Origin of the sequence: Marinobacter sp. AL4B, assembly GCF_019916045.1 — a bacterium.
Lineage (GTDB): Bacteria > Pseudomonadota > Gammaproteobacteria > Pseudomonadales > Oleiphilaceae > Marinobacter.
Window position 1 is genome coordinate 519,044 of record NZ_JAILWZ010000011.1, and the last position, 57,671, is coordinate 576,714.

Consider the following 57,671-nt stretch of genomic DNA (forward strand, 5'->3'; position numbering starts at 1 on the left):
GAATGCGGTACAGAATCGGATCACGCAGATTGATGTTCGGAGATGCCATATCGATCTTGGCTCGCAACACCAACTCACCGTTCTGGAACTTCCCGTCCCGCATGTCGCGGAAAAGCTGCAGACTCTCTTCAGCAGGACGATCACGGTAAGGACTGTTCCTGCCCGGTTCTTTGAGAGAACCACGGTACTCGGCCATTTCATCGGCTGTCAGCGCACAGACATAAGCTTTGCCCTTTTCGATCAACTCTTCAGCAAAGGCGTAAAGCTGATCAAAATAATCCGAGGCGTAACGCAGTTCATCCGCCCACTTGAAACCAAGCCATGCCACATCACGCTTGATGGCGTTGATGTATTCCAGGCTTTCCTTCTCCGGGTTGGTGTCATCAAAGCGCAGGTTGCACTCGCCTTCAAACGTCTCAGCAATACCGAAGTTCAGGCAGATTGATTTAGCATGACCAACATGCAGATAGCCATTAGGCTCAGGCGGAAACCGGGTAACGACTTTGCCCGTGTGCTCGCCCTTGGCGACGGCATCTTCGATCAGGCTCTGAATAAAGTTATGGGCTTTCTTCGACTCGGCGCTCATACAATCTCTGTCAACAGGGAATGAATTATGGGAGCTATTCAGAGGCTCCGTTAAACCGCCTATTATACTCACAATTCCTGGCAGTACTCATGCACAGGACGAAACTCTTCAGTACAATGCGTACTTTGAACCTTTATCCAACCCTTTACAGGAAGCTCTGATGATTCTGCTGCAAACTAATCTTGGTGAGATCAAACTGGAACTTGATTACGAAAACGCCCCTGAAACCGCCAAAAACTTCGAACAATACGTTCGTGACGGCTTTTTCGATGGCCTCATTTTTCACCGGGTCATCGGCAACTTTATGGTCCAGGGCGGCGGCTTTGAACCCGGCATGAAACCGCGCCAAACCCGCGATCCGATTCAAAATGAAGCAGACAACGGCTTGAGCAACATGATCGGCACCGTCGCCATGGCGCGCACCATGGATCCACATTCAGCGACCGCCCAGTTCTTCATCAACGTTGAGAACAACGGCTTTCTGGACCACACTGGCAAGAATGCGGAAGGCTGGGGCTACTGCGTATTTGGCAAAGTAGCGGAAGGTATGGAAACCGTGAACAAGATCCGCGCTACTCGCACTACTATGCGCTCCGGTCATCAGGATGTTCCTGTCGAAGACGTCGTGATTATCAAGGCTGAGGTTCTGGAGGCCGCGTGAGCACACTGTTCATCTCGGATTTACACCTTGAGGAATCGCGCCCGGACATCACGGGCGCGTTTCTTGGCTTCCTGAAAAACGAAACCATGGGCGCTGAACGCCTCTATATTCTCGGCGACTTCTTCGAAGCCTGGATCGGAGACGATGAACGTACACCTCTTCAGGAACAGGTAGCGGCAGCCTTAAGAGATGTCAGGGACTCAGGCACGGACATCTTCCTGATGCACGGCAATCGAGATTTCCTCATTGGTGAAGATTTTTGCGAACGGGCCGGCACAACCCTGCTGGATGATCCAACTGTGATCGACCTGTACGGTTCCCCCACCCTGCTGATGCACGGCGACAGCCTGTGCATTGATGACGTGGAATATCAGAAATTCCGCGCCAACATGCGCAACCCGAAGACCGTGGAGATGCTGCTGGCACGGCCACTGGAAGATCGCCAACTGATGGCTCGCCAACTCCGGCAAATTTCCATGGCGAAGAATCAGGGCAAGGCTGAATCCATCATGGATGTGAACCTTGATGAAGTGGTGAACGAGTTCGAACGCCACGGCGTTCAGCTGATGATCCACGGCCACACGCACCGCCCAGCGACCCACGAACTCGAGGCAAACGGCTGCTCGGCTCGCCGCATCGTGCTGGGTGATTGGGATGAAAACGTTTGGTGGCTCGTTGCCCGATCTGACCAACCACTAGAGCTCAAGAAGACGCCGCTCGATAGCGTGTAACCCTTCTCCCCTTGCGAGCAGAATTATGAGAAAGACCCTGTTATCCCGGACGCATCCAATCATACGGCTAATAGGGTTGCTCATAGTCTGTTTTGCATTCGGAGCAGCAAACGCACAAACACCCCAACAGCCAGACGAACCTCCCACTGAGGAGGCATTGCCAGCCGTTCAGCCCGAACTGCAGCAAAGCTTGACTATACCACCCCAGACCGAACTGCCGGACTCCGTTAACTCGGACATCCGTGAGCAAATTCAAACGCTCCGGGAGTCGCTAAAACAACGACGCGCTGCCCTGTCGGAAAGCCAGGAACGCCTTAGCTATGCAGAATCGATTCTGTCCCGCATAGAGGGTGAATACCAAAGTTTTGAACTGCGCCTGGAAAACGCCGGTCTGAACCTGACAGCTGATTATGCGGAACTACTAAAACAACGGCTTGAAAGACTTCAGAAACAGAGCGTTGCGAGCGATTTCATAAAAGGCATCGAAGATAAACTGGCCAATGCCCGCGAAGAACAGTTACGACTGGAAGAGTTTGAAGCCATCACAGACCCGGGCGAAGATGCTCGAAGCCAGCTTCGCAGCCTTCGCTCCACCCTGTTACGCGAATTGCACAAAGCCGTCACTGATCACATCAACGTGCTCAACGAGTACTTCAATACGGTGACCGCTCTCCAAGACCAAGTAAAAAACTACCAAACACTGTTAAAGCAGCGTTTGTTCTGGCTCCCCAGTGCCGAAATCATCAGCACAGACACCACAAAACAGCTTATCGAGTCAGCTCAGTGGCTGGCGTCTCAGCTGCGACATGAAGATCTCAGGCTTGCAGTGTCTCGTTCTGCTAAAGAGCGTGGTGGACGAATTGCTTTAGTTGCCTCTTTACTGCTGGTATTGCTGATCAAACGCAAGAAAATCAAAGCCAATCTACACGCCAATCAACAATACATCGGCCATGTGGGCATGGACCGCACCGCATTCACTTTGCTGGCCTTGGTTAATAGCGTTTTACTGGCGCTACCTGGTGTTCTGGTGTTTTCATTGGCTGCTCTGCTGCTGATGGAAGGCAATGCATTTTTCGAAGCGCTTTCGAAAGGTTTTACGGCAGCCGCGTTCATTATGTTTTTGCTAGCCTTGATTCGCAACGTCGCCACGAAAGACGGGTTGGGCGAAAAACATTTTCACTGGAACCCGGGGTCTTTGCGCGCAATCCGGCGGGAACTGCTACTTCTAATGGCGTGTGTGATACCCGTCACCATCGTCATGACAGCCATCAGTGCAACCCCGGACGGTGCTAAATTCGATAACAGCCTCGGTCGTTTGCTGTTCATCATCGTTTCCGTTGCGCTTGCCATCTTTGCTCAACGGATCATGTCAGCCGTTCGAGATGAAAAGCCTCGCCATCGTCTTTTCATGATTTTGCACGTAATCGCTGTAGCGTCTCCGGTATTGCTCGCTGCCGCGTCAACGATTGGTTACCACTACACAGCTCTCCAACTCGAACGAAACCTGTTTATTTCCATTTGCTGGCTAGCCTTTGCCTCATTGCTCTATTTTACCGGTCTGCGAGCACTTTCTGTTCGCGAGAGGCGGCTTACTCTCAAACGTTTGATGGAACAGCGCGCGGCTGAACGCAAACAGGCAGAAGCCAGAGAAACATCTGACACCTCCGGTGAGGGTGCGCTTATCACCCCGGAAATGCCGGAAATGAACCTCAAAGACATCAGCGAGCAAAGCTCGTCTTTGCTGCGTATTCTGGTGTCCGCCGTGGCAATAACCGGGATGATTCTGCTCTGGACCGACGTAATCCCCGCTTTACAGCTGTTCGATGACATTACCTTGTGGACCATCGCAACCGATCTCGAAGGCGGTGACCCCCTGCCGATCACCCTCGCAGATGCACTTTTGTCCATCCTCGTTGCGGCGGGAACCGTCATGGCCGTCAAAAACCTTCCCGGCACACTGGAAGTGACACTCCTTAGCCGGCTGGACCTTCAGCCTGGTGCTGGCTATGCCATCACAACCATCACCACCTACCTACTTGTTTTCCTGGGTGTCATCGTCTGCCTGGGCGTTATCGGCGTGCAATGGTCGAAGCTGCAATGGTTAATCGCCGCACTAGGGGTTGGGCTGGGTTTTGGTCTGCAGGAAATAGTGGCTAACTTTGTATCAGGCATCATTCTGTTGTTTGAACGCCCGATACGGGTGGGGGATACCGTAACCATTAGCGGAATTACCGGGAAAGTTTCGCGCATCCGCATTCGCGCCACGACGTTGGTTGATTGGGATCGTAAAGAACAAATCGTTCCCAATAAAACCTTCGTTACGCAAGACCTGACCAACTGGACTCTGTCAGATGCCACGATTCGACTCAAAATTTTTGTGCGCGTTGCCTATGGCTCCGATGTCGATAAGGTGCAAAAACTACTCTCCGACGTTGCCCTGAACAACGATCGGGTGATGGAAGATCCCGCCCCGGCAGTCTTTTGTGTCGGGTTTGGTGAAAGCAGCATCGATTTTGAGGTGTGGGTGTTTGTCAAAGACCTCCCAGATATGATGCCGCTCTACCACGAACTGTATTCGGCCATTACACAGACACTGACCGACGCGGGTGTGACCATCCCCTTCCCTCAGAGGGATATCCGCATTCACTCGTTGTCGGAAACCCCACCGGAGACACAATCCGAGCGGCCCTCGCAAAATGCCCCCTAGTAAACGGGATCGCAACGATCAACCGGTTCGTTGTAGGTTTGCAAGCGCTTGAGCCATCCTGGCAACCAGCGCTCCCGCTCGATGGAATTAACCGCATTACGCGCACGGCGCGTTAACACCTCCGCAGCAGCCTCTCGAAACGCCACCAATGGGCGTGCGGGCGCCGCTGGCATCGCAAGCAAAACCTGCAGCAGCCCCCAACCTTGCCCTTGATATCGTTCGGCTTCCGACACCCCCTCACCTTTGAAGTTCACGTAATCCATCACAGCGTATACGCCTCCGGGGGTCTGCATGAGGGCTCTTAGCTTCTCGCGAACGGCTCGTTTTTGTTTATACGGGGCCGCGGCCACCACTTTCTCCAGAGAGGCACCCGCCCGCTGTTGTATAAACCGAACTTGCAGACCGCGAGTGTCATACAGAAAGGTTCTGAGGGATTGAACGCGATCAGATTGAGAAGCGGCATCGTAAAAATGGCTTCGATCCGGCCAGGGTGCGCCTTTGGCATCAGCCACCCAAGCCGGCATGGTTACGCCCTCTTTGCGCATAAACTCCAGTAACGCAGGAAAGCTTTCTGTAAACCGATCGCTCACGCCCTCGGGGTACCAAATAAAGTGCCCAATACCTAGCGAAGGGAAAGCTTCGCCCTGATTCCAGTGCACCAGACATTCCCGCCGACCCGCGCACTCGTTCTGAAAAATCCGTTCGCCTACCCAGGCTAGCTCTGCAGGGCTCAACCCAAACCCTTCGGGATCGGCTGAATTCTTAGCCGCCGCAGGAAATGCCACCGCAAGCACAACCAAGATAGTCACCGCACACCGAAGCAATGAGCTTGTGCCATCACCAATTACGATATGGACACCTTTTTTAAACACGGCAACCCCTGATCAAAAAATCGATTTAAAACAAATGAATGCACAACAGGGCGATTGACCACGACCGGGTATCCCACATCGCTGCACGGTTGAAGCATTCGAACGGTTGCCCATACTGTACCTTCGGCTCCCCAAAACAGACATTACATATGATCAAACCGCAACATATAGCTAGCCATGCTCTAACACGCACTTTCCTGCTGTCTTTCGGCTGGCTTCTGTTTGTCCGGGGCTTGCTGGTATTACAAAGTGGCGTCATACCCAGCATGCCGGGCATGCTGGGTGGCGATATTGCGGGCGCCGTTTTGCTGACGCTTATTCTGCAAGGAAGCCGGGGCATCTTGCGTGGATTGGTTATTACAGCGTTGGGGTGTGCGCTTTACGTGGCCGGTATGCACTTGACAGCCCACGGTACGCTGTTTCAACTAGCGTTCGCCGGCAAAAGTATGGATAGCACGTTCATCTCCGGGAGCCTGCTGAACGTCTACTTAATCACCTTGCCGGTTTACCTCGCACTGGCGTGGCTTTTACACCGTTTGCACCGGCGCTGGGTTCCACGGTCACGACCCAAAGCTCTACCGTTTACCGGCGTTGCGGCGGCGACATTGATCATTTACTCCCTGTCATTTCCTAGTTTGACCACTCCCGCTAACAATTTGGTGGTGAGCACTTTGGCCCAAATTCCGGGCGCACTCATTAACCCGGTTGGCACCGCGATTGGCAACAAAGAGGTAGAGATCAGCACCAGCCTGGAAAACCGAACCCATTTTTTCCACCAGCAAGTAAGCGGCCGTAATATTTCACCACCGCCCAACGTCCTCGTCATCATGATCGAGGGCATGTCCGGCGGTTACCTGCCATCGGTCAGCAGCTTCCATGGGCTTTCGCCAGTGGTCTCGCTGCCCAACCTGGAGCAGACCTTCAACGATTTCGGCTTTCGCATTTATAAGAATGTTCTGAGCATGGAACGGCAAACTGACCGAGGAACCTTTACTCTAACCTGCGGCCGCTACCCTGACTTGAGACGCGCTTCGGAAAAAGTGCGCCTGGTAGCCGGCCAACATGCAGCCCCGGACTGTCTCCCTGAAAAGCTAAAAGATCAGGGCTACCACACAGCCTATTGGCAGGCCGCCCCCATCGAGTATATGAACAAAGACGAGTTTATGCCGCAGGCCGGCTACATGGACGTTACGGGTGCCGAAGTATTTGCCGGTCAGAACGCAGCCGAAGGCTGGGGACCACCCGATCCGGTTTTCTTCAGCGATATCGCAACCAGACTGCGTTCGCTAAACCGCCAGCACCAGCCTTGGTTCGTAACCACACTGAACGTAGGCACTCACCACCCGTTCAACATCGGCGACAAAACCGAGCAGCGACTCGCCTCGCAAAAAGCGGAAGACGATAACGAAACCATTCTACCGATCCCTTCCCCGCAAACCGCACGCATCAATGCGATGGAAGTTATGGCCGAAACCCTCGACAGCTTTTTGCGGCAGTTGGAGCAAGAGGGCATTTTGGAAAACACCCTGGTGATCGTTACCTCCGACGAGGCTGGCGGATTTATTCGTGAAGACCACGAGACCCTCCCACTAAACAACAATGTTGGCGTGCTAGCCGTGAAGCCGGCTGCACAAGACAGCCTTTCCTACTATGCCCCGGAAAATGCGCTAATTTCACAGCTGGACATCGCCATTTCAATTCTCGATGCCAGCGGCCATGGATCAAAGGCAGGGGGAATGATTGGCACCAGTTTGCTAGCCATGAACTCCAACCCAACCCGCGACCTTCTGTTGGCGGATACCTATACCGGTATGAAGTACTTTTTACGGAATCAGGGAAAGTTGATGGCTTGCACAGAACTGATGACCCGCTGTCAGACTTGGTCATTCGACCCAAAGAGAATTTTTGGCACCTTAGCCGAAACAGACGAAGACCCCTTTCTCACGTTAGAAGAACGGTTGGCACTGGTAGAAAATGCTAACCGGTTGACCACCACCGACAACTGATATGCTTAGGCTTACCTATCGAACTCTAGCGATCTTGCGCGAATACAGCCGCGCACTTCTTGCTTTACATCTGACGATCACCGGGTTATCGATTGCCATACTGCCATCGCTGGTAACAGCCGCTTTGGCAGCCATGCGCCCGCTCACCGGCGAAGCCGCGATCACCACATCTGGGTTGATCCGGTTTTTAACCTCCCCCGGCGGGGGTACGTGGGCAGGTTTTACGATGTTCGTCACGGTTGCTATCCTCGTTTATCAGCAGGCCGGCATCACGCTCATCGTTTCCCAGAACGATCAGCACCCTATGAGAGCCATCGCCCGCGCTTTATTCGGTGTAGTGCGCCGGATCACTGCCCTTACAGCCCTCGCCTTACTGCTAACCCTCGCCCATTTGCTGACGGCACTGCCGTTTCTCGCAGCCATTATCGGTGCCTCGAAGCTTTTGCTTCATCATTACGACCCTTATTTGCTCAACCTTGAACGCCCACCGGTACTCTGGTGGTACGGCACCTTCTGCCTTGCCATGGTTGCTGCGCTTGTGGCGGCCAACGGTACCTTGGTTGTCCGCTGGAGCCTCGCTATCCCCAGGCTAATACTTGACGATGGCAAGCCTCTGGCTGCCCTGCGTTCCAGTTACCACCTCACCCGAAAACGCTCCCGACACGCTGCAACGACACTGGCTCTGGGCGCAGCCCTCACGATTGCGATGCCGCCATTAATCACCCTAATATTCAGTGGACTTGCTGGTGGCATATTCCAAGTCCTGCCAAACGACAAATCCTATCTGCTCCCCGCTGTTATCACGCTCGTAGGGAGCTACGTCTTGATTGGTTTGGCTGTGACCTTTCTGGCAACTGCAGCTTTCGGCACGTTGGTGATGGCCTACTACGAAGAGCTTTCAGGCAACCCCTTCAAAACACCGGCACCCCCGGCCCCTAAACACGCTGCGGTCCTGATGCGCCGAGCCTGGGTTTTGGAAGCAATTGTGGTGGCTGTGGTACTGGCACAAAGTTATCCAATCATTAGCTCCCTCAACCATAGTGCTGAAGTTGGGGTTACCGCGCACCGAGGCAACGCCTCACTTGCTCCAGAAAATACGGTCAGTGCCATTCGGCAAGCAATCAATGATGGCTCGGATTACATCGAGATTGACATTCAATTGACTGCCGATGGTGTCCCGGTGCTTTGGCACGACACCGATATGCAGCGTATCTTTGGGTTGCCCGAACGAATTAACGACCTGCCGTTCACTCAACTGCGCCAGCTTGATGCCGGGTCCTGGTTTAGTGAAACGTTTTCAGACGAACGAATCGCTTCTCTAGCCGACGCCATTGAAGCAACCCGAGGAAAAGCAAACCTCTTGCTTGACCTTAAACCTAACCGGAATGAAGAGGCGTTGGTCAACGCGGTCGTGAACGTATTGCAAGAGAATAATGCCGTGACAGGAACGGTGATCGCGGCCGCCGACTGGCCTATTCTTGAAATGGCTAAAAGCCAAGAGCCCAATCTCAGAACAGCACTATTAGCCCAATTCGTGGTCGGCCCTCTCTGGCAGGACCGTTACGACATTCTAGGCATACGCTCGAATCGAGCCAGCCCCGCAATGGTCGCCCGGGCCCACAAAGCGGGTAACGAACTGTTTGTCTGGACCGTTAACTCGCCAGAGGCAATGGCACGCTTTATCGACATGGGTGTGGACAACATTATCACCGACCGCCCGGATGTACTTTCTCAGCTTCTAAAAAAACGGTCAGCGATGTCAGACGGTGAGCGATTGGCCAGCAGACTGAGGAACTGGTTGCGATAACGCGTCAGAAAAGTTGTATTTGCGATTAACCATGATCCTGTAGCCATTGAGATATTTGCTTCTGATACCGCAATGACGATCGCTTCTCGGTATCTGTCGTCGTCGCCACTAAACGGTAATAATCGTTGTCATCACGCTTAGTTTCGAACCGTCTAATGGCGCCAAACGGACGCTTATCGGAGCCATAAATGCAGATCACATGATATTCCATAGCGGTAAGCTCAACTTCAGGCTCCGTCGGTCGTCCATCTTTTATGGGCGCCCCAGCTAACCTCGCTGCGCGATCCAGCGTGTCCTTGAACGAACACAGCTGCATACAACAACCAGATTCCAGCGGCCCCTGATGTGTCCGGCTTTTTAGGTCGGTTTGATCACGTTCTGCGGATACGTGCCCACAGTCAGTTGCCGGCACAAAGAATTCTGCATCAGAAGTCTCTACCCGCACCATCACAAAATAGACGTAAACAGACTCACTGCTCATGTTGCACACCAGACACGGCGAATCTAAGCCCTCTTCCCCCACCGCCCGGTTAATTAGAATGCGGGCCCGGGTTTGACGAGCATAACTGCTGTACAAAAGTTGCGCGTAAAAAATCCATATCAACATCGTTCCGATACTGGTGACCGGCGAGATCCATTGCGCGTTCTCGACAAACCACTCAGTGACACCCATTGTTTACCTCCCTTCTGAATACGATCACCGGTGAGTATAGACACCAGGCAGCCGAGACCGGCGACCATTAACACATGGTAAAGATGCAGGCTCGTTAACCCCGCCAAAACGAAAAAGCCTCCCCGACCGACGCCGAGGAGGCTTTTCACTGAATACTCTAGACTAAAATGGCAATATTACTGCTCTACGAATGCACGCTCGATTACATAGTGGCCCATATCACCGCCACGCGCTTCTTTGAAGCCTTTGTTATCCAGAATCGCACAGGTATCTTTCAGCATGCTGGGGCTGCCGCAGATCATAAACCGATCCTGTTCAATATCGAATTCGGGAAGACCCAGATCACGAGTGATTTTGCCGTTTTCCATGGCATCCGTCAGTCGGCCTTGATTGCGGAACGCCTCACGAGTCACCGTTGGGTAATACAACAGTTTTCCTTCGACCATTTCACCGAAGTACTCGTTATCGGGCAAACCTTCAATGTCACTCTGGTACGCCAACTCCGACACATAGCGAACACCGTGAGTCAGAATGACGCGGTCATACGCTTCATAGACCTCTGGGTCCTTGATGATGCTCATAAACGGAGCCAACCCAGTGCCGGTGCTGATCAGCCACAAGTTACGGCCAGGTAGCAGGTTATCCAGAATCAAGGTGCCGGTCGGCTTGCGGCTCACGAGGATTTCGTCACCCACGTTAATTTTCTGCAGACGAGAAGTCAGCGGGCCATCGGGCACTTTGATGGAGAAAAACTCAAGCTCTTCTTCGTAGTTTGCGCTGGCGATACTGTAGGCACGCATCAGAGGCTTGCCCTCAGATTCCAACCCGATCATGACGAAGTGCCCGTTCTTGAAACGGAATCCGGGATCCCGGCTTGTCTTGAAGCTGAACAAGGTGTCGTTCCAGTGATGAACACTGGTCACCGTTTCTTTCATCAACTTACTCATGGTGCCCTCGCAAGCTAGCAATGGTTAAGAATTTAAGATGTCCCTAGTGTAAGCTTTTTCTTGAAATCGACAAAACGGGATGCTTTCATAATGCTATTCGATTTTATGAATAAATAGCGTTTACCTTGGTAGCCAAACCATGAAATACAGCTTTCGCCAATTAGAAGTTTTTCTCGCTGCTGCGCATTTTCAGAACATCACTCGAGCTGCAGAATCGTTATCCATGTCCCAATCTGCGGCCAGCAGCGCACTGAAAGAACTCGAAAGCCAGTTCGACATTCGGTTATTTGATCGAGTTGGCAAGCGGCTGCAACTAAACGAATTAGGCCGACTGTACCGCCCGAAAGCCGAGGCGCTGCTCGCTCAGGCCACAGAATTGGAGCAAGCGTTCAGCAAACATTCTGAAATAGGGGCACTCAAAGTGGGTGCAACCCTGACAATTGGAAACTATCTCGCCGTTGGCGTTATGGCTCAATACATGAACACCCCTACCCGACCGAAAGTATCGCTCGAGGTTGCTAATACCAGCACCATCGCGCGTCGGGTTAAGGACTTTGAATTGGATATTGGCTTAATCGAAGGTGAATTGCAGGCCACCGAACTGGAGGTCATGCCATGGTGTGAAGACGAGCTCATAGCCTTTTGTGCCCCTAATCATCCTCTGGCTCAAAAAAAACAGCTAACAGACGATGATTTGCGGCAAGCAACCTGGATCATGCGAGAGCAAGGGTCCGGCACCCGACAAAGCTTTGAGCGAGGCATGCAAGGCCTGCTGCCAGACCTCAACGTATTGCTTGAACTGGAACACACTGAAGCCATAAAGCGTGCGGTTGAGGCCAATCTGGGCGTCGGCTGCTTGTCATGGGTGGTGCTGGCCGACGCGTTTAAGCGTGGCAGCCTGGTGCCACTTGCCATGCCGGAGCACCGCTCATTCAAGCGCCAGTTTTACTTTATCCTGCATAAGCAAAAATACCGCAGCGCCGGTATCGCGCAGTGGATAGAGCTGTGCAAACAGCTTTGACGAACACCCCACCCTCATCACTTCAGCGAGGCTCGGGCCACTGCATCAAGCCGGTAGGGGGCCGCTGTGAAAGCGGAATTCAGTATCCGGCTCATCGATCAGTGTCTTCTCGACTGCCATAAACTCTGCGACACGCTCATCCACCGGCGCACCGTTAGCCTGTACCGCCAGTTTTAAATAGTCCTGATAATGGCGAGCCTCGGACTTCAATAAGCCAGTGTAAAACTCGCTCAATTTCTCATCCAGATGGGGCGCCAAAGCAGCGAAACGCTCACAGGAACGCGCCTCGATAATCGCACCCACAATCAACACATCCACCAAACGGCCCGGATCGTCTTTACGCACCAGATCCCTCATACCACTCGCGTATCTGGCGGGTGTAAGATGAGTATAGGCCACGCCCCGCTTTTTCATAATCGCCAATACCTGTTCAAAGTGCCTCAGCTCTTCGCGGGCCAAACGAGACATCTTATTCAGCAACTCTGTGTTTTCAACGTATCGATACATTAGACTGAGCGCGGTAGAGGCCGCCTTTTTTTCACAGTGAGCATGGTCGATCAGCAGCAAATCCTGGTTCTCCAACGCATTCTCAATCCACTGCTGGGGAGTGCGACACGTCAGAAAGTCGTGTATTTCCTTCAAAGCATCAGTCATATCATTGAATCTGGTCAGGTTCTAAAACCAAGGAGTATACCGCAGCTAACAAACAGCTCCGACCTCTGTCCAACTTAACTTTATACGTGCTTTCCTATAGAATGCAGCGCCGGATCAAGGTGTCTCTGAATAGAATCTGAATACCCCGCCGGCCAATTTAGGCGTTATTCAGAGGCTCCTTCGGCCTTTTCGCAATAAAACACCCGCCAGGCGGCATGCCACCGGCGAGGAAAATTCCAACTGATGAGGGTCAATATCGTGTTAGAAGCTTATCGTGAACACGTTGCCGAACGTGCAGCTCTGGGCATCCCACCCAAGCCGCTGAACCCCGAACAGACTGCCGCTCTGGTAGATCTGCTGAAAACCCCACCTGCCGGTGAAGAAGCAACTCTGGTTGATCTTCTGGAAAACCGCGTACCACCAGGAGTGGACGAAGCTGCCTACGTGAAAGCTGCGTTCCTGACCGCTATTGTTAAAGGTGAAGCGGCCTCTCCGCTGATCGATAGCAAGAAAGCCGTTCAGTTGCTGGGTATGATGCAAGGTGGCTACAACATCGAAACCTTGGTTGACCTGCTGGACAACGAAGAGCTGGCCGAACTGGCTGGTGAAGAACTGAAGCACACCCTGCTGATGTTCGACGCATTCAACGACGTTAAAGAAAAAATGGACGCCGGCAACGCCGTTGCCAAGTCTGTGGTTGAATCCTGGGCCAACGCTGAGTGGTTCACCAACAAAAACAAAGTTCCTGAAAGCACCAAGATGGTTGTTTTCAAGGTTACTGGCGAAACCAACACAGACGACCTGTCTCCAGCCCCGGATGCATGGTCCCGCCCTGACATCCCGCTGCACGCCCGCGCTGCCTACAAAATGGAACGCGATGGCCTGAAGCCGGAAGAACAAGGCGTAACTGGCCCCATGAGCCAGATTGATGAAATCAAATCCAAAGGCTTGCCCGTTGCCTTCGTTGGTGACGTAGTAGGTACCGGATCTTCCCGTAAGTCGGCCACTAACTCTGTTCTGTGGTTCTTCGGTGACGACATCCCGGGCGTGCCGAACAAGCGTGCCGGTGGTGTATGTATCGGTAACAAAGTTGCTCCGATCTTCTTCAACACCATGGAAGACGCCGGCGCTTTGGTATTCGAAGCACCTGTAGACAACATGAACATGGGCGACGTTATCGAAATCCGCCCGTACGAAGGCAAGATTCTGAACGAAGCCGGTGACGTTATCTCCGAGTTCGATTTCAAGTCTGACGTTATTCTGGACGAAGTTCAGGCTGGCGGCCGTATCCCTCTGATCATCGGTCGTGGTTTGACCGCCAAGGCACGCACTGCATTGGGCATGGGTGCAACCGACCTGTTCCGTCTGCCGAACGATCCTGAAGCGGGCACCAAGGGCTTCACCCTGGGCCAGAAGATGGTTGGTAAAGCTTGTGGACTGGAAGAAGGCCAAGGCGTTCGTCCGGGCACCTACTGCGAGCCTCACATGACTACCGTGGGCTCTCAGGACACTACTGGTCCTATGACCCGTGACGAACTGAAAGATCTGGCCTGCCTGGGCTTCCAGGCTGACTTGGTTATGCAGTCATTCTGTCACACCGCCGCTTATCCAAAGCCGGTTGACGTTGAAATGCAGCACACCATGCCGGACTTCATCCGCAACCGTGGCGGTGTTTCCCTGCGTCCGGGCGACGGCATCATCCACTCTTGGTTGAACCGTATGCTGCTGCCTGACACCGTTGGTACGGGTGGTGATTCTCACACCCGTTTCCCGATGGGCATCTCCTTCCCGGCCGGTTCTGGCTTGGTTGCGTTTGCAGCGGCCACAGGTGTTATGCCTCTGGACATGCCAGAATCTGTTCTGGTTCGCTTCAAAGGCAAGATGCAGCCAGGTATCACCCTACGTGATCTGGTACACGCGATTCCGCTGTACGGCATCAAGCAAGGCATGCTGACCGTTGAGAAGAAAGGCAAGATCAACGAATTCTCTGGTCGTATCCTGGAAATCGAAGGTCTTGAGCACCTGACTGTTGAGCAGGCCTTCGAGCTGTCAGACGCCTCTGCCGAGCGTTCTGCTGCTGGCTGTACCATCAACCTGTCTGAAGATTCTGTTGCCGAGTACCTGCGCTCTAACATCACCATGCTGCGCTGGATGATCGCTGAAGGTTACGGCGACCCACGTACACTGGAGCGTCGTGCCCAGCAGATGGAAGCCTGGTTGGCTGATCCGAAGCTGATGCGTGCAGACAAAGACGCTGAGTACTCTCACGTTGTCGAAATCGATCTGGCCGACATCAAAGAGCCGATCGTTTGCTGCCCGAACGACCCTGACGATGCCAAGTTCCTGTCTGAAGTGGCTGGCGACAAGGTAGACGAAGTGTTCATCGGCTCCTGCATGACCAACATCGGTCACTTCCGCGCCGCTGGTAAGCTGCTTGACCAGCACAAAGGCTCCCTGAACACCCGTCTGTGGATGTCTCCACCGACCAAGATGGATCAGGCGCAGCTGATGGAAGAAGGTTACTTCAACATCTACGGCACCGCCGGTGTTCGCACCGAAATGCCGGGTTGTTCACTGTGTATGGGTAACCAGGCACGTGTGGCTGCGAAGTCCACCGTTCTGTCTACCTCTACCCGGAACTTCCCGAACCGTCTGGGCGATGGTGCCAACGTGTACCTGACCTCTGCGGAACTGGCTTCTGTTGGCGCGATCCTTGGCAAACTTCCAACTCCTCAGGAGTACATGGAGTACGCTAAAGATCTGGACAGCATGTCAGCTGAGATCTACAAGTATCTCAACTTTGACCAGATGGAGAACTACACCCAGAAGGCGTCTGAAGCGACTGTCGCTTAAGCACTCCTTTTCGGTTTAGCACCATGAAAACGCCAGCCTTCGGGCTGGCGTTTTTTTATGCCTGCAGAATTGCTATTAGAGGAATTCTGCAGGCATAAAAAAAGGGCTCCCGAAGGAGCCCTTTCGCTTACGGCGCACCGTAATCGGACAGATTACCGCTCAATATGCTGGTATTCACCGGCGTCCGCTGTAGCCGAACTGACCACGAGGATGGCGATCAACGCAGCAAAGAAGCCAGGAATAATCTCATAGACACCCGGACCACCCATAAAGCTGCCATTCCAGCCCATAGAGATCCACACCATAACGGTGACGGCACCGACAATCATGCCTGCAATGGCGCCAGCACCGTTAGTGCGGGACCACATCAGAGACAGCAGGATCAGCGGACCAAAGGCGGCACCAAAGCCTGCCCATGCGTTACTGACCAGACCCAGTACCTGAGAGTCAGGATCAGATGCAATCACTGCCGCAACCAGACCAACAGCTACAACACAGGCACGACCTACGTTCACGCACTCACGATCTGTCGCTTCTTTGCGCAGGAACAGGCGGTAGAAGTCTTCAGTCAAAGAAGACGACGACACTAACAGCTGACTGGAGATGGTACTCATAACCGCCGCGAGAAGCGCTGCATACAAGAAGCCAGTGATCAACGGGTGGAACAGCATGTCAGACAGAATGATGAAAATGGTTTCCGGGTCGGCAATGTCGAGGCCATTACGAACCGCATAAGCGCGACCAAACACACCCAGAGAAATCGCACCGATCAGAGAAATCCCCATCCAACCCATACCAATGTTACGGGCAGTCGGTACATCTTTCAGAGAACGGATCGCCATAAAGCGAACGATGATGTGCGGCTGGCCGAAATAGCCCAAGCCCCAAGTGACCGCTGACAACCAACCAACAAAGGTCAGGCCGTCAGTCCAAGACAGCAAGGTCGGATCAACTTCGTTAAGAGTCTGTGCAGCCTGGGCGTAACCACCACCACCTTCGCCGAACAGCACAACAGCCGGCATAATGACCAAAGCCAGCATCATGATGCAGCCCTGGACAAAGTCGGTCATGCTCACCGCGAGGAAGCCACCTACAACGGTATAAGCCAGCACCACACCCAAGGTGATCACAATGCCGACGGAGTAGTCGGTCAAACCACCAAAATTGAAGATGCCAGAAAAGGCACTTTCAAACAGCTTACCGCCAGCAACCAAACCGGAAGCGGTGTACACCGCAAAGAACACAACGATAACAATCGCGGACACAGTCCTTAGCGAAAGAGCTTTCGTCGGGAAACGGTTAGCCAGGAAAGACGGGATGGTAATGGCATTGCCATAATGAACGGTCTGCTCACGAAGACGAGGCGCTACCAGCACCCAGTTGAAGAACGCACCCACGAACAAGCCGATACCGATCCACGCTGACGCCAAACCAGACACATACAACGCGCCCGGAAGACCCAGCAGCAACCAACCACTCATATCAGACGCACCGGCCGACAGAGCCGCTACTTTCGGGCTGAGAGCTCGTCCACCCAGCATGTAGTCTTCGGACGAAGACGTAGACGTGCGCATTGCATAAATGCCGATGGCAATCATGAGCGCAAAGTAAGCAAAAAGACTGATCCAAACACCAATAGCCATAAGGCTCCTCCGGTTTAATGAGTCGGATTATATCCGCTCTTCAAGCGCAGCTCTGACGCTCAGGCCAGCCCACTACGCTGTTATTCTTGTCTAGCCGATGACATCCTCACTGAAGCGAAGCGTACCTCGCCCGGATACTCCTTCAATATAGTTAAACCTCAGTGTTTTGCGACTGAAATCAACAACAAATCGGCTATACGGGACTTCAGGCTACACAAGTTAGTATTACTACCGACCCACGGCTTACGAAATCCTACGATTCTTTTGCACAATCCTCCGGTACTGCGCATTAATACCGAATTTATGCGACATTTTCGCGAATTTGGAGCCTTGAGGGCGTTGTGCCTTTATATTTGCGCAACGCATTGGTAAGAGCACTTTGGGATGAGAAGCCTGTTCGGTAACTGATTTCAGACACCGACAGCTGGCTAGTGGCGAGCAAACTGGCGGCCTGCTCTAGACGGGTTTGTAACAAAAACTGGTGCGGAGTAATCCCAGCCACTTCCCGGAAAATTTCGTGGAACCGGCTAACACTCAAACAGGCTTGACCGGCCAAATCCTTAACAGTGATTTTCCGGTACAGGTTATCCAGAATAAAACGGCGGGTTGCTGCTGGGCTCACACTGTGACGACTCGGCTTAATCGACGTTCCATCGACCACCCGATCCGCCATGCTATACAAGATACTCCCAGCTAAATGACGGTGCAGCGGCACGTTGTCCGGTGCCCGATCAAATTCACCCGCGGCAAATTGAACCAGCCCCTGCAAGCGGTGATCCATCTGAACGGTACAGGGCTTATCGAACATTCGGGCGAGTAATTCGTACTCTCTATGAGCTGCAGACTCAAGTGCAGGGCTCTGGGGATCGAGATTAATCACCAATACATGATTTTTCTGATCACCACAGTAATCGTGTTCAATCTCTGTGGGTACCAAACACGCTTTCCAAGTATCGAGATACGCGCCGAGCCCATCGACACACAACTCGGCCGCGCCACGGACCCCCACAACAACCTGATGATGCTCGTGGTGATGTTGCTGAGCGTTCGCGGGAAGCTTTACGATCCTGGCATCTAGCATGACCCTACCCTGCCAGCAGAGGCGCTTTGGCCAATGCTCTAAGCAACGCTGTGACGCTCTCTGAAACCTGCTCCAGCGGCAACGCGGCATTTACAATATGGTATTGGCCGGGATTCGCCGTAGCGCGTTCCAGGTAACTATTGCGAATACGCTGGAAAAACTCGACATGTTCCTGCTCGAATCGGTCTAGCTCCCCGCGATGTTTGGCACGCGCCATTCCAGTTTCTACAGGCGCATCCAGCAAAATAACGTGATCAGGGCGCACGTCGCCCTGCACCAGTGATTCGAGCACGGCAATGCGCTCTTTCGATACACCGCGCCCTCCACCTTGGTAAGCGAAAGTAGCATCGGTAAAACGGTCGCACAGCACCCACTTACCAGCATCTAACGCTGGTAAAATTCGTGTGTGCAGGTGCTGGGCCCGAGCAGCAAACATCAGCAGTAACTCCGTCATTTCGTGAACTGCCTCATCACGGGGAGCCAACAAAAGCTCACGAATATTCTCTGCCATCGGCGTACCGCCCGGTTCTCGAGTCACCAGACAATCAATACCCAAGGATTCAAGAACCTCAGCAGCATTTTTCATCTGCGTAGACTTGCCGACACCCTCGCTGCCTTCAAAGGTAATAAAACGGCCTCGAGCTGCCATTACTGATCTCCGCCGTTGTTAGTTTTTGCATCCGGAATCGGATAAGACCGATACCCTTCTTTGCGATTCAACTGAAAAGCTCTGACAGCCCTCTGGTGCTCTGCCAAGGTTTTCGAAAACTTGTGACTACCGTCACCTTGGGCGACAAAATACAACGCGTCACCGTCATCCGGATGCAGAGCGGCGTGAATGGAGTCTCGCCCAGGAAGTGCTATCGGCGTGGGCGGCAAGCCATCAATACGATACGTGTTATAAGGTGTGTGCTTACGCAGATCGCGCCGGCGAATTCGGCCGTCGTATTTATCTCCCATGCCGTAGATAACGGTTGGATCTGTCTGCAGACGCATTCCTTTCTCCAATCGGCGGACAAAAACGCCCGCCACTTGCTCTCGCTCATAAGGTGCGCCAGTTTCACGCTCGACAATCGAGGCCATAATCAGGGCCTGGTATGGCGTATCGTAGGGGAGATCTTTACCACGCTCGCCCCACTCCTGCTCTAGCAGCCGGGTCATTCGATTGTAGGCGCGTTTCAGAATGTCCAAATCTGTTTCACTGCCACTGAACATGTATGTATCCGGAAAAAACCATCCTTCAGGATGCGCGCCCTTAGCACCCACGGCTTCCATGATTTTTTTATCGGTCCAGTCTGTCGTTACTTTCTTCAAGTTATCGGACTTCGCCAGCGCGCTACGCAGTTCAGCAAACGTCCAACCCTCGATAAACTGAACCGCCCACAGTTTAACCTTGCCTTCTACCATTGAATCAACGATTTCCAGCGGGGTCATCCCCGGTGTCAGCTCATAATCTCCGGCCTTGATGCGGGTAAGCTCGGGCTTCAAACGCCCATACAACCGTAACCAAAGTGAATCAGAAACTAGCCCTTGGCGAGCAAGCTCGTGTGTAAGGCCATTGAATGAGGTGCCGTGCTCAACACTGAACAACAATGGTTCTTCGAGTGCCACCGGCTTCTCAAGCGTGCCCAAGCCCTGCCATACCCACAGTCCCGCAGTCGCCGCTGCAATCACGCCCAGAGCGAAAACCGAAACTAATAACTTCCTGAACACGCGTATTATTCCATTGTTGGAGTTGAACCGCAGATTGTCGCAAGCCGGCCGGTAACAGGCAAATCTTGTCCGGCTAATGTCCGCACAGAAACCACACCTTGCACGCTGTTGGTCAAATAAACGCCCCGGCAAGTGGATGCGAACATGTCCTCCAGCAAAACAGGTGCTTCGTGAACCTCTTCCGCATTTGCTCGAAGGCGCTCCATAACATACCTACGCATCACTCCCAGGACGGCGACCGAGTCAGGCGACGGAGTACACCAACCATGATCCGTTTCGATGAAAAGATTGGTGCGTGTTCCCTCAACAATATGGCCTTCAGCGTTTGCCATGAGCATCTCAAACACCCCGTCTTGGAGCTCCGAGGCGGCCATTACCTGCTCAATCCGGTTCAACGACTTCATACCGGAAAATAATGGGTTCACGGTCAATGGCACACGAGAGAAATCAACGGCTACGCCAGTGTTCGGAGCCAATGCCGGCATAGCAGCGTGAGAAATCAGAAGGTTGGGTTGCATGTCTGGTGTTGGACGATAGCCTCGGCCACCTGAGCCTCGGGAGAGCGTCAACTTGAGCACCCAAGAACTCCCAGAATAATGATCGGAATACCGCTTTAGCGCTTGATGGAATAGTCGCTCAAGCTCAGCCCGGTGAATGGGAATGCGCAGACGTGCCGCGTCCCGGATCATTCTGTCCAAATGATAGTTAATCAGATGGGCATTACCACCATCAACCCGGATTGTTTCAAATAGCCCGTCACCATAGGCCAGCCCTCGATCACTAGGCGGAAAAACACCGTCTTCCGCCCAATATAGCGTGACCACGATGAGCTCAGCCCTCGAATCGGCTAAAAATCAGCGTACCGTTGGTGCCGCCGAAGCCGAACGAATTAGACAAAGCGACTTTAATGTCGGCTTTTCGGCTGTTGTGTGGCACAAAATCCAAATCACACCCATCAGCCGGGTTATCAAGATTAATGGTCGGCGGCAAAATACCATCACGAACAGCCAAAACTGAGAAAATCGCCTCTACAGCTCCCGCCGCACCCAACAAATGGCCAGTCATCGATTTAGTACTGCTTACCGCGAGGTTTTCAGCATGTTTACCAAAGACCGACTTAACCGCCGCTACCTCGGCAATATCACCAGCCTGAGTGGACGTGCCGTGGGCGTTAATATAATCCACCTGATCCACCGACAGGCCCGCATCGCGAATCGCATTGGCCATTGAACGGGCCGCACCCTCACCACCTTCAGGGGGCGACGTAATATGGTAGGCATCATCGCTCATGCCAAACCCTGTAACCTCACCATAAATGGTAGCGCCACGAGCTTGAGCGTGCTCGAGCGCTTCCAGCACTAGCACACCAGCCCCATCACTTAACACAAAGCCATCACGGTCCTTGTCCCAAGGGCGACTGGCCTTCTCAGGCTCATCGTTGCGTGTCGACAAAGCTCGTGCAGACGAGAAAGCGGCAACCGCTGAACGCGTTGTCGCCATTTCTGAACCGCCCGCCAACATAACATCTGCGTCACCGTAAGCAATGGTGCGCGCCGCATAGCCGATATTGTGGGTGCCGGTGGTGCAGGCTGTCACAATGGCAATGTTCGGGCCTTTGTAACCAAAACGAATGGCAGTGTTACCCGAAATCATGTTGATGACCGAGGCCGGCACAAAGAAAGGAGAAACCTTACGAGGCCCCGACTTCTCCATCTGGATAATGTTCTTTTCTATGTATTCCAGACCGCCAATACCGGAGCCAATCGCAATACCGACACGTTCACGGTCTAGCTTGCCATATTGCTCCAAACCACTGTCATCCACCGCCTGCTGTGCCGCAATCAAACCATAGTGAATAAAAGGGTCAAGTTTTCTCGCTTCCTTGCTGGACAACCAGGGTTCCATATCGAGATTTTTGACGGCACCACCAATGCGTGTGTTGTAGTCGGTTGCGTCAAAGCGATCTATCGCGCCAATACCGCTCCGCCCGGCGCACACTGCATCCCATGAGGACGCTACATCGTTCCCCACCGGTGAAAGCATTCCCATGCCCGTGATAACAACCCGTCGTTTGCTCATATCCTCATTCACCTGATTGTTCTTTAAAAATATCCATCAACCTTGCTGATATTTAGCCAATAAAAAAGCCGTCCTTCAATTTGCAAAAAAGGACGGCTTTCGCCTGGCAATCTGATCAGCAGAGTATCAGGTATGCGCGACGATGTAGTCGATCGCGTTCTGAACCGTGCCCAGCTTCTCGGCTTCTTCGTCAGGAATTTCAGTTTCGAATTCCTCTTCAAGGGCCATAACCAGCTCAACAGTGTCCAGTGAGTCAGCGCCAAGATCCTCTACAAAAGAAGATGTGTTCTGAACTTCGGACTCTTTAACGCCCAACTGTTCGCATACGATCTTCTTAACGCGCTCTTCAACTGTACTCATAATGTCCTCACTTTAGTGTCAACCAAGCAACTCAATGATTGCCAGTTTAGTTTAAACCCTACCTGCAGACAAGCAGGGCGATCAGTTAAACATGTTATACGACAGAGGGTTGCAATACCGCGCCTAGCGGCACTTACCCCATATACATGCCGCCATTCACATGAATCGTTTCACCTGTAACGTAAGCAGCACCATCGGATGCCAGGAAAGCCACAACGGAAGCAATCTCTTCAGGCTCACCCAAACGCCCTGCTGGTATAATTTCCAGCATAGCGTTACGCTGTTTTTCGTCCAGTTTTTTAGTCATATCGGTGTCAATAAAGCCCGGCGCAACACAGTTTGCGGTAATACCCCGGTTGGACATCTCTTTCGCCAAACTACGAGTAAAACCTTCAACTCCGGCCTTGGCAGCACAGTAGTTACCCTGTCCCGGGTTCCCCATGCTGGCAACCACCGAACTGACGTTAATCACTCGGCCCCAGCGCGCTTTCGCCATGCCTCTCAGCACAGCCTTGCTGGTGCGATAAACGCTGGACAAATTGGTTTCAAGCACCGATGCCCAATCGTCATCTTTCAAGCGCATCAATAAGTTATCACGAGTAATACCCGCGTTATTGACTAAAATCAGTGGTGCACCTGATTTTTCTGCGATCTGTTTCAATCCTGCATCAATGCTTTCCGGGTCCGCCACATTCATTACAAGGCCATAGCCGTTATACCCGGCCGCTTTCAGCCCTTCGGATATAGAGGCAGCGCCTTCAGCACTTGTTGCGGTGCCAATCACTTCAGCACCCAAATGCGCCAATGCGTGAGCAATGGCCTTACCAATGCCCCGAGTTGCCCCGGTAACCAGCGCTACCTTGCCTTCCAACGACATAACCTACTCCGCCTATCAGGATTGACGCAGTGCTTCGATAGCACCCGCCATAGAATCAGGATCTTCAATACCATGTACTGGCAAGCCACGCTCAATGCGCTTGACCAAACCGGCCAGAACCTTGCCAGAACCGCATTCAACCGCTACTCCAACACCTTCGCTGGTCAGCGTGCGGATCGAATCCGTCCACAACACCGGAGAATACAGCTGCTTCAACAAGTTCGATTTCAAGGTATCTGCGTCTGTCGCAACCCCTGCATGAACATTCTGCACAACGGGGATGACAGCGTCATTAAACCTCACATCGTCCAGTGCATCCGCCAACTCTTCTGCAGCGCCTTTCATCAGTGCACAATGAGAAGGCACACTGACGGGCAACGACATGGCTTTACGAGCACCACGAGCTTTACACGCTTCGATTGCTCGCTCTACTGCTGCTAAAGAACCGGCAATAACTACCTGCCCCGGTGCATTGAAGTTCACCGCGGCAACCACATCACCCTGCGCAGACTCTTCGCACGCGGCAATTACTTCGGCATCGTCCAACCCAAGTATCGCAGCCATTTTGCCTTCGCCAGCTGGCACAGCCTCTTGCATCAGCTCACCGCGCAGCTGGACGAGCTTAACAGCCTCAACAAAATCGAGACTCTCGGCCGCCACCAGCGCACTGTATTCACCCAAGCTGTGGCCCGCCACGAAACTGGGCTGCGGCCCACCGGACACTAACCACTGGCGCCACAGTGCCACGCTGGCCGTCAGCAGAACGGGCTGGGTAACCATTGTTTGATTAAGTTCCTCAGCCGGACCGTTCTGGCATACGTGCCAGAGGTCATAGCCAAGCACATTAGAAGCATCACTAAAGGTTTCAGCGATCATCGGCCATGCTTCAGCAGCACTTGATAACATGCCAACCGACTGAGAACCTTGTCCGGGAAAAATAAACGCTGATTTCATAGGAGCGATCTTATCGTTATTGGGGATTAGAGGAGATTAGCCAATAGTACAAGCTCGGCCAATTATCCGCGATAAAGTAAGTTAATAGGGGCCGACTTTAGTCTCAAACAACCTAAAACAACAAGTCATCAAGCCGCTCATTAATCCTGCGGGGAACTTCGTGAGTTACTTCGCACACCGCCTGCCGTATCGCAGCCAGCATTGCTCGCTCGTTGGCGTTACCGTGGCTTTTTATAACAACGCCTTGCAGCCCTAAAAGGCTGGCACCGTTATGCCGGGAGGGATCCATCAACTGCAACAAACGCCCCATAACCGGCCGAGCCAACAACCCCACGATACGACCATACATGGAGCGGGTAAAAGCCTGCTCCAGCAACTCAATAAGCAACCCGGCAACGCCCTCGCCCGTTTTGAGCGCGATGTTGCCAACGAACCCATCACAGACTACAACATCAGCGACGTCCCGAAATAGGTCGCTACCCTCGACATACCCTATATAGTTCAAAGATTCGGACTGGGCGAGCATGTGTGATGCCAGGCGCACCTGCTCATTACCCTTTATCTCTTCTTCACCCACATTAAGCAAGGCAATACGGGGCTCTGCAAGTTCGGAGACGGCAGTGGCCATCAAGGAACCCATCAACGCATATTGATAGAGATTTTCAGCACTGGAATCGACATTAGCACCGAGGTCCAGAACGAGACATCGACCACGAAGAGAGGGAATAAGTTTAGCGATAGCTGGCCGCTCGATCCCAGGGTACATACGGATCAAAGACCGCCCAAAAGCCATGAGCGCTCCGGTGTTGCCGGCACTGACACAGCCTTGAGCCTCGCCATCACGAACCAGACCGAGGGCGATAGCCATAGAGGAATTGCGCTTGTGGCGTAAAGCATGGGAAGGGCGTTCGTTCATGCGCACCACATCGGCCGCTTCAACAACGCGAATTCTGGGATGCCCATCATGCAACAAGGCCTCAAGCTCGCTCCGGATACCAACCAGAACAAGACTCAAGGCCTCATTTTCACGCACCGCTTCCAGCGCAGCATGGACGACCACCTCGGCACCACGATCACCGCTCATGGCATCGACGGCAATGGTGATTGGATTACTCACCGCTCGTCCATAAGACACAGGTCAGAAGATAGCGTCGAGTATTACTCGTCGCGCGCTTCAACAACCTGCTTGCCGCGGTAGAAACCATCCGGAGATACGTGGTGGCGACGATGAACTTCACCAGTTGTTGCATCAGTGGACAGCGCGGAAGTTGGCAGCGCGTCGTGTGAACGGCGCATGCCGCGCTTGGAACGGGTCTTGCGACTCTTCTGTACAGCCATGGTTAAACTCCTGACCTATTTATGAAAACGTTAATGCTTAGTAGTCTTGAAACCCGCCAGCACGCTGAACGGATTATCATCTCTTTTCTTCGCCTCGGGCTCAACAGGAGCGTTTGACGGCTCCAGCGCTTCAAGGTCTTCTTTCGCCGGACACTCATCCCTTTCGTGAAGCGGGAACGGGGGCAACACTAGGAGAAGCTCGTCTTCTACCATTTCCCACAAGTTCGCCGTGAAATCCTCACAAAGGAACGGTTCCAACGTTTTTGGTAACCGTTGAGCCTGCTCATCACTGCTGACCAGACCCAAATCAAAGCTCGACGTCAACGTGACCTGCATGTCGTTCATACAACGCTGACACACCAGAGTGACCGGAGCCGACAACTCTCCTGATACAACCCTCCGGCGCTCACCATCCTGATAGAAGGACAGTTCTGCGTGGCATTCGCGGCCTTTTTGCGAGCCACCTACCGCTTCTCCAAAACGAGCAAGACCCTCGAGCGGTATTACCCCCTCAAGTGTCGCTTTTTGTTCCGCCAACCGTATGGGATCAACAGATTTTGGAAGTTCGGCGTTCGGCGCTTTAGTCATAGGCGCGCAATTTTAGGGAGGAGACCGCCTGCTGTCAAAGACTTAATCGCTTTTATGGCAAGCCTTCCCGTTTAAGTAGGGGTATTCTACGATATTCCCAGCAATCCACTCAACGAACACACAGCAATCAGGCCCCTATGAAACGTACTATTTTGCTCGCTTCATCGTCACCGTACCGAAAACAACTGCTGGAGCGCCTCAATCTACCCTTCGACTGCGCCAGCCCCGACATCGACGAAAGCCCCACCCCAGCTGAAAATGCAGAAACGCTCGCCGTACGCTTGGCCACTGAAAAAGCGCGGGCTCTAGCGAAGAGCCATCCAAACACACTTCTTATCGGATCTGACCAGGTAGCCACCCTGCCCGACGGCAGCCTACTCAATAAACCTAACTCACACGAACAAGCCGTCAAACAACTGACCCGCAGCAGCGGTCAGTGCGTGCAGTTCTGCACCGGCCTGGCGGTACTAGACAGCCAAACCGGCGATTTAAAGACCCACTGCGAGCTATTCACTGTGCGCTTTCGAAATCTCTCGCGAGATGAAATCACCGGTTATCTGAACAAAGAGCAACCCTACGACTGTGCCGGCAGCTTTAAAATGGAGGGATTGGGCATCACGCTTTTCAGCAGCCTGGAAGGCCAGGATCCTAACAGCCTTATCGGCCTACCCCTTATCGCCCTTGCTGGCATGTTGCGGGAATTCGGCGTAAACCCACTCCTCGACAACTAGCCAGCCATCAAACCGTCAATTAACGCAGTTCAAGCCGCGACTGAAGCAAATGCGCAGCCACCCCTTCGCCAAACGACACCCCCAGCTGCTCAATGAACTGCTGGAATGGCGAAGGCCCACGACTGTAATCGACCAACTCTTCGGCACCCACCACTTCACGTGCCACCCAAGAGCTACTACCCAAACCATCGATCAAGCCAAATTCCAGCGCCTGCTCACCACTCCAAACCAAGCCACTGAATAACTTGTCATTATCGACCAACCGGTCGCCACGACCTTCCTTGACGGCCGAAATGAATTGGTTGTGCGTGTTCTCGAGTACGCTCTGCCAAAATTCCACATCCTCTTCTCGCTCTGGCGTGAAGGGATCCAGAAATGCTTTATTCTCGCCGGCGGTGTACAAACGGCGCTCTACCCCCAGCTTTTCCATCAACGTATTGAATCCGAATCCACCGGCCACAACACCGATCGAACCCACAAGGCTGGCACGGTTTGCGTAAATCTCATCCGCTGCAGCCGCAATATAATAAGCGCCTGAGGCACCGACATCTGCAATCACGGCGTACACTTTCTTCTCGGGGTACTCCTGGCGCAGACGCTTGATCTCGTCATACACATAACCCGACTGCACAGGACTTCCGCCCGGACTGTTTATTCGCAAAACAACCGCTTTCGAGGTTTCCGCCTCAAACGCCGCTCGCAGCGAACCAACCAAATTATCGGCACTCGCCAGCTCATCCGCTGAAATCGGGCCGCTCAACTCGACCAGAGCCGTATGCTGGTCCGGAACCACACCCATACCATCACTGATGGGCGACCGAATCATCGCAATCAGCGCAAACAAATAAATGAACGTGAGCAATTTAAAAAAGATGCCCCAACGGCGGCTTCGCTTTTGCTCTGCCTGAAGCGACATCACCAGCTTTTCAATCAACTTCCAGTCGCGGTTCGACTCCGGTGGTATTGCTGGCTTTCTCGAACCAAAAATACCACCCTTGCCCGATTCCGAATCACTCATTCTCTATCCCTTTACTCGCAAACACTTAATAAATACACATCAAAGCCCAAGAACACGACGCAAATCGCCGACCGAGCTCACCACGGCATGAGGCTGGCAATCCAACAGCGCTTCTCTTGGATGCGCTCCCCACTCCACACCAATAGAGGGCATACCAATCCTTCGCGCCATTTCCAGGTCGTAATGGGTGTCGCCGATCATTACCACTTCTTCGGCCTGAAATCCGTAAAACTCCAGAATTTCTTCAAGCATTAATGGATCTGGCTTTGAGCGGGTTTCATCGGCGCACCTGGAGGTATCAAAGTGATGACCCAGACCACTGGTTGTCAGCGCCTGAGCAAGCCCGCGACGGCTTTTTCCAGTTGCAACGGAACAGCCTCGACCAGACGTGCGAATATCAGCCACCACATCTGCCATGCCATCGAACACATTCTGCGGGGTAGTCACCTTTTTAAAGAAGTAACCCGAATACCCTTCGCGAATACGTACGATTTCTTCATCACTTACACCGGGATACAGTTTCTGTAGCGCCTCGATCATGCCTAATCCAACAATATCCCGGTAGGCTGCAAGCTCCAGATTCGGGTACCCCAACTCCATCGCCGCTTGCTGCAAGCTTTCGGCAATATGATCAACAGAATCGATCAGCGTTCCATCCCAATCAAATATCACTGCTTTAACGTTCATTTCTGCTAATCCTTACTGCGTCGAGTTAGTTGATCAATAAGCTTTCCGAAAGCCTTATCATACGGTGCTTCGAGGAACATGGGTTCTTCCGTAACCGGTAACCGGAATTCCAAAGAACGTGCATGAAGCATCAATCGCTCACCACCTATTTTTCTGAAAGCCTTCAGGCTTGCATCATCCATGTACTTATCATCACCGGCAATCGGGTGACCACCCCACGCACTGTGCACACGGATTTGATGGGTTCGGCCGGTCACCGGCGAAGCCTCTACCAAACTATAGCCATCGTAGTTTGCCAAACTCTTATAAAGGGTGAGCGATTCTTTACCCTCGGGATTCACCTTCACCCGACGCTCACCATTTGGCATCTCGTAGCGTAACAACGGCTCGGCAACACGGGTTAGTTTTTTCGGCCAGGAACCAATCACGAGAGCGTGATACCGCTTACGCATTCTTTTTTGACGCAACTCATCCTGCAAAAAACGAAGCGCCGACCGCTTTTTAGCCACCATCACCAAACCGGAAGTGTCACGGTCCAGCCGGTGCACCAACTCAAGAAATTTTGCTTGAGGGCGAGACGAGCGCAGCACTTCAATCAACCCGAAGCTGAGGCCACTTCCGCCGTGAACCGCAATACCAGCGGGCTTATTGACCACCAGCATTTCAGAGTTTTCAAACACCACTGCGGCCTCAACCACATTCTGCACGCGATCGCCGGGCTTTGGTTGCTCGGGTTTGGCTTGCTGTACGATAGGCGGAATGCGCACAACATCCCCCTCTTTAACACGAGTGTCAGGCTTCACACGCCCTTTATTCACCCGCACCTCACCCTTTCGAACGATGCGATACACAATACTCTTGGGCACACCACGAAGCCGGGCCAATAAAAAGTTATCAATACGCTGCCCGGCCATATCTGCATCAACGTCAACAAACTGAACGCCTTTTTGAACCTTAGCAGCAGGCTGCGAGACCAAGTCAGGCTTACCACCACGACTCTCATTCGCACCGTGCGTTGAGCGAGCTTTATGGGGCTGTTTCCGGGAAGCCGGTTTCTGTGACATGAAATACCTTATTCCGGCTTGCACCGGGCGCTTGGATACAGGATTGTACAGCTACGAGTTTACTGTTATATTCCGACGTGCTCTGCCGTTTGTCTACGGCCTGAAGAATTTTGTTCAGAAGCCGGAGCGGCAGCAGTATACCGACACTGATTACTAGATTGAACGCCGAATACCCAATCATTACCGGGCCCGGCGTGAGTCAAACTCCCGATGCACAGGGCAGACCATAGAGTGGCTGTTACCTCCTCGGGAGAAGAAAATAACCGACCGGGAAACCGTCGGACGGGAACATCACGAAGAATCACTGCCACGCAAAACCGGGCCGTCAGCTTACCAACACGACGTGAGACCTAGGAGTTTGTGTGAACCTGAAAACGGATATTATGCGTCAACAGACACTCACCCTATTCGATCTTACCCTGCCGTCAGGCAGGCGAAGAGTCAGCGGTGGTCTCAGACATACAGGGTCAAAACCCATAAAGGTATGACTCGTCTGGCCGCCGGCCTGCCCTGCTAATTCAGGGCCCGCGGCACGCAAATCCCGATTCGCTGATGCGAACGTCTCCGGTTTCCTGTCTTAACAAACGACAGGAACTCACTTTTCCCATGAAAAGAATGCTGATCAATGCAACTCACCCTGAAGAGTTGCGCGTAGCACTGGTAGACGGCCAACGACTGTTTGATCTGGACATTGAATCCAGCACCCGCGAACAGAAAAAAGCCAACATTTACAAAGGCAGAATCACTCGTGTAGAGCCCAGCCTCGAAGCGGCCTTCATCGACTTTGGTGCCGACCGTCACGGCTTCCTGCCCCTGAAAGAAATCTCCAAAGAATACTTCAAGAAGTCGCCCAGCCAGATCGAAGGCAAAATCAATATTAAAGATGTGCTTTCTGAAGGTCAGGAAGTCATCGTACAGGTCGATAAAGAAGAGCGCGGCAACAAGGGTGCAGCCCTGACTACCTTTATTTCTTTGGCTGGCCGCTATTTGGTGCTAATGCCCAACAACCCTCGTGCAGGCGGTATCTCTCGCCGTATCGAAGGTGAAGATCGCGCTCAACTCAAAGAAGCGATGAACGGCGTTCAAGTACCCAAATCTATGGGTATCATTGTCCGTACCGCCGGAATCGGCCGCACCACAGAAGAACTCCAGTGGGATCTCGATTATCTGGTTCAGTTCTGGGAAGCCATCACCCAGGCCGCCGACGAGCGAAAAGCCCCTTTTCTGATCCATCAGGAAAGCAATCTGATCATCCGTGCCGTGCGCGATTATCTTCGCCAAGACATCGGTGAAGTGTTAATTGACTCAGAAAGCGTTTATGAAGACGTACTGAGCTTTGTTCGCGCCGTTATGCCGACCTTTGAAAACAAGATCAAACTGTACAAAGATGAAATCCCTTTGTTCAGTCGTTACCAGATCGAAGGTCAGATCGAGACCGCTTTCCAGCGTGAAGTAAAACTGCCTTCCGGTGGCTCTATTGTTATCGATCCGACCGAAGCTCTGGTATCTATCGACATCAACTCGTCTCGCGCCACCAAAGGCCACGATATCGAGGAAACGGCGTTACAGACCAACCTTGAAGCCGCCGAAGAAATTGCTCGCCAGCTGCGCTTACGTGACATGGGCGGCCTGATTGTCATCGACTTCATCGACATGACACCAGCCAAACATCAGCGCGAAGTAGAACAAAAGATGCGTGAAGCGCTGGAAATTGACCGTGCCCGCGTTCAAGTTGGCAAGATTTCCCGCTTCGGTTTGCTTGAAATGTCGCGCCAGCGCCTACGCCCCTCACTCGGCGAAACCCGTAGTGAAGTGTGCCCGCGCTGCGAAGGCCAAGGTACTATTCGAGGCATCGAATCTCTGGCGCTGAGCATCATGCGCCTGATCTACGAAGAATCTTCTAAGGAAAAAACCGCAGAAGTCCGGGCCATCGTGCCGGTTTCCGTTGCAACCTTCCTGTTGAACGAGAAGCGCAAGCAGCTAGCAGACATCGAATCGGGTCAAGGCGTGTCTATCGTGGTCGTCCCGGTTCCGAACATGGAAACCCCGCACTTCGAAATCGTTCGTATGCGTCAGGACGAAACTGCGCCTGAGCACATTTCCAGCCATCAGGTGGCCCACGAATACAACGAGCGTGAAGAAGAGTCCGTTGTTGAAGTAACCAGCACCGAAAAACCCGCTCGAGAGCAAGCTGCGGTTAAAGCCATTCGCCCAGCACCGGCCCCTGCAGCCAAACCATCCGTCAAAGTTGAACCCGCTGATGCTGATGAAGGCTCTTTCCGCAAGCTGTGTAAAAAAATCGCCAGCTTCTTTAACGGCGAAGCAGACACCACAGCTGACAACAAGCAGGCCACGAAAAGTGCCGGCAATAACCGTCGCCCACAGGCTCGCCCCGACCGTCAGGATCGCCGGAAATCGCGGGTAGCTCGAGATGACCAGCGCGACGGCAATCGCAATGGCAACGAGCGCCGCCAAAACAACCGCAATCGCCCTAACCGGAATGACGACCAGAATCGTGGTTCACAAAGTCGCCAAACTCAGCAAGACAAGCCTGCTGACAACAAGGGCAACGACAACCGCAGAGACGGCCGAAAAGAAGGCCAGAACCGCGGTCAGGGTCGAAATCGCCCGCAGCGCGACGCGAAAGATCTAAAAGATCAAAGGGATACCCGCGACAATCAGGCCAACTCGAAGGGCCCTGCGAGCGACAAACCAAACGACGACAAGCGCCGTAAGCCGCGTCGTCAGCGTAATCGTGATGGCTCAGCAGCTGAAGCACCGGCATCAACACCTGCCGCCCGCAAAGCTGAGCGTAGCGACAAGCACCAAAAAGATACGCAGCCAGAAAAAGCCGTTGAAGAAAAAGCCTCTTCAGCACCGAAAGCTGCAGTAGAGACAGGCGTCAAAGCGAAAGACGCTAACACTCAACCCCAGACCAAACCGGCTGCAGAGCAAAGCCCGAAAGCGGAAGAGCGTAAGCCGCACGCCGTAGAAGCGAAAACTGAAACTGCCCAGCCCGTAGCCAAGGAGCAGGACTCCGCGCCCAAGGCAAAAGAAGAGGCTAAACCTGCAAACACGGATGAAGCAGCTAAAGCGGCACCTGAGAGCAAAGCCGACGAAAGCAAGCCGGAGAAGCGCAAGCCTGCCCCTCGTCAGCGCAAACCACAGGCCGAGAAAGAAGCCAAAGCCGAGCAAACCAGCGAAGCGCCGAAGGCAAGCGAGCCTGTAGCCGATAGCAAAGACAAAACAGACAGCAAGCCGGCAGAAGCTCCCAAAACAGAGGCAAAACCTGCCCCTGAGACAAAAGCCAGCGAAGCTAAAACGGAAGCACCTAAGGCCGAAGCTGAGAAGGCTGAGAAGGCTGAGAAGGCTGAGAAGGCTGAGAAGGCTGAGAAGGCAGCCGAAGCTACCGAAAAGCCAAAAGCAACCGCTAAGGCAGATACTAAGCCCGAAGCAAAAGCTGAAGCCGAGCCAAAGGCTGAGCCCGCTAAAGCCGAAGCTTCCAGCGCTATCGATGTGCCGGTAACGCCAGGTCGCGCTTACAACGATCCAAGAGAAGTCCGCAAGCGCCAGCGTGCGGCCGAACAAGCCAAAAAGGCCGAGGATAATTGATTATGCTGACCAATTCCGACATTGAAGCACTGGAAGACATTCTCTTTGCCGAGCCTTGGGGCGATGAAGCCTTGGACTTTTTTGGCTTGCACGGAGCCGTCTGCGCCAGTGTGATCGGGCCGGTCAACCTCCAGGTGGAAGACATCTTCCGCCTGGCCACAGGTTCCGACACCCTGCCCGGCGGCAAGGTGCCAGACGTTTTCGCTCAGTGCGTTAGCAGCCTTACCCGTGATATGACCCAGTCTCTGGATATGGGCCATGCGCTGGAGCTTCCTGAACCGGAAGACGGCGATCCAATGAACGCACTGGAAAACTGGTGTGCGGGCTTTGTCGAAACTTTCCTCGAAAACGAAGATAAGTGGATGGAAGAAGCCGTTGAAGAGGAAGTGGCAGATTTGATGGTGCCAATCCTGACACTGTCTGGGCTGTTTGAAGACGAAGACTTCCAGCGCGCTCGTGAAGATGAGCAGGTTGCAGGTCGAATGGCAGAAGCCATTCCAGACTCATTGACAGACCTGTACCTGTTGTTCCACGCGCCGGAGTAAATTACCCGCGAACAGGTTCACGGAAATGATGCCAGACGGGCTCCAACCCCTCTGGCATTTTTGTTATACGGCCAAGCTCACACCAACCCGCTCCCGGGAAATGAAAATCACTGCCTTGAGACGCCAACAGCCCTTCCCGCCTTGCCAGTTCGGCAACAAACCCTAAATCGCCGCTGGATTGGCCTGCAATTGAAACCTCAATCGCGCGCCCACCTGCTTTACCAAAATCGTGTATCAATTCTCGCAATCGAGTAGCAGACAACTTGTACTTACGCGGATGCGCCAAGACCGCAATGCCCCCCGCCTCATGAATCCATTGCAGCACCTCACTCAGCTCCGGCCAACACGCCTTCACATCACCCGGCTTGCCCGATCCAAGATGACGCTTAAATGCATGAGCTACCTTCGGGACGACTTCGGCATCTACCAATGCCTGCGCAAAATGCGGACGACCCGGCACATCACCTCCGGCCAGTGCCGTTGCTTTTTCCAGCAATGAATCCACCTTAAGGCGGGACAGCTTATCCGCAATAATCCGAGCGCGCTGCCACCGATTTTCCTTCTGAATCGACAGAGCTTTCAAGAAAGCCGGACTGGCTTCGTCAAAATCAAGCCCAACTACGTGGATGGTGTAAGTTTTCCATACACAGGACAGCTCTACTCCATTGATCAACGTCAGTCCGCTCTCAGCGGCTGCCGCCTTAGCTTCCGGCAGCCCGGCGATCGTATCGTGGTCAGTCAGGGCGAGATGGCTAACACCCTTTTCTGCGGCACGGGCAACCAGCTCCGTTGGAGCAAGAGCACCATCAGAAGCTGTGCTATGGCAATGCAGATCAATGCAAGGTTTTGGGTCTTGGGGTATAGTCACAAACCAATCCTGATAATAATGTGGCTGCCAGTGTATCAGCCTTGCGCTGTGCGCCCTAACACTGGCCTTAACGACATTGGAGCACCCTATGTACTACGCGATCATGAGCGAAGACGTACCCAACAGCTTGGCACTTCGTAAACAGGCACGCTCGGCTCACCTCGCCCGGCTGGAAACGTTAAAAGCAGATGGACGTTTATTCGCGGCCGGACCTCACCCCGCCATTGATACAGAAGACCCTGGCGACTCCGGATTTACCGGCAGCTTGGTGATTGCAGAATTCGACTCTCTCGAAGCCGCACAAGCCTGGGCCGATGCAGACCCCTACATTGACGCTGGCGTTTACCAATCGGTTGCCGTAAAACCGTACAAAGTGGTGCTACCTTAACCTCGCCGAAATCGCTCAACATAAGCGGCAGCGCACAGTATGAGCGGATTGTAACGCGGGACGGCTTGAATACAGGTCAAGCTGTGACAAAATTGCTGCCTTATATAATCTAACTATCGCCAGACTCAGGGAATGCAACCAGTGACACCGCTCCGCCTTGCTCTCAGCTTTTTTATTATTTTCAGTTCCATTTCCGTAGCTCAGGCGCGAACCGTGTGGGTTGACGACCAACTCTACCTGCCCGTTCGGTCTGGCGCCGGTACTCAGTTTCGAATTATCGAAAACGCCGTGCCAACCGGCACAGCTCTTGAGTTGATCGAAACTCAAGAAGGCTATTCTAAAGTTCGCACCCCTAAGGGTACCGTCGGGTGGGTTTCCTCCCAGTACATCAGTAAAACGCCGGTTGCGAGAGATCAGCTTGCACGTGCCACCCGTGAACTGGAAAAAGCACAGCAAGACGTTGCCAGCCTCCGTGAACAACTGTCATCCGTTACCGAAGAGCGTAACACTCTACAAAATACGGAAAACAATCTGGCCAGCCAGACTGAAAATCTGCAAGATGAACTAACAAAGATCAAAAGCATCGCGGCGGACTCCATCAATTTGGAACGTCGCAGCCGAGAACTGCGGGAAGAAAACCAGAAACTGCGGAACGACCTGGAAATACTCACTGCAGAAAATGAACGATTGGAAGCCGGCCGCGAATCCGATTTCATGCTCTTGGGAGCAGGACTGGTGTTCGGCGGCGTGCTACTGGCCTTGATCATACCGATGCTCAAGCCAACCAGGAAAACCGATAATTGGGCCTAACCATGAAAGACTATTCGGAAAAGCGCGATTTCTACCGAATGCAGGTTAACAGCACAATCCAGATCACCGATAACAACGGTGAAACCTTCACTGGAATCTGCCAAGACCTCAGCGCTGCAGGCATGCAGCTTCAGGTAGACCGCCCTTTTCCGGTTGGCGCAGAGCTGAAAACGGTGATGGAAGCTGCAGGAGATCAGTTTCCGCCTCTGGAAACCGTCGGTGAGGTTTTGCGTTGCGCTCCTGATGACACCGGGTATGTTTTGGGCATCAACATCCTCGAAGTTCGATAAAATTCTCCGGCAAAAAAAACGGCGACCAGATTGGTCGCCGTTTTTGTATCCGCTGAGAAAGCGCTGACCTACACCAGAGGCTTCTCCGATACGATAATGCCGTTGTTATCGGCATAGACGTACTGACCCGGATGGAAGGTCACGCCATGGAAGGTTACCGGGATGTTCAGGTCACCAATATTGCGCTTTTCTGTTTTGCGGGGCACCGTGCCGAGCGCCTGAACACCCAGCTTGGTTTGGCCAATCTCATCCACATCACGAATGCAGCCATAGATAATCAAACCGGCCCAGCCATTCTCGGCGGCTTTCTCGGCCAGCATATCACCCAGCAGTGCGTTGCGCTTTGATGCGCCGCCATCAACCACCATTACACGGCCATTGCCCGGCAAACCCACCTGCTCTTTCACGACAGAGTTGTCTTCAAAGCACTTCACCGTGACGATTTCACCGCCGAACTGACGAATGCCGCCGTAGTTATTGAAGCCAGGCTCAACCACCTGCACTTCCGGAAACTCATCACACAGATCCGGAGTAATAATGTTGCTCACGCTTTCGTTCTCCTTTCCCGTTTTCAGTTCAGTCAATTTTTTCGTCAGCCAGGAAGAACCAGGTATCCAGAACGGAATCCGGGTTCAAAGAAACCGTATCGATGCCTTCGTCCATTAGCCACTTGGCAAGATCTGGATGATCTGACGGCCCTTGGCCACAGATTCCAATGTACTTACCCGCCTTACGGCAAGCCTGAATGGCGTTGGACAGCAGCGCTTTAACCGCATCGTTACGTTCATCAAACAGGTGCGCGATGATGCCGGAATCGCGATCGAGCCCCAGAGTCAGCTGCGTCAAATCGTTCGAGCCAATAGAGAAGCCGTCAAAGTGCTCCAGGAACTGCTCAGCGAGGATTGCATTTGCGGGCAACTCGCACATCATGATCAGCCGAAGGCCGTTCTCGCCGCGCTTCAGGCCGTTTTCAGCCAACAACTGTACGACTTGCTCTGCCTCACCAACGGTCCGCACAAACGGAACCATCACTTCAACGTTGGTCAGCCCCATTTGGTCACGCACTTTCTTGAGCGCACGGCACTCAAGCTCGAAACAATCACGGAAGGTTTCAGAGATGTAGCGAGACGCACCGCGGAAGCCCAGCATTGGGTTCTCTTCGTCTGGCTCGTACAAGGTACCGCCAATCAGGTTGGCGTATTCATTCGATTTGAAGTCCGACAAGCGAACAATCACTTTCTTCGGCGCAAACGCGGCCGCCAACGTAGAAATACCTTCAACCAGCTTATCGACATAGAAATCCACCGGCGAGCTGTAACCGGAAATACGCTTGTCTACGGTTTGCTTGATGTCACCCGGCAAACCATCGTAGTTCAACAACGCCTTCGGATGCACACCGATCATACGGTTGATGATAAATTCCAGACGCGCCAATCCAACGCCTTCGCTGGGCAAAGACTGGAAATCAAACGCGCGGTCCGGGTTGCCCACGTTCATCATGATCTTGAACGGAATGTTGGGCATGGAATCCACAGTGTTTTCACGCAATTCAAAATCCAGAGCGCCGTCGTAGATGAAGCCAGTGTCGCCTTCTGCACAAGAAACCGTCACGTTCTGACCGTCTTTCAGCTCTTCGGTGGCGTCACCGCAACCCACAACCGCCGGAATACCCAGTTCGCGGGCAATGATCGCCGCGTGGCAAGTACGGCCACCACGGTCAGTCACGATGGCCGAAGCACGCTTCATGACAGGTTCCCAATCTGGGTCTGTCATATCTGTCACTAGAACGTCACCGGGTTGAACCCGATCCATTTCATTAATGCTGGTTATAATTTTTACCGGACCACTGCCGATCTTGTGGCCAATACTACGGCCCTCGATCAGAACCTTACCGGTTTCTTTCAGCAGATAACGCTCCATTACGTTGGCGGATGCGCGGCTCTTAACGGTTTCCGGACGGGCCTGAACAATGTAAATCTTGCCGTCGTCACCGTCTTTCGCCCATTCAATATCCATCGGACGCTGGTAGTGTTTTTCGATAATCATGGCCTGCTTGGCCAACTCTTCTACTTCCGCATCGGTGATGGAGAAACGCGTGCGCTCTTCCATATCCACCTTCACGGTTTCAACAAACTTACCTTCGCCCGGTTCTGTGTGATAAACCATCTTGATGGCTTTGCTACCCAGATTACGGCGCAGGACTGCAGGGCGGCTAGCGGCCAAAGTGGGCTTATGGACATAAAACTCATCAGGATTCACAGCGCCCTGAACTACAGTTTCACCCAAGCCATAGGATGACGTGATGAAAACAACGTCACGGAAACCGGACTCCGTATCCAACGTAAACATAACGCCACTGGATGCAGTTTCACTGCGTACCATTTTCTGAATACCGGCAGACAGAGCAACCAGCTTATGATCAAAGCCGTGATGCACTCGGTAAGAAATGGCGCGATCGTTAAACAAAGAGGCAAATACTTCTTTAACTGAAGTACGCACCTGCTCAAGGCCGACCACGTTCAGGAAGGTTTCCTGCTGGCCGGCAAACGAGGCATCCGGAAGATCTTCGGCAGTTGCGGAGGAACGCACGGCTACTGCCATAGCGTCGTTTCCGGCACGAAGATTTTCGTAGGCTTCTTTGAGCGCATTTTCCAATGGCTGAGGGAAGTCGGTATCAATAACCCATTGACGAATCTGTGAGCCAACCCGGGCCAACTCATTTACGTCGTTCACATCCAGCGCATCCAGAGCCTGATCGATACGATCTTTCAGCCCGTCTGTCGCCAGAAACTCTCGGTATGCATGTGCTGTAGTGGCAAAACCGCCTGGGACGGTAACACCTGCATTGGCCAGATTACTGATCATTTCACCGAGGGACGCATTTTTACCCCCAACACGGTCAACATCGGACATTCCTAGGTGGTCAAACCAGATAATGTAATCTTCCAAAGCGTGGTCTCCCTTGTATCTTGAGTGGCGCGGAGTCTCGAAACTGGCGAGTATAATACTGTAAGCTGCGGAAATTACCTAGGGAACCGCCTTAAAACCTGAGTGGATGAAACCATGAAAAGAACTGCTTTTTTTATCTCGGACGGCACTGGCCTAACCGCAGAAGCGCTGGGACACGCGCTCTTAGCCCAGTTTGAAAAGATTGAATTTGAACGCATTACCGTGCCGTATATCGACGATGAAGAAAAGGCCCGGGAAATGGCTAAACGCATCAATACCGCCGCCGACATCGATGGAGAGCGCCCTTTGGTGTTCGACACCATCGTCAACAGCGCCATTCGCGAGATCGTAAGCGGCGCCGACGGCTTCATGGTGGATATCTTTGGCACCTTTCTGAACCCGCTGGAACGCGAGCTGAATTCATCGTCTTCTTACTCCGTTGGAAAATCCCACGCCATAGACAACGTCAGTAGTTATGAACGTCGGATTCACGCTGTGAACTTCGCGCTGGACAATGACGACGGGGCCAGAACACGACACTACGATGAGGCCGACTTGATCCTGATCGGCGCGTCCCGCAGCGGCAAAACACCGACCTGCCTCTATCTGGCACTGCAATACGGTATTAAAGCGGCAAACTACCCGATCACCGAAGAAGATCTGGACGATCAGAAAATGCCGGGCGCACTGCGGACCCACAAGCAAAAACTGTTTGGCTTAACCATTCAGCCAGAACGGTTGGCCACCATCCGCAACGAGCGCCGGCCTAACTCCCGCTATTCTTCCATGCAGCAATGTATGCATGAAGTAGAGGAAATCGAGTTGATGTACAAGCGGGAGCGCATTCCCTACCTGAACACCACCGCTTATTCCGTTGAAGAAATCTCCACACGGATCATGGTTTCAACCGGGCTCAAGCGCCATCGGTAACTCGCCCCATAAAAAAGGGTGGAAGACTTTCGTCCTCCACCCTTTTCGAGCCTAGAACCTCTGACTTACAATTCCTGAACGCTTAGCCCCAGCTTTTCCGCCACGCCTCGATTATCCGGGCTGGTGATCACCGCTACACTGGCATCTTCCGGCTTCAGCCAGGTACCGGCCACCCGGCGCATTTCGTCCAGCGTCACGTTTAATACCCGCTCACGGAACCGGGCGCGCTGCTCGGGGGTACGACCAAACAGATTGTTGTGGAACGCATGTCGCGCCGCCCCCGCGGGAGAATGAGGCCGATCCAGCTGGCCAATCACGCCCAGAATAGCCTCTTCCAGCGCTTGCTCGTCGTGCTCTTCCGTGCATAACCAATTCAGCGCTGCATCAAAATCATCCAACGTTTCTGCAAAGCGCGGATCACGGTAGGAGAAGAAACGGAACACACCGTTCACACTGTCCTGCCCGGCGCCACCGCCGTAAGCACCGCCTTTCTCGCGAATCGCCCGATGCAGGTATCCGTTACGCAGGAACCCGCCCAGTACCGTCAAGGCGGCTGCATCTGGGTGGTCAACCGCTACCGTTGCGTAGGCTTTGGCGCAGAAATTGACCTGTGTAGACGTCAGCCAGGCTTCTTGAGTTTTGTAGCTCACCGGCTTCATCGACCAGTTGCCCTCAACCTGAGTCTCGCCACTTTGCCAGCAGGTTTTTACGTTATCCAGCATGGGAGCCAACTGCGCTTCTTCGCCAATCAACAGGAACTGACGCCCCTGCTTGCGAATCTTTTCGTGCAGAGCCGCAAGACTGTCACAGAACTGCGCCAACGCGGATTCGTCATTCAACGACTTATCAAGCTCCTTGGTACCTCGAATACCCGCAAGACCGCCCAACCGGAAACTCAACCAGGAACCCGAGCTCAAACCCTGAGCCGCCGCACCCATAGCCAGGCCATGGCCACTTCCAGTGACAGCCTGTTCCCGGCGCGCACGTACCTGAGCAATGATCTCCCGAAGGCGTTCTTTCTCGTCAAACCGCGCACCACTGTATACATCTTTGAGCAGCTGGGTCAGCTCGCCACTGTTGCGGGACAGAGCCTTACCACTAAAAATCAGATAGCCGGACATGGCCTGTACATCGTCAATCTGGCCCTTGGCGAGGAACGAAGCGCCAATGCCCCCTGATTCTGCTGAAATACGATCCTGCATTTGCAGATAATCCAGCTCCCCACAACCCACTTCGGAAATCAGCGTCGTGTAGTAAGGCAACAGCAACAGCTCGTCTTCACTCAACGCCGGTACAGGCAACACAATTTGCTGGTAAACCAACCCGTTGGTGCCGCGGGCATACAGAGTGGCTCCGGTTTCGGGATCGTATTTGCCTTCAGGCTCCGGCATCTGCAGGGGCACATCAGACAAGCCCACCTTGGGCAAAATTGAATCATCGTCTTTGCGAAGCTGCCGCTCTTCCAAGGCTTGCGCACGCTCTATAATCAGCTTCACTTCATCGTCGGTGAGGCTGGCCTTGCGCTTAGCCAGTGACTCTTTTAACGCTGCCTGATGTGCGCCTTCCAGCTTTTCATCCGGGCGCAGAGTCAAGGTAACACGATGCGGGTTTTCCAAAAGTTTGCGGCGAATAAGGCCTGGTACATACGCCGGATCTTTGATCTTTTCGCGCAGCGTCGCCAATACCGGCTCCAGGTCCAACAACTCAACCGGATCGCCCCCATGAACCATCGGCGAAATGGACTGCATGATCAACTGCAAACCATACGGGAAGCCGTCGCCGGCAATTTCGCGCTGGTGCAATTCCAACTGGTGAAGAATCGCTTCGAGCCGTTCCGGGCTGACACCTTCCTCAACCACTTTAACCAGTGTCTTTTCAACCAGAGATTCCAGATCCTCCCGGCGGCCGGGCTCACTGCCCTCAATGCCGCACACGAAGGTCATTTCACGGTTAGAATCTTCAAGCCCGCACATGGGTGACGGCGCATGGCCGATATCTGTGGTTTCCAGCGCCCGCATCATCGGTGAAGCACTGTTCTCAAACAGCACAGAAGCCAACAGCTGGGCTTCAAGGTTCTCTTGCAGGTCGAAGCTATGCCCCAACAACCACCCCAATACAATGTGAGTTTTAGCCTCTGTATCCTCACCCTCACTGACCGCGTAACCCTGCTCTACACGCATCGGGGAGAACATACGTTTTTCGTCGTGCACCGGCAGCTTGACTTCCTGACGCTCGAAACGCTTCAGCGCCAGCTCTTCGAACTTCTCGTGGTGTTCATGAGCAGGAATATTTCCGTAAGTGGCGAAAATGGCATTGCTCGGATGGTAATGATGACGATAAAAATTAACCAGATCGTCATAGCTCAGATCCACAATGTGGTCGGGCTCGCCGCCACTGTTGTAGTGATAGGTGGTGGTCTGGAACAAATGACTGGATAGGTTTTGCCACAACTGCGACGTCGGAGCGCTCATAGCGCCTTTCATTTCGTTATAAACCACACCCCGGTAGACCAGATCACTACTTGGGTCATCCGGCTTGTCGAATTCCAAACGATGCCCTTCTTGCGCAAAATCCAACGGATCCAGTTTGGAGAAAAACACTGAGTCCAAGTACACCGTTAACAGGTTATCGAAATCCTTCCGGTTCATGCTGGCAAAGGGGTAGGCCGTCCAGTCGCTACTGGTAAAAGCGTTCATAAACGTATTCAGAGAACGGCGAATCATCATAAAGAACGGATCGCGCACCGGAAAACGCTCACTGCCGCACAACGCCGTGTGCTCCAGAACGTGCGCCACTCCGCTGGAATCCATCGGGAAGGTACGAAGCGCTACAAAAAACACGTTTTCATCGTTATCCGCCGCCAAATGCAAATGACGCGCACCGGTCTTCTTGTGGCGATACTCCTCAACATCCAAATTGAGGGTGCTAATCCGGTGACTACGAATTTTCTCGAAAGCCGGATGGATTATGTTGTCTGTCGCTGCCGCCATTAAAACGATCCTATGCATTGAACAATTGAATAATTGGAGAATTACAGGGTAACACGTACTATCGGATATGATGTATCGAACAAACTCAACTAGGTAGCCTGCCGATCCATGACAGACGAAACCAATAAAACAAACATCATTGAGGCCCCCGAGGTAGCTGCCTGGTGGGCCGAACGTCGCCAATACCTAGAGCGCATTCGTAAAGTCCCCGAGATTCGCCACAAGTTTTGGCGTGAAGTCGGTGTATACCTACTCAGGCGCTTGCTCTGGTCTTACGGTTTTTTCCCGGTGTTTATTGCGTTCTGGTTTCCCTTCGTGATGGCCAGTTTCAATCCTGTCGTGCTGGCTACGGATATGATCCCAGTCCTGCAAAGTTTTATCGACTCCAACCCGGAGGAACAAGCCACTACCATTAGCACGCTCCTGATTGCCTGGTTCTCGATTGGTACTTTTTTCCTCGTGTTCGATTTTGTATTGACACCGTTCCGTTCGCCCTACCAATATGAAGCGGATGTGTACATGAAGTCCTGGGAACAGCTCAATCATGACCAGTTTTCGAACAAAATGTGATTTGGCCTGCATTCTGACCAACTTCAGACACTTTCTGTTACATAACGTTGCGGACAGTGGTTAATATGAACCCATAATAAAAGTATCCAGGAAGTTGGGATAAGAGGTTCTACCATGGTCGATTTCAGACCGCTGATGTTCGTCAATGTGCTTGCGCTGATGTTACTTGTAACAGCAGGCTTTGCCTCGGTGCAGCACGGCCCGATACTGGAAAGTAGCGGAAAACCATCCGTCGCCATGCAACAAGACACGCCGAGCTCACTGCCGCCGCCAACCGCCGTTCCCGAAGAATCCGCAATGCAGGCCCACGCCCCGGCTGCGCAGCCCGAAAAACTAGGCGAAGCTGTCATTGCGGAGCAGCCAGCTCCCGGCACTCAACCCTCTGAACCCATGATCACTGCCCAGGTATTCGAAGTTGAGCCACTTCCCGGCGACCTCGAAACGGTCGCATTTGCAGAGCCAGCTACAACCGGAAAGCTGATACTTCGCTCAAACGTTGTAGGTGATCAGGTCACCATCAATGGCGAAAACTACGGAGCTACGCGGCTTGATTTAGAACTGAACCCCGGCCGTTACGACATCACCATACAAAAGCCGGGGCATAAGCCTTGGGAAAACACTATTGCTCTTAAAGCTGGCCAGGAACTCACTCTGGTCGGCCAGCTCGAGCAGTACACCACAGTCAATTATTCCAATGGTCGCTGGGTGGGTGATGTCAAAACCGGAGACGGCAGCTGGATAAATGAAACGGGGCTGCGCTATGAAGGCCACTTCGTAAACGGTCTGTTTGACGGCACTGGCACCGCATGGCACCCAGACGGCAGCCGGTATGAAGGCGATTGGGTAAAAGGCCATCAACACGGTGAAGGCCAGTGGCGCGGGGCTGACAACGCTCAATACACTGGCCGCTTTGAACGCAACGAATTTCACGGCCAGGGTACGCTGACCAGAGCCAATGGTGACATACTTACGGGAAACTGGGTGCAAGGCAAAATGCAGGGATTGGGCTCTCTCACCACCGCGGACGGTCTCTTGTACGTGGGCAGCTTCCGGAATGGCGAGTTTCATGGTGAAGGCACGTTAACCTACCCGGATGGCCGATCCTACGAAGGCCAATTCTCGAACGGCACCTTTCACGGCCAAGGCTCAGAAATTTTTGCAGACGGCAAAAAGTACGATGGTCAATATATGGACGGCAAATTTCATGGTGCAGGACTGCTACGCAATCCTAACGGCAGCTCGATTGAAGCGACGTTCCGCCTCGGTGAACCCTATGGAAAGGTGCGCCTGACGACAGCGGCCGGCGAAGTCTTCACCGCCCGCACAACTGAGCCCGGCGTGTGCTATCGGGACAAAAGCTATAGGGCAACGCAATGTCCGCAACTGGAAGGCTGGTAGTAGAACCCCGGTCGCCACACCAACGAGTTTGCAGCAACAGGCTGAGGTAGTGAGATGGCAATCAAAAATGCTTTGCTGGTTGATGATTCCAAGGTTGCCAGGTTCGCCCTGAGCAAGATCCTTGAGGGGCGGAACATGGATGTAACCATGGCAAGCTCCGCCGAGGAAGCCTTGGAATTTCTGAGCAAAAATGCAGCCCCCGATGTGATATTCATGGATCATTTGATGCCGGGCATGAGTGGCGTCGAAGCTGCGAAGGCAATTAAGAGCAATCCAGACACCGCAGGTATTCCCATCATCATGTGTACTTCGAAGAAATCCTCTTCGTTCACGGATGAAGCGAAGAACTTCGGCATCTACAGCATTCTCACCAAGCCCCCCCAAAGCGAGGGGCTAACCATTATGCTGGAGCAGCTGGCAACAGACGTTGAGAGAGGAACGCTGCCCATACCTGAAAGCCTCTCGTCGCCTACAGCTGACGACGAAGATTCAATCACCCTCCCCACTTCAAGTGCAGCGGCAAGCTCCACTAGCACTGCAGATTCAAGCGCCGTACCCTTAACCGCCGACCTGATCGAACAAATTTCTCGCTCGGCCGTTAAGACACACGTGAACAATCGCTTGCACGAACTGCTTAACGACTTGTTCGACGAACAATACGTGCACGTAAAACGTATACTCGAAGACAACGAGAAAAAACAAGAAGCGCGGCTAGACGAACAGCTGAAAACGCTGACAGCGCTGGTAGAGGAACGTACTAAAAACCTTCGCGATGAAGTGGCGGCTGAGATTAACATGAACCTGAGTCGAGAATTGGCCATCTCGCGCAAAGAAATGGCAAAGAGCTCAGGCTTCACTTCAGACCACATGGCCGAACTAAAAGATCACATCACCAGCGTACAAACGATTGATACCGAGTTCTGGCAAACACTTCAGTCAGAAGCGGTTCAGCAAGCTCACGAAATTTCCCGTGAAACGGCCGAAGACATTGCCCAGCGAACCATCGACCTTTACGCTGCCCAACAAAAAGCCGCGCACTCCCGCATCTACACGTTGGGACTGGCTGTAAGTTTAGGCGTTTTCAGCGTTGGAATTGCGTGGCTCTCGGGCCTATTCGGCTAACGTCTGCTTTATTTGTTGCCAGTGTGCGGGAGTGTCGACATCCAGCTCCACTCCCGCAATCCGGACACGGCTCGCCTCGCGCTGATTCAGCACACGCCCTGCGCCCGCATCCCCCTTTAGCCCGAGCACTTCAGGCCAAAGCCGTCGGGGTATCCAAGCCGGCACGCCCACTCGCGGGCCATAATCCGCAGCCCACACTTTATCAGGCGCTTGCAAAACGCCTTGGCGAAGCCACAAAAGCCCCTGCTCGGCCAGCAAAGGTTGATCCCCAACCAGCACATAGACACCCTGCGCCCTTGGGCTCAACGAATTGATTCCTGCAGCCAAAGAAGCCGACATTCCTTCCTGCCAATCAGCACAATACACCCAGCGAGACGCAGACTGCACAGTCCGGTACCGAATCAAAGGATAGCGCGCTCCAACCACCACTGAGACACTACCAGACAACAACCTCGCTTGCTCGATAGCACGCCCTAGCAATGTACCCTGCCCGGGGATGTTAAGGACCTGCTTGGCTCGCCCCATACGGGCGCTGCGGCCTGCAGCCAACACCAATGCCGGAAACTGCTGATCGAGGTGAGCGCTGTTCGTGTCTATGATGCGGACTCCTGTTAGACATTCTCATTTGCAAACTGCTGAAGAGAACGATTTTTGCTAGAATCACGCCACCATGCAACCAATATAGTCAGGCCATTCATGAACCATCTTTTCGTCGACAACCTCACCGTAATTGACTTCGCATACCTGGACCCTACCCGAGGGTTGGTAGGCGAAAGCTGGATTGCCGACGTGGTCCTCGGTGGCGAGCTCGACGACCAAGGCATGGTCTTTGACTTCAGCAACGTTAAACGCACCATCAAGCGTGTTATTGACGAGCGAGTTGACCACCGATTAGTGATCCCCAGAGGCTATGAAGGCCTGCACTGGAATGAAGATCAGGCACACACCTTTCGCTGGGATCTGACAGACGGCAGCCACATAATCCACACGTCACCGGATGAAGCCGTTGTCTGGCTATCATCCGAGCACCTAGAGAAATCAGCTGTAGCTGCCTTGCTGGAAAAAGAGCTAAAAGCCGTACTACCCGGCAACGTCACCACCGTAGAGATCAACCTGCGAGAAGACATCATCGAAGGCCCTTACTACCACTATGTGCACGGCCTGAAAAAACACTTGGGCAACTGCCAGCGCATTGCACACGGCCATCGCTCTCCCATTCGCATTAATCGCAACGGCCAGCGCGACACTGGATTGGAGAAACGTTGGGCCAAGTTGTGGGAAGACATTTATGTAGGCACCGAAGAAGACGTTACCCGCCGGTTTGTAGGCGACGATGGTCAGCAATACATCAGCTTTGACTACGAAGCCAATCAGGGTGAATTTGCCCTTACCCTGCCAGAGCGCCGCGTTTACATGCTGGAAACCGATACCACGGTCGAGTTGATTGCAGCTCACATGGCCGACGTGTTGAAAGCAGAGTTCCCTTCAGACGAAATTCGCGTGAAGGCTTACGAAGGAGTTGGCAAGGGCGCTATAGCCGTGCGTTGATCCCCCGGGATTTTCCAACCCAAACCGATAGTTCCCAACCCGCCCACCATCTTGAGCTAAGCTGAAACAAACAGCTAATCAAAGGTGGGCACAACATGAAGCTCCGCTTCCTCGGTGGTACGGGCACCGTAACCGGTTCTCGGTATTTGCTTTCAGATGAAACACATCGGTTGCTGGTAGACTGCGGCATGTACCAAGGCGTAAAGAACCTGCGCCGGCGCAATTGGGCGCCATTTCCGGTAAAACCATCGACTATCAATGCCGTCGTACTTACCCACACTCACATTGACCACTCGGGCTACCTGCCAGCCTTAGTAAAGAATGGTTTCAAGGGCAAAATCTACTGCACTAAAGCCACCCACGAGCTTTGCAAAGTACTGCTTCCAGATGCAGGATTCCTGCAAGAAGAAGACGCTCGCTACGCTTTCAAAAAGAAATTCTCGAAACACGAAAAGCCCGAGCCACTGTTTACCGAGAAAGACGCTTACGAAGCGCTGAAGCATTTCGAATCGCTGCCTTACTACGAGACCTTCGAGCCCGTTAAAGGCTTTGAGGTATCGTTCACCCCAGCCGGTCATATATTGGGCTCAGCCTGCGTGCACGTTCACCACAAAGTAGCTGACCGTACGGTGGTGTTCAGTGGTGACGTGGGGCGGCAAGACGACATCATCATGCGCCCACCGGAGCCGCTCCAGCATGCGGATATCCTGGTGTGCGAATCTACTTACGGTGACCGCACCCACGGCGAATCTGATCCTGAAGGTGATCTTGAAGAAATCATAACCAAGACTGCCGGACGGGGCGGCATTACCCTTTTGCCCGCCTTTGCCGTTGGCCGCGCTCAAATGTTGCTCTACGTAATCCACAAACTGATGGAGGAGGGGCGCATTCCGCAAATGCCGGTGTACCTGAATAGCCCTATGGCCATCAAAGCCACGGAGAGCTTCTGCAGGTTCCACACAGAGCACAAGCTGAGCCGCGAACAGTGCACGATGATTGACCATAAAACTCTATTTGTTCGCACCGTCGACGAATCCATAGAGCTGGATGCCAAACGATATCCGTGTGTGATTGTGTCTGCCAGTGGTATGGCATCCGGCGGGCGAGTGCTACATCACCTGAAAACCCTGTTGCCCAATCCGCGCAACAGCATCGTCTTTGCCGGTTTTCAAGCGCCGGGCACGAGGGGCGATGCGCTCGTCAATGGCGCGGAATCCGTCAAAATCCACGGCGAATACTGGCCCGTAAAAGCGGATGTCCATTCGTTGGACTCCATGTCGGCCCACGGCGATTACACGGAAATACTCACCTGGCTGGAGCAAAGCAACCTAAAACCAGACAAAGTCTACGTGACCCACGGTGAATCTTTGGCCAGCGACATCATGCGCAAACGCATCACCGAAAGGTTCGGATGGCCCGCTGAGGTGCCTGAATTATTCGAAGAAGTGGAGATATGATGGGCGGCTATAATTAAGAGACTCCAGCTGCGCCCCTATCAGACACGTTCTTTCAGACACAAAAAAACCGCCCGAAGGCGGTTTTTTTGATGGCTTCCCGGTGGACTAAACCGTGAAGCCGTATTGGCGTCCCCTAGGGGGTTCGAACCCCTGTTGCCGCCGTGAAAGGGCGGAGTCCTAGGCCACTAGACGAAGGGGACTAGAAATTGGTGGAGCCAGGCGGGATCGAACCGCCGACCTCAACACTGCCAGTGTTGCGCTCTCCCAGCTGAGCTATGGCCCCTCAACGGATGCGTATATTAAGGATCCGCCCCTAGGCCGTCAACACCCAACACTGCTTTTTTTAAAGTTTTTTCGACATCCCTGTCGTCATCGCTCAATTAACAAACAAACCGCTCATCAAACGTCCAAAGCGGCGTATTCTTTCTCAACTTTCTTGGTTTCTTTCTTGGAAAAACCACCCAAAATATCCAATGCACTGCGCAAACGAGCACGAGTCATGTCTGGGCCCAACAGCGCCATTGAATCCATCACCGACCAAGAATTCGGTGTTCCGGCAATCGCGACGAAGATTGAGAACATAAAATCGCCCATCTTCAAATCCATCGCCTTCGCCAACGCTTTGATATCGGCAAAGATGGTGTCTTTACTCCAGTGGCGCTGAGCTTCCAAGCGCCACAAAGTGAACTGCAGTACACGCTTCACTTGCGCTTCTTCCAGCTTTTTATGCTCGAAGTCTTCCGCCTTCAGATCCAGCATACCGCTAAACATGAACTGCGCCATAGGGGCCACATCCGAAAATACCTCTGCCCTCCCCTTAATGTGGGGAATAAGAGCCTTCAGGGCATCCTCGTTGAACCACCAGTCGCGCAAGCGAGCCATAAACTGCTCGTCGCTCAGGTCGTCACGCACCCACTGGCCGTTCAACCAGCGCAGCTTCTCAACGTCAAATACCGGTCCGCCCAGCGATACACGTTGGATATCGAAGTTTTCAATCATCTCGTCCAACGAAAACTTCTCGCGCTCGTCCGGCATAGACCAGCCCATACGGCCCAAGTAGTTGGTCACCGCTTCCGGCATGAAGCCCATGCGCTCATAAAAGTTGATACTGGTCGGGTTCTTACGCTTGGACAGCTTGCTCTTGTCTGGGTTACGCAGCAGCGGCAAGTGGCACAACTCCGGCATATCCCAGCCAAAGTACTCGTACAGCAATTTATGCTTAGGCGCAGAGTTGATCCACTCTTCACCACGCAGCACGTGGGTGATTTCCATCAAGTGGTCATCCACGACGTTGGCCAGGTGGTACGTCGGCATACCATCCGACTTCAACAGAATCTGACAATCGACTTGCGCCCAATCAATCTCGATGGTGCCCCGAAGCATGTCCTGAATTTCGCACACACCTTCATCAGGCACCTTCATGCGAATCACATAGGATTCACCCGCGTCCAAACGACGCTTTACTTCTTCCTGAGACAGCTCAAGATCACCCTTGATGCCCGGGTTTTGGCCGTTCGCTTTACGTTCTTCACGAATAGCGTCCAACTCTTCGGGAGTACGGAAGCAATAAAAAGCATGACCTTCGGTAACCAGATCTTCAGCGTACTGAGCGTACATGTGCTTACGCTCAGACTGGCGATAGGGGCCGTGAGGGCCACCGACATCGGGACCTTCGTCCCAATTTAGCCCCAACCAGCGTAGAGCCTTGAGAATGTCCTGTTCAGATTCAGCCGTACTGCGCACCTGATCGGTATCTTCAATCCGCAAAATAAACTGGCCACCGTGCTGGCGCGCAAAGCACAGGTTAAACAAGGCCACGTATGCGGTACCAACGTGAGGGTCACCCGTGGGCGACGGAGCAATTCGAGTACGTACTGTCATGAAACCATCCTGAAAAATAAGTGGCCGATAAATAAGTTAGCCATTATAACGGGCCTGCCCCGGTTTCGCATGGTGCGGTTTTACGAACCGCCCTGCCAGGTGTTATATTATAACGTATCAAACATATTGCAGGATCCCACCATGAAATTCACCGAAACCAGCCTTGCTCTGGGCCTAACCACCCTAATTGCAGCCTCGCCCGCATTCGCCACCAACATCGTCGCTTCCATCAAACCAATTGAGCTCATTGTTAAAGCGGTTGCGGGTGACAACACGAACGTATCCACCATCGTGCCGCCGGGGTCCAGCCCGCATAATTACAGCATGAAACCCTCGCAACGCCGGGCACTGGAGCAGGCCGATGCGATTTTCTGGGTAGGGCCAGAGATGGAAACTTTCCTCAACCGTCTGCTTGGTGGCAAAGAGTTCGCAGGCAAAGTGGTGGCATTCACTGAAGCCACCTCAGAAGAACCGGAAGCTCACCACGAACACGAACACGAACACCATCATCATGATCACGGTGAAGGTGAAGACCCGCATTTATGGGTCGATCCAGGCATGGCACTTGAGATGGCCAAAACCATTCACGCCAAACTCAGCACTCTCGACAACATCAACACCGTTGACCTTGATGCTAATCTGGAACAGTTTGAGCAAAGCCTAGGCGCGACAGAACGGGGTATCAAAGCAAGTTTGAGCCAGCTCGATGGCACCAGCCTTTTCGCCTACCACAGCGCGTTGGAGCGGTTTGCCGAACACTATGAACTGGAATTGGCCGGCGTGCTCACCCTCAACCCCGAACTGTCGCCCGGTGCCCGACACATTGCAGAGGTGCAAAATAAACTGCGTGCAGCCAATCAGCCTTGCCTATTGACAGAGCCTCAGTTCAACCGCCAATGGTGGCGCTCTATCACTGAAGGCCTGAACGTGACGGTTAGCACCTGGGACCCGCTGGCAACTGACATTGCCTCAACCGCCAATGGCTATCTCGAGTTTCAGCAATCCATTGCCGATGCGGTACTCGAATGCTTACCAAAGTAAGCTAAGCATCAGCGGGATAGACACCATCGCCAACAAGGTCTGCCCGCTGATAATCCCTGCCATCAGAGGCGCGTCACCACCCAGTTGGCGGGCCAGAATATAAGCGGAAGTGGCCGTTGGCAAAGTCGCAAGCAGCACTGCTACCTGCACCAGCAACCCGTTCAACCCGAGCATCCAAGCCAAACCAACCGCCATCATCGGAAACGCAAGCAACTTCAACGCAGATGACACCAAGAAAGGAGCAGACGCACCGCGCAACGCACTCAGCTGCAAACCGGCCCCCACCGTCATCAAGCCCATAGGCAAAGCCAAATTACTTAGCGGCTCCAGCGTACCCGCCAGCAGTGGATGAAAACCAATTTCAAAGAAGCTCCACAAAACCCCCAACACCGAACCCACGATCAGTGGATTGGTGACAATTGCACGCGAGACCTGCTTCAAACTCACCTTGTCCTGGCCGGCTACCAGAGAAAACATCAAAATACATAGTAAGTTCAGCATCGGCACCATAATGGCAACCGCGATGGCTGTCAGCGATAAACCGTCATCGCCTAGCAGCATCCCGCCAGCGGCCAATCCAACATAGGAGTTGAATCGAATCGCCCCCTGATAGACCGACGAAAACACCGGCCCACTCCATCGCCAGAACAACTGAACAAGCGCCAGCGCCAACGTCATGGCCGCCAACATGAAGATAATCAACAATGCGGTATCGGCATAGGCCGATACCGGAAGCCGCGCCTGCCCCAATTTAAACACCAGCATGGCCGGGAACAAGATGTAGTAGGTGAAGCGTTCGGCCTGCGGCCAGAAATCACCACCGGGGAAATTAATCCGCCTGAGAACGTGCCCCAACATGATCAAAACAAACACCGGCACCAGCGCCTGAACGACTACCTGCATGCTATAAACCTTATAACCGTTGCCATTTTGCTCCCCTGGAGTTAGATTCAGGGTATTGCTTTCCAAAACGGCGTAATGTGAACAACGTGAACACCCCGATTTACGGCATTCATACACCCAATATCGCGCTGCGGTCTTCTTTCGAGAACACCGGCAGGGCTGTTATACGCCTCTGATTCCGCTGAATCCACTCTCCCCCTCTTTCGGATTCAGCGCTTAAACCACACTTATTATTTAGAATTTTTTCAGGAGATTCCTATGGCTGAATTACCTTCAATCGTAGTTGCAGAAGAAGATTACAACCGCTTGAGCACTTTGCTTGAACGTGTAGCAGGAAAGTCCGAAGTGGCTGACGGCCTTGAAGATGAACTCAGCCGCGCTGACCTAAAGCCGCTGAACGAAATGCCGGAAGGCGTAGTGACCATGAACTCGATCATCCAGTTTGTGGACGAAGACGCCAACAAAGAACACGAAATGATGCTGGTGTACCCGCACGAAGTGGGCGACAGCGCTCACAAAGTGTCCATTTTGGCCCCCGCTGGGGCGGCCATGCTGGGCCTAAGCATTGGCGACAGCATCGAGTGGCCCATGGCTGGCCGCAAGCCGATCCACCTGAAAGTGGTCAGCGTTACTCGAAACGCCTAATCAAAGAAGCCGCGCGAGGGGAAAACTCTGCGCGGCTTCTTTACACCCTGCTTCAGTCTTCGATGAACACCAGGCTCTCTTCGGAACCTGCCGCGTCCAAACGCCCTAACGGCTGCAGTTCCAATCCTTGCGCCCGCGCTGCAGCTTCAAACGCTTCACGACGATTTTCCGCCACGCTCACCATCAATCCGCCACTGGTTTGCGGATCACAGAACAGCAATTTATCCGCCTCGGTCATACCTGAAATGGCATTACCGAAAGCCGCCGCATTACGGTGCGTGCCACCGGGAATGCAATCTGCATCAATATAGGGCTGCAAATTAGGCAATGTCGGGATGGCCTTACGGCTAACCGTGGCCTTTACACCACTACCGCGGCAAATCTCCAGCAAGTGACCCGCCAGCCCGAAACCGGTGACATCGGTCATCGCGCTCACACCTTCGATCTGAGAGAACACCTCACCCACTTTATTCAGCGTCGACATATTCTCGACCGCAACCGCCAAATCGTCCGGCGAGACCTTCCCCTTCTTCGAAGCGCTGGTCAGAATACCTACGCCTAACGGCTTGGTCAGGTACAGAAGGTCGCCCGCTTTGGCTGTATCGTTACGAATAATACGATCGACACTCACGGTACCGGTAACCGCCAACCCAAAGATTGGCTCCGGGGAATCAATACTGTGTCCACCCGCCAACGCAATGCCCGCCTCAGCACACACTGCACGACCGCCATCAATCACCTTGGCAGCAACTTCGGGCTCCAGCTCGTTTACCGGCCAACCCAGAATCGCAATCGCCATCACTGGCTTACCGCCCATGGCATACACATCGCTGATCGCGTTTGCCGCGGCAATTCGCCCGAAATCGAACGGGTCGTCTACCACCGGCATAAAGAAATCTGTGGTACTGATAACGCCCACACCGTTGCCGATATCTGCAACCGCCGCATCGTCCCGGCTATCGTTACCTACCAACAATTTCGGGTCATGAAAGTCCGGCATATCCGTGTGAAGAATTCGATCAAGAACGTCTGGAGCAATCTTGCAGCCACAGCCAGCACCGTGGCTGAACTCGGTCAATTTGATAGACAAGGTTTCTTCCTTCTATACGTTACGGAGTGAGCTTGGTTTTTTGCTAGTATACCCAGATTCAACCAATTTACAGATCAGCACACTTTGCAGCCACCACACAGGAACGTCAATGAGTAATCCAGCCAGCAAGCCAGATCAGCAAGGCTCCGCCACTCGCATCATTCATAACCGGCGTCATCAGGACACCTTTGGTAGCCCCTACTCCCCAATTTACAACACCACCACTTACCGTTTCGAGAATACCGCCTCTCTGCTCGACATGATCGAAGGTCGACGCGAAGGCTACCTATACACTCGATGGGGCACCAACCCCAGCATTCAGGAGCTGGAACAAGGATTAGCCGATTTGGAGCTGGCTGAAGCCGCGCTCGCGTTTGCCTCTGGCATGGCAGCGATCTCCGCAACATTGCTCGCCCACGGCCGCAACGGCATTGTTTGTGTCGGTGACCTATACGGCGGCACCCAGGCTTTCCTGCTCGACCAGTGCCAAGAACTCGGCATTCCGGTTACCTTCTTGTTTCGAGAAGAACAACACCAGCTGGCCGATCACCTGAAGCAACCCGGCAAACTGGTGTACTTCGAAACGCCAGCAAACCCCAACATGGCCATTCTGGATATTCGCGCCATCGCCGAAACCGCTCACGAGCTTGGAGCGCTGGTTGCTGTAGACAACACCTTTGCCTGCCCCATTAATCAAAAGCCTTTGGAATTGGGTGCCGACCTGACACTGCACAGCGCCAGCAAGTATCTGGGCGGGCACAGCGACATTACGGCCGGGGCACTGATGACCTCTGCTGAGCTTGCCAAACCAGTAGCCGCCTGGCGCAAAAATCTGGGACAGCTCATTGCCCCAGAAACGGCCGCCCTGCTCTCACGAAGCCTTCGCACGCTGCCCGTCAGAATCCGCCAGCACAATGAAAATGCGATGGCCGTGGCCCAAGCCATGGAAGCCCACCCCAAAGTTATCAACGTGCTCTACCCTGGGCTGCCATCGTTTGAAGGCCACAACCTGGCCAGCAAACAGATGAGCGGTTTTGGCGGCATGCTCAGCATTGAAGTGGAAGGCGGCCAAGAAGCGGCAGCGCTGGTTGCAGACAGCCTCAAAGTGTTTCTACTGGCCACCAGCCTAGGCGGCGTTGAGAGCCTCGTCAGCCAGCCCAGCGCCACGAGCCATCACGGCATCAGCCGAGAGGAACGTCTGAAACGTGGGATCGGCGACGGCATGCTGCGTCTGTCGGTTGGCCTGGAAGATGCTGCAGATCTGATAGAGGATCTGACACAAGCGTTGGGCTGAAAATTTAGTGCGACTGCCTTTCAATCAACCAAAAGTCGCACTACATTATAAGTTACCTAATTGCTCACCCACGCAACCCAGTAAAGTAGACCCTTCACAGGATCCGAGGGGAACCATGATGCACGGAAGGAAATACCTCAGTGCCTGGATGCTGATAATCCTGTGCGTCACGACGCCCAGCCAAGCGACTGAATCTCAGAAAGAGCTCAAAATCGCTGCTATTATTGATGTGGCTATCACTGCTGCGACCACCGAATTTCTGCAGAAAGCCTACCAACGTTTAGGCGTTGGCATGAAAACACTCCAGACGCCGCCTCGCCGCGCCCTGATGATGGCAAACACAGGAATGTTGGATGGTGATTTGTTTCGCATTGAACAAGCCGCCTTCGACTACCCGAATCTTGTTCGCGTAGACTACCCATTACTGAAAGGTAAATTACATGCCGTAGTTCGGCCCGGTGAAGGCAATCTACTAAGCGCCCCATCCGCAAAACCCAAAACTGCCGCAATCCGGCTGGGTATCATCATTGCCGAACAAACAGCCAAAGCGATGGGCCTGCAGCCTGTGCAAGCCAACACCTACGAACAAGCCCGCGCACTACTAGAATCTGGCCGTGTAGACACAGCCTTCGTAGCCGACATTGAAGGTTTTGGCCCGCTTGCACTAGACAGCTGGCAAGAATTCGAAATACTTCCGGAGCCTGTCGCCACGTTTACACTGTTTCATTACCTGAACCGCCGTCATGAGGAATTAGCCAAAGCCTTACCCGCCATACTGGCTGATCTTGAAAAAGAAGGCATAAAAACCAAAATACTCAGCAGGTTCCGCAAGAAACAAAAAAAGTGGGACAGTAAAGAATATTCAACTGAAAGCTCCGACTCCGAACCGGACAACTCACCGTCACTGCTAAAACGCCTGCTATACTTTTTATAGCCCTGCTGATCAGCCCATCCTGTCTTATCCAAAACAGCCTATCAAGCTGACTGAGAGAAGCGTCCATGCTCCCCATCAAGAGCTATTACGCTTGGATTCTGACATCGCTTACCCAAGCTAAGTTGACCCAACAAGCTTCCCCAACCAAGCCGCCCCGCGCACCCCACTAGAATCCCCGTGCACTGCGCGCACAACGGGCGTGCCGCATTCGCCACCAAACACGTAGTTCGGTAGCCTTAGCGTCAACTCTTGGTAGATTTGCTCGGCATTACTCATGCCGCCGCCCAGTACGATGATGTCGGGGTCTAACACGTTGATAACAGCCGCCAAGCCACAGGTTAAGTGATCAAGGTAGCGGTTGAGTGTTGCAGACGCTGCTTTGTCGCCATCGCGGGCATTCTCGGTGATGGTTTTCGCGGGTAGGTTCTGGCCGTGCCGGAGTCGGTGAGTCAGTGATAATCCGGTGCCAGATAAGAAGGTTTCGTTACAGCCATAACGGCCGCAGAAACACGGGCGCTGGTCCAACTCGGTTTGCGGGGTCCACGCTAAGGGGTTGTGGCCCCACTCTCCCGCCACGCCGTTAGGGCCTGTGAGTATTCGGCCATTAATGCTAACTCCGGCACCGCATCCAGTGCCCAGTATGGCCGCAAAGACGACGTTATGGCCTTTGCCAGCCCCATCGGTTGCCTCAGAAAGTGCCAGGCAGTTGGCGTCATTAGTGACGGTTACCGGCCGTGCCAACAGGCTGCTCAAGT

The 57,671-nt window shown here is 53.3% G+C and carries 53 protein-coding genes and 2 tRNA genes (2 of these 55 running past the window's edge); 24 read left to right on the plus strand and 31 right to left on the minus strand.

What is annotated here, in order from left to right; all coding sequences use genetic code 11:
- On the minus strand, positions 1 to 586 hold the start of the coding sequence (locus K5L82_RS06560) for a glutamine--tRNA ligase/YqeY domain fusion protein (RefSeq protein ID WP_223133590.1). Its footprint begins 1,094 nt before the window's first position; 586 of the gene's 1,680 nt are visible here — the first part of the coding sequence; the start codon lies at positions 584 to 586; its stop codon lies beyond the left edge, outside the window.
- Between the two features lie 160 nt (positions 587 to 746).
- Here K5L82_RS06560 and K5L82_RS06565 point away from each other — a divergent pair, with 160 nt between their 5' ends.
- The 3 genes from K5L82_RS06565 (at position 747) to K5L82_RS06575 (ending at position 4,685) form a co-directional block, all read left to right on the plus strand.
- Positions 747 to 1,247, plus strand: a complete 501-nt coding sequence (locus tag K5L82_RS06565) for a peptidylprolyl isomerase (RefSeq protein ID WP_223133591.1) — start codon at positions 747 to 749, stop codon at positions 1,245 to 1,247.
- Complete coding sequence (gene lpxH, locus K5L82_RS06570) at positions 1,244 to 1,978, plus strand: UDP-2,3-diacylglucosamine diphosphatase (protein WP_223133592.1); 735 nt, start codon at positions 1,244 to 1,246, stop codon at positions 1,976 to 1,978. Before K5L82_RS06565 ends, lpxH begins: the two co-directional genes overlap by 4 nt.
- 157 nt (positions 1,979 to 2,135) lie before the next feature.
- Positions 2,136 to 4,685 (plus strand): mechanosensitive ion channel domain-containing protein, encoded by a 2,550-nt coding sequence (locus tag K5L82_RS06575; RefSeq protein ID WP_262492532.1) that lies wholly within the window; start codon positions 2,136 to 2,138, stop codon positions 4,683 to 4,685.
- Here K5L82_RS06575 and K5L82_RS06580 read toward each other — a convergent pair.
- Positions 4,682 to 5,557, minus strand: coding sequence for a hypothetical protein (locus tag K5L82_RS06580; protein WP_223133594.1), 876 nt, complete (start codon positions 5,555 to 5,557; stop codon positions 4,682 to 4,684). The two genes, K5L82_RS06575 and K5L82_RS06580, sit on opposite strands and share 4 nt — an antisense overlap.
- A gap of 149 nt (positions 5,558 to 5,706) precedes the next feature.
- Here K5L82_RS06580 and K5L82_RS06585 point away from each other — a divergent pair, with 149 nt between their 5' ends.
- Complete coding sequence (locus tag K5L82_RS06585) at positions 5,707 to 7,563, plus strand: LTA synthase family protein (protein WP_223133595.1); 1,857 nt, start codon at positions 5,707 to 5,709, stop codon at positions 7,561 to 7,563.
- A gap of 1 nt (position 7,564) precedes the next feature.
- Positions 7,565 to 9,370 carry a glycerophosphodiester phosphodiesterase gene (locus K5L82_RS06590; protein ID WP_223133596.1) on the plus strand — a complete coding sequence of 602 codons (1,806 nt, stop codon included), beginning with the start codon at positions 7,565 to 7,567 and terminating at the stop codon, positions 9,368 to 9,370.
- A gap of 25 nt (positions 9,371 to 9,395) precedes the next feature.
- Here the strand turns inward: K5L82_RS06590 and K5L82_RS06595 are convergent, their stop codons facing one another.
- Together K5L82_RS06595 and K5L82_RS06600 are read right to left on the minus strand one after the other, a co-directional pair.
- Positions 9,396 to 10,043 carry a hypothetical protein gene (locus tag K5L82_RS06595; protein ID WP_223133597.1) on the minus strand — a complete coding sequence of 216 codons (648 nt, stop codon included), beginning with the start codon at positions 10,041 to 10,043 and terminating at the stop codon, positions 9,396 to 9,398.
- 176 nt (positions 10,044 to 10,219) lie between these two features.
- Positions 10,220 to 10,990, minus strand: a complete 771-nt coding sequence (locus tag K5L82_RS06600; protein ID WP_223133598.1) for a ferredoxin--NADP reductase — start codon at positions 10,988 to 10,990, stop codon at positions 10,220 to 10,222.
- 139 nt (positions 10,991 to 11,129) lie between these two features.
- Here K5L82_RS06600 and K5L82_RS06605 point away from each other — a divergent pair, with 139 nt between their 5' ends.
- Positions 11,130 to 12,011, plus strand: a complete 882-nt coding sequence (locus K5L82_RS06605; protein WP_133005879.1) for a LysR family transcriptional regulator — start codon at positions 11,130 to 11,132, stop codon at positions 12,009 to 12,011.
- A 45-nt stretch (positions 12,012 to 12,056) separates the two neighbouring features.
- Here K5L82_RS06605 and K5L82_RS06610 read toward each other — a convergent pair whose 3' ends face one another.
- Positions 12,057 to 12,665: a tRNA-(ms[2]io[6]A)-hydroxylase gene (locus tag K5L82_RS06610; RefSeq protein ID WP_223133599.1), complete on the minus strand. Its 609-nt coding sequence runs from the start codon at positions 12,663 to 12,665 to the stop codon at positions 12,057 to 12,059.
- 258 nt (positions 12,666 to 12,923) lie between these two features.
- Between K5L82_RS06610 and K5L82_RS06615 the strand changes: the two genes are divergently transcribed.
- Positions 12,924 to 15,518 (plus strand): bifunctional aconitate hydratase 2/2-methylisocitrate dehydratase, encoded by a 2,595-nt coding sequence (locus K5L82_RS06615; protein WP_223134008.1) that lies wholly within the window; start codon positions 12,924 to 12,926, stop codon positions 15,516 to 15,518.
- Positions 15,519 to 15,670: 152 nt separating this feature from the next.
- Here the strand turns inward: K5L82_RS06615 and putP are convergent, their stop codons facing one another.
- The 12 genes from putP to K5L82_RS06675 all read right to left on the minus strand — a co-directional run bounded on the left by putP (position 15,671) and on the right by K5L82_RS06675 (position 26,151).
- Positions 15,671 to 17,161, minus strand: a complete 1,491-nt coding sequence (gene putP / locus K5L82_RS06620; RefSeq protein ID WP_133005881.1) for a sodium/proline symporter PutP — start codon at positions 17,159 to 17,161, stop codon at positions 15,671 to 15,673.
- Positions 17,162 to 17,462: 301 nt separating this feature from the next.
- Positions 17,463 to 18,242 (minus strand): AraC family transcriptional regulator, encoded by a 780-nt coding sequence (locus K5L82_RS06625; protein ID WP_133005882.1) that lies wholly within the window; start codon positions 18,240 to 18,242, stop codon positions 17,463 to 17,465.
- A gap of 4 nt (positions 18,243 to 18,246) precedes the next feature.
- The gene (gene tmk, locus K5L82_RS06630) at positions 18,247 to 18,891 is read right to left on the minus strand and encodes a dTMP kinase (RefSeq protein ID WP_223133600.1); all 645 of its coding nucleotides are present in this window, start codon (positions 18,889 to 18,891) and stop codon (positions 18,247 to 18,249) included.
- Positions 18,891 to 19,955 (minus strand): endolytic transglycosylase MltG, encoded by a 1,065-nt coding sequence (mltG, locus tag K5L82_RS06635; protein ID WP_316933371.1) that lies wholly within the window; start codon positions 19,953 to 19,955, stop codon positions 18,891 to 18,893. The genes tmk and mltG overlap by 1 nt, the downstream gene beginning before the upstream one ends.
- Positions 19,956 to 19,960: 5 nt before the next feature.
- Positions 19,961 to 20,779, minus strand: coding sequence for an aminodeoxychorismate lyase (gene pabC, locus K5L82_RS06640; protein ID WP_223133601.1), 819 nt, complete (start codon positions 20,777 to 20,779; stop codon positions 19,961 to 19,963).
- Between the two features lie 7 nt (positions 20,780 to 20,786).
- Entirely contained in the window at positions 20,787 to 22,034 is a 1,248-nt protein-coding gene (fabF, locus tag K5L82_RS06645) for a beta-ketoacyl-ACP synthase II (RefSeq protein WP_223133602.1), read from the minus strand.
- 126 nt (positions 22,035 to 22,160) lie between these two features.
- The gene (gene acpP, locus K5L82_RS06650) at positions 22,161 to 22,394 is read right to left on the minus strand and encodes an acyl carrier protein (protein ID WP_114333443.1); all 234 of its coding nucleotides are present in this window, start codon (positions 22,392 to 22,394) and stop codon (positions 22,161 to 22,163) included.
- A 133-nt stretch (positions 22,395 to 22,527) separates the two neighbouring features.
- The gene (gene fabG / locus K5L82_RS06655) at positions 22,528 to 23,271 is read right to left on the minus strand and encodes a 3-oxoacyl-ACP reductase FabG (protein WP_223133603.1); all 744 of its coding nucleotides are present in this window, start codon (positions 23,269 to 23,271) and stop codon (positions 22,528 to 22,530) included.
- A gap of 15 nt (positions 23,272 to 23,286) precedes the next feature.
- A complete protein-coding gene (fabD, locus tag K5L82_RS06660) occupies positions 23,287 to 24,225 on the minus strand; it encodes an ACP S-malonyltransferase (protein WP_223133604.1) in 939 nt (312 codons plus the stop codon).
- 112 nt (positions 24,226 to 24,337) lie between these two features.
- A complete protein-coding gene (gene plsX, locus K5L82_RS06665; RefSeq protein ID WP_207924348.1) occupies positions 24,338 to 25,342 on the minus strand; it encodes a phosphate acyltransferase PlsX in 1,005 nt (334 codons plus the stop codon).
- Between the two features lie 41 nt (positions 25,343 to 25,383).
- On the minus strand, positions 25,384 to 25,563 hold the full coding sequence (gene rpmF, locus K5L82_RS06670) for a 50S ribosomal protein L32 (protein WP_114333439.1): 180 nt from the start codon (positions 25,561 to 25,563) through the stop codon (positions 25,384 to 25,386).
- Between the two features lie 30 nt (positions 25,564 to 25,593).
- The gene (locus K5L82_RS06675; protein ID WP_133005889.1) at positions 25,594 to 26,151 is read right to left on the minus strand and encodes a YceD family protein; all 558 of its coding nucleotides are present in this window, start codon (positions 26,149 to 26,151) and stop codon (positions 25,594 to 25,596) included.
- A gap of 137 nt (positions 26,152 to 26,288) precedes the next feature.
- On the opposite strand from K5L82_RS06675, the gene K5L82_RS06680 reads away from it, so the two are divergent.
- Positions 26,289 to 26,882 (plus strand): Maf family protein, encoded by a 594-nt coding sequence (locus tag K5L82_RS06680; RefSeq protein WP_223133605.1) that lies wholly within the window; start codon positions 26,289 to 26,291, stop codon positions 26,880 to 26,882.
- A 19-nt stretch (positions 26,883 to 26,901) separates the two neighbouring features.
- Here the strand turns inward: K5L82_RS06680 and K5L82_RS06685 are convergent, their stop codons facing one another.
- From K5L82_RS06685 to rluC, 3 genes are read right to left on the minus strand one after another with little or no spacing between them, the layout of a single operon-like run.
- A complete protein-coding gene (locus tag K5L82_RS06685; protein ID WP_223133606.1) occupies positions 26,902 to 27,900 on the minus strand; it encodes a S49 family peptidase in 999 nt (332 codons plus the stop codon).
- A 39-nt stretch (positions 27,901 to 27,939) separates the two neighbouring features.
- Positions 27,940 to 28,587, minus strand: coding sequence for an HAD family hydrolase (locus tag K5L82_RS06690; RefSeq protein ID WP_133005892.1), 648 nt, complete (start codon positions 28,585 to 28,587; stop codon positions 27,940 to 27,942).
- A gap of 5 nt (positions 28,588 to 28,592) precedes the next feature.
- Positions 28,593 to 29,651, minus strand: coding sequence for a 23S rRNA pseudouridine(955/2504/2580) synthase RluC (rluC, locus tag K5L82_RS06695; RefSeq protein WP_223133607.1), 1,059 nt, complete (start codon positions 29,649 to 29,651; stop codon positions 28,593 to 28,595).
- On the opposite strand from rluC, the gene K5L82_RS06700 reads away from it, so the two are divergent.
- The 3 genes from K5L82_RS06700 (at position 29,650) to K5L82_RS06710 (ending at position 33,808) form a co-directional block, all read left to right on the plus strand.
- A complete protein-coding gene (locus K5L82_RS06700) occupies positions 29,650 to 29,808 on the plus strand; it encodes a hypothetical protein (RefSeq protein WP_165950601.1) in 159 nt (52 codons plus the stop codon). The genes rluC and K5L82_RS06700 overlap by 2 nt on opposite strands.
- A 449-nt stretch (positions 29,809 to 30,257) precedes the next feature.
- On the plus strand, positions 30,258 to 33,263 hold the full coding sequence (gene rne, locus K5L82_RS06705; protein ID WP_223133608.1) for a ribonuclease E: 3,006 nt from the start codon (positions 30,258 to 30,260) through the stop codon (positions 33,261 to 33,263).
- Positions 33,264 to 33,265: 2 nt separating this feature from the next.
- Positions 33,266 to 33,808 (plus strand): YecA family protein, encoded by a 543-nt coding sequence (locus tag K5L82_RS06710; RefSeq protein WP_223133609.1) that lies wholly within the window; start codon positions 33,266 to 33,268, stop codon positions 33,806 to 33,808.
- A gap of 1 nt (position 33,809) precedes the next feature.
- On the opposite strand, the gene K5L82_RS06715 is transcribed toward K5L82_RS06710, so the two are convergent.
- Complete coding sequence (locus K5L82_RS06715) at positions 33,810 to 34,676, minus strand: PHP domain-containing protein (RefSeq protein ID WP_133005896.1); 867 nt, start codon at positions 34,674 to 34,676, stop codon at positions 33,810 to 33,812.
- Positions 34,677 to 34,764: 88 nt separating this feature from the next.
- Between K5L82_RS06715 and K5L82_RS06720 the strand changes: the two genes are divergently transcribed.
- The 3 genes from K5L82_RS06720 (at position 34,765) to K5L82_RS06730 (ending at position 36,164) form a co-directional block, all read left to right on the plus strand.
- Positions 34,765 to 35,064 carry a YciI family protein gene (locus tag K5L82_RS06720; protein WP_133005897.1) on the plus strand — a complete coding sequence of 100 codons (300 nt, stop codon included), beginning with the start codon at positions 34,765 to 34,767 and terminating at the stop codon, positions 35,062 to 35,064.
- 141 nt (positions 35,065 to 35,205) lie between these two features.
- Positions 35,206 to 35,874, plus strand: coding sequence for a TIGR04211 family SH3 domain-containing protein (locus K5L82_RS06725; RefSeq protein ID WP_133005898.1), 669 nt, complete (start codon positions 35,206 to 35,208; stop codon positions 35,872 to 35,874).
- A gap of 2 nt (positions 35,875 to 35,876) precedes the next feature.
- Positions 35,877 to 36,164 (plus strand): PilZ domain-containing protein, encoded by a 288-nt coding sequence (locus K5L82_RS06730; protein ID WP_223133610.1) that lies wholly within the window; start codon positions 35,877 to 35,879, stop codon positions 36,162 to 36,164.
- 68 nt (positions 36,165 to 36,232) lie between these two features.
- On the opposite strand, the gene rraA is transcribed toward K5L82_RS06730, so the two are convergent.
- Together rraA and ppsA are read right to left on the minus strand one after the other, a co-directional pair.
- Positions 36,233 to 36,712 carry a ribonuclease E activity regulator RraA gene (gene rraA, locus K5L82_RS06735; RefSeq protein ID WP_114333427.1) on the minus strand — a complete coding sequence of 160 codons (480 nt, stop codon included), beginning with the start codon at positions 36,710 to 36,712 and terminating at the stop codon, positions 36,233 to 36,235.
- A 28-nt stretch (positions 36,713 to 36,740) separates the two neighbouring features.
- A complete protein-coding gene (gene ppsA, locus K5L82_RS06740) occupies positions 36,741 to 39,113 on the minus strand; it encodes a phosphoenolpyruvate synthase (protein ID WP_223133611.1) in 2,373 nt (790 codons plus the stop codon).
- Between the two features lie 114 nt (positions 39,114 to 39,227).
- Here ppsA and K5L82_RS06745 point away from each other — a divergent pair, with 114 nt between their 5' ends.
- On the plus strand, positions 39,228 to 40,043 hold the full coding sequence (locus K5L82_RS06745; protein WP_133005901.1) for a pyruvate, water dikinase regulatory protein: 816 nt from the start codon (positions 39,228 to 39,230) through the stop codon (positions 40,041 to 40,043).
- 65 nt (positions 40,044 to 40,108) lie between these two features.
- Here the strand turns inward: K5L82_RS06745 and K5L82_RS06750 are convergent, their stop codons facing one another.
- On the minus strand, positions 40,109 to 43,033 hold the full coding sequence (locus tag K5L82_RS06750) for an insulinase family protein (RefSeq protein ID WP_223133612.1): 2,925 nt from the start codon (positions 43,031 to 43,033) through the stop codon (positions 40,109 to 40,111).
- Between the two features lie 108 nt (positions 43,034 to 43,141).
- On the opposite strand from K5L82_RS06750, the gene K5L82_RS06755 reads away from it, so the two are divergent.
- The 3 genes from K5L82_RS06755 to K5L82_RS06765 all read left to right on the plus strand — a co-directional run bounded on the left by K5L82_RS06755 (position 43,142) and on the right by K5L82_RS06765 (position 46,123).
- Positions 43,142 to 43,603, plus strand: coding sequence for a hypothetical protein (locus tag K5L82_RS06755; RefSeq protein ID WP_133005903.1), 462 nt, complete (start codon positions 43,142 to 43,144; stop codon positions 43,601 to 43,603).
- 114 nt (positions 43,604 to 43,717) lie between these two features.
- Complete coding sequence (locus K5L82_RS06760; protein ID WP_223133613.1) at positions 43,718 to 45,001, plus strand: PEGA domain-containing protein; 1,284 nt, start codon at positions 43,718 to 43,720, stop codon at positions 44,999 to 45,001.
- Positions 45,002 to 45,055: 54 nt separating this feature from the next.
- Complete coding sequence (locus K5L82_RS06765; RefSeq protein WP_223133614.1) at positions 45,056 to 46,123, plus strand: response regulator; 1,068 nt, start codon at positions 45,056 to 45,058, stop codon at positions 46,121 to 46,123.
- On the opposite strand, the gene K5L82_RS06770 is transcribed toward K5L82_RS06765, so the two are convergent.
- Positions 46,112 to 46,672: a nucleotidyltransferase family protein gene (locus tag K5L82_RS06770; RefSeq protein ID WP_262492536.1), complete on the minus strand. Its 561-nt coding sequence runs from the start codon at positions 46,670 to 46,672 to the stop codon at positions 46,112 to 46,114. The genes K5L82_RS06765 and K5L82_RS06770 overlap by 12 nt on opposite strands.
- Before the next feature lie 147 nt (positions 46,673 to 46,819).
- Between K5L82_RS06770 and K5L82_RS06775 the strand changes: the two genes are divergently transcribed.
- Complete coding sequence (locus K5L82_RS06775) at positions 46,820 to 47,671, plus strand: 6-carboxytetrahydropterin synthase (protein WP_223133615.1); 852 nt, start codon at positions 46,820 to 46,822, stop codon at positions 47,669 to 47,671.
- Positions 47,672 to 47,766: 95 nt separating this feature from the next.
- Positions 47,767 to 49,128, plus strand: a complete 1,362-nt coding sequence (locus tag K5L82_RS06780; protein WP_223133616.1) for an MBL fold metallo-hydrolase — start codon at positions 47,767 to 47,769, stop codon at positions 49,126 to 49,128.
- 124 nt (positions 49,129 to 49,252) lie between these two features.
- Here the strand turns inward: K5L82_RS06780 and K5L82_RS06785 are convergent.
- The 3 genes from K5L82_RS06785 to gltX form a co-directional block, all read right to left on the minus strand.
- Positions 49,253 to 49,328: transfer RNA gene (locus K5L82_RS06785), tRNA-Glu, on the minus strand.
- Positions 49,329 to 49,335: 7 nt separating this feature from the next.
- Positions 49,336 to 49,411: transfer RNA gene (locus K5L82_RS06790), tRNA-Ala, on the minus strand.
- Positions 49,412 to 49,527: 116 nt separating this feature from the next.
- Positions 49,528 to 51,009, minus strand: coding sequence for a glutamate--tRNA ligase (gene gltX, locus K5L82_RS06795; protein ID WP_133005908.1), 1,482 nt, complete (start codon positions 51,007 to 51,009; stop codon positions 49,528 to 49,530).
- A gap of 141 nt (positions 51,010 to 51,150) precedes the next feature.
- Here gltX and K5L82_RS06800 point away from each other — a divergent pair, with 141 nt between their 5' ends.
- Positions 51,151 to 52,050, plus strand: a complete 900-nt coding sequence (locus K5L82_RS06800; protein WP_223133617.1) for a zinc ABC transporter substrate-binding protein — start codon at positions 51,151 to 51,153, stop codon at positions 52,048 to 52,050.
- On the opposite strand, the gene K5L82_RS06805 is transcribed toward K5L82_RS06800, so the two are convergent.
- A complete protein-coding gene (locus tag K5L82_RS06805; protein ID WP_410505849.1) occupies positions 52,039 to 52,953 on the minus strand; it encodes an AEC family transporter in 915 nt (304 codons plus the stop codon). The two genes, K5L82_RS06800 and K5L82_RS06805, sit on opposite strands and share 12 nt — an antisense overlap.
- A 258-nt stretch (positions 52,954 to 53,211) precedes the next feature.
- Between K5L82_RS06805 and rnk the strand changes: the two genes are divergently transcribed.
- Complete coding sequence (rnk, locus tag K5L82_RS06810) at positions 53,212 to 53,598, plus strand: nucleoside diphosphate kinase regulator (RefSeq protein ID WP_133005911.1); 387 nt, start codon at positions 53,212 to 53,214, stop codon at positions 53,596 to 53,598.
- A 52-nt stretch (positions 53,599 to 53,650) separates the two neighbouring features.
- On the opposite strand, the gene selD is transcribed toward rnk, so the two are convergent.
- Positions 53,651 to 54,688 carry a selenide, water dikinase SelD gene (gene selD, locus K5L82_RS06815; protein WP_223133619.1) on the minus strand — a complete coding sequence of 346 codons (1,038 nt, stop codon included), beginning with the start codon at positions 54,686 to 54,688 and terminating at the stop codon, positions 53,651 to 53,653.
- Positions 54,689 to 54,797: 109 nt separating this feature from the next.
- On the opposite strand from selD, the gene K5L82_RS06820 reads away from it, so the two are divergent.
- Together K5L82_RS06820 and K5L82_RS06825 are read left to right on the plus strand one after the other, a co-directional pair.
- Positions 54,798 to 55,982 (plus strand): trans-sulfuration enzyme family protein, encoded by a 1,185-nt coding sequence (locus K5L82_RS06820; protein ID WP_223133620.1) that lies wholly within the window; start codon positions 54,798 to 54,800, stop codon positions 55,980 to 55,982.
- Between the two features lie 118 nt (positions 55,983 to 56,100).
- Complete coding sequence (locus tag K5L82_RS06825) at positions 56,101 to 56,916, plus strand: hypothetical protein (RefSeq protein ID WP_223133621.1); 816 nt, start codon at positions 56,101 to 56,103, stop codon at positions 56,914 to 56,916.
- 117 nt (positions 56,917 to 57,033) lie between these two features.
- Here the strand turns inward: K5L82_RS06825 and K5L82_RS06830 are convergent, their stop codons facing one another.
- Positions 57,034 to 57,671, minus strand: partial view of an ROK family protein gene (locus K5L82_RS06830; protein ID WP_223133622.1) — the 3' portion only. The gene runs 286 nt beyond the window's last position; the window shows 638 of its 924 coding nt (coding positions 287-924); its start codon lies off the right edge, out of view — the gene reads right to left on this strand; the stop codon is at positions 57,034 to 57,036.

Coding starts and splice junctions, on each gene's coding strand:
- K5L82_RS06565 (WP_223133591.1), top strand. CDS start 747: ATGATTCTGCTGCAAACTAATCTTGGTGAGATCAAACTGGAACTTGAT.
- K5L82_RS06585 (WP_223133595.1), top strand. CDS start 5,707: ATGATCAAACCGCAACATATAGCTAGCCATGCTCTAACACGCACTTTC.
- K5L82_RS06590 (WP_223133596.1), top strand. CDS start 7,565: ATGCTTAGGCTTACCTATCGAACTCTAGCGATCTTGCGCGAATACAGC.
- K5L82_RS06595 (WP_223133597.1), bottom strand. CDS start 10,043: ATGGGTGTCACTGAGTGGTTTGTCGAGAACGCGCAATGGATCTCGCCG.
- K5L82_RS06600 (WP_223133598.1), bottom strand. CDS start 10,990: ATGAGTAAGTTGATGAAAGAAACGGTGACCAGTGTTCATCACTGGAAC.
- K5L82_RS06605 (WP_133005879.1), top strand. CDS start 11,130: ATGAAATACAGCTTTCGCCAATTAGAAGTTTTTCTCGCTGCTGCGCAT.
- K5L82_RS06610 (WP_223133599.1), bottom strand. CDS start 12,665: ATGACTGATGCTTTGAAGGAAATACACGACTTTCTGACGTGTCGCACT.
- putP (WP_133005881.1), bottom strand. CDS start 17,161: ATGGCTATTGGTGTTTGGATCAGTCTTTTTGCTTACTTTGCGCTCATG.
- K5L82_RS06625 (WP_133005882.1), bottom strand. CDS start 18,242: ATGCTAGATGCCAGGATCGTAAAGCTTCCCGCGAACGCTCAGCAACAT.
- tmk (WP_223133600.1), bottom strand. CDS start 18,891: ATGGCAGCTCGAGGCCGTTTTATTACCTTTGAAGGCAGCGAGGGTGTC.
- fabF (WP_223133602.1), bottom strand. CDS start 22,034: ATGAGCAAACGACGGGTTGTTATCACGGGCATGGGAATGCTTTCACCG.
- acpP (WP_114333443.1), bottom strand. CDS start 22,394: ATGAGTACAGTTGAAGAGCGCGTTAAGAAGATCGTATGCGAACAGTTG.
- fabG (WP_223133603.1), bottom strand. CDS start 23,271: ATGTCGTTGGAAGGCAAGGTAGCGCTGGTTACCGGGGCAACTCGGGGC.
- fabD (WP_223133604.1), bottom strand. CDS start 24,225: ATGAAATCAGCGTTTATTTTTCCCGGACAAGGTTCTCAGTCGGTTGGC.
- rpmF (WP_114333439.1), bottom strand. CDS start 25,563: ATGGCTGTACAGAAGAGTCGCAAGACCCGTTCCAAGCGCGGCATGCGC.
- K5L82_RS06675 (WP_133005889.1), bottom strand. CDS start 26,151: ATGACTAAAGCGCCGAACGCCGAACTTCCAAAATCTGTTGATCCCATA.
- K5L82_RS06680 (WP_223133605.1), top strand. CDS start 26,289: ATGAAACGTACTATTTTGCTCGCTTCATCGTCACCGTACCGAAAACAA.
- K5L82_RS06685 (WP_223133606.1), bottom strand. CDS start 27,900: ATGAGTGATTCGGAATCGGGCAAGGGTGGTATTTTTGGTTCGAGAAAG.
- K5L82_RS06690 (WP_133005892.1), bottom strand. CDS start 28,587: ATGAACGTTAAAGCAGTGATATTTGATTGGGATGGAACGCTGATCGAT.
- K5L82_RS06700 (WP_165950601.1), top strand. CDS start 29,650: ATGAAATACCTTATTCCGGCTTGCACCGGGCGCTTGGATACAGGATTG.
- rluC (WP_223133607.1), bottom strand. CDS start 29,651: ATGTCACAGAAACCGGCTTCCCGGAAACAGCCCCATAAAGCTCGCTCA.
- rne (WP_223133608.1), top strand. CDS start 30,258: ATGAAAAGAATGCTGATCAATGCAACTCACCCTGAAGAGTTGCGCGTA.
- K5L82_RS06710 (WP_223133609.1), top strand. CDS start 33,266: ATGCTGACCAATTCCGACATTGAAGCACTGGAAGACATTCTCTTTGCC.
- K5L82_RS06720 (WP_133005897.1), top strand. CDS start 34,765: ATGTACTACGCGATCATGAGCGAAGACGTACCCAACAGCTTGGCACTT.
- K5L82_RS06730 (WP_223133610.1), top strand. CDS start 35,877: ATGAAAGACTATTCGGAAAAGCGCGATTTCTACCGAATGCAGGTTAAC.
- K5L82_RS06745 (WP_133005901.1), top strand. CDS start 39,228: ATGAAAAGAACTGCTTTTTTTATCTCGGACGGCACTGGCCTAACCGCA.
- K5L82_RS06750 (WP_223133612.1), bottom strand. CDS start 43,033: ATGGCGGCAGCGACAGACAACATAATCCATCCGGCTTTCGAGAAAATT.
- K5L82_RS06755 (WP_133005903.1), top strand. CDS start 43,142: ATGACAGACGAAACCAATAAAACAAACATCATTGAGGCCCCCGAGGTA.
- K5L82_RS06760 (WP_223133613.1), top strand. CDS start 43,718: ATGGTCGATTTCAGACCGCTGATGTTCGTCAATGTGCTTGCGCTGATG.
- K5L82_RS06765 (WP_223133614.1), top strand. CDS start 45,056: ATGGCAATCAAAAATGCTTTGCTGGTTGATGATTCCAAGGTTGCCAGG.
- K5L82_RS06775 (WP_223133615.1), top strand. CDS start 46,820: ATGAACCATCTTTTCGTCGACAACCTCACCGTAATTGACTTCGCATAC.
- K5L82_RS06780 (WP_223133616.1), top strand. CDS start 47,767: ATGAAGCTCCGCTTCCTCGGTGGTACGGGCACCGTAACCGGTTCTCGG.
- gltX (WP_133005908.1), bottom strand. CDS start 51,009: ATGACAGTACGTACTCGAATTGCTCCGTCGCCCACGGGTGACCCTCAC.
- K5L82_RS06800 (WP_223133617.1), top strand. CDS start 51,151: ATGAAATTCACCGAAACCAGCCTTGCTCTGGGCCTAACCACCCTAATT.
- K5L82_RS06805 (WP_410505849.1), bottom strand. CDS start 52,953: ATGCAGGTAGTCGTTCAGGCGCTGGTGCCGGTGTTTGTTTTGATCATG.
- rnk (WP_133005911.1), top strand. CDS start 53,212: ATGGCTGAATTACCTTCAATCGTAGTTGCAGAAGAAGATTACAACCGC.
- K5L82_RS06820 (WP_223133620.1), top strand. CDS start 54,798: ATGAGTAATCCAGCCAGCAAGCCAGATCAGCAAGGCTCCGCCACTCGC.
- K5L82_RS06825 (WP_223133621.1), top strand. CDS start 56,101: ATGCACGGAAGGAAATACCTCAGTGCCTGGATGCTGATAATCCTGTGC.